The sequence below is a fragment of the Actinacidiphila paucisporea genome (assembly GCF_900142575.1).
In the GTDB taxonomy this organism is placed as follows: domain Bacteria; phylum Actinomycetota; class Actinomycetes; order Streptomycetales; family Streptomycetaceae; genus Actinacidiphila; species Actinacidiphila paucisporea.
This window is the reverse complement of record NZ_FRBI01000003.1, coordinates 273,599-329,728: the sequence shown is the minus strand read 5'-3', so window position 1 is coordinate 329,728 and position 56,130 is coordinate 273,599. Positions and strand designations below refer to the sequence as shown.

Here is a 56,130-nt window from a genome sequence, read left to right as displayed (position 1 = left end):
GCGGCGCGGTCGAGTGCGGCGTCCGCCTCGTCGAGGCGGCCGTAGTGGTGCTGGAAGACGTGGGGCAGGCCCGGTGAGACGTCGAGGGTGACGTCGACGTCGTCCGCGGCCGCGCGGCCGGCCAGCCGGACCGCGTCGTCGAGCAGCACCTCGTTCGCCCCGACCTGCACGAGGAGTGGGGGCAGTCCGGTGAGGTCGGCGAACAGCGGGCTGGCCAGGGGGTGCGCCCGGTCGCCTGCGCCGACGTAGAGGTCGGCGTACGCGCGCACGTCGGCTTCGGTGAAGATGGGGTCGGCGCCGTCCTTGGACCGGATGCTGTCCCCGGCGAGGGTGAGGTCGACCCAGGGGGAGAAGAGGACTACGGCGGCCGGTTGCGGCAGCCCGGCCTCCCGGGCCGCGAGCAGCGTGGCGATGCTCAGGCCGCCGCCGGCGGAGTCGCCGGCCACCACCAGGTCCCGCGGGTCGGTGCCCGCCGCCAGCAGCTCGCGATACGCGGCGAGTCCGTCGTCGACGGCCGCGGGGAAAGGGTGCTCGGGCGCCAGCCGGTAATCCACCGACATCGTTCGCAGCCCGGCGCGGCGGGCCAGTTCACCCACCAGCCCTGCGTGGGTGTCCGGTGAGCCGATGACGTAGCCGCCGCCGTGCAGGTAGAGCAGCCGGCCGCGGCCGTGCGCTTCGGCCGGCTCCAGCTCCAGGGTCGGCCGCCCGCCCAGGACGGTCCTGCGGGTGGCCACGCCCTCCGGCGCGGGGCGGGCGACAGCTGCGGCGAATCCGCTGCGCTGCTCCTCGACGGTGGGCGGCGTCTCGCTGCGAGGGGCGGATCGGAGCATGGCGTCCAGGGCGTCGCGCTGGTGTCGTGACATGTGAGGCCTCCATGGGTCGGGATGCGAGGATGGATTCCTGGGAATCCATCCACCTGAGCCCAACCGGATTCCACGGAAGATGATTCCCGGGAATCTACTGGAGGTTGCTGTGAGCCACGTCACCCCGGTCTTCACCGACCTCGTCCGCGTCGAGACCCGCCTCTACAACGTGGTGAGCGCACGACTGCGCGCCGAACAGGGTCTGGGGCTAGGACAGTTCGAGTTCCTGGAGATCATCGACCGCGTGCCCGGGTGCCGCGTGCTCGACATCGTCGGTGAACTCGCGATCACCGTGGGGGCCGTCAGCAAGGCGGTCGACCGGCTGGTCACTGCGGGCTGGTGCGTACGGGTCGCACACCCCCAGGACCGCCGCTCGTCCGTCCTCCGCCTCACACCCGAGGGCGAGAAGCAGCTGGCCGCATCCCGCCCCCTGGTCGAGAACGAACTCGCTGCCCTTACCGCGACCGTTCCCGCTGACGACCTGACCCGCATCGCCTCTACCCTGGCCGCCCTCCGCGCGACCCTTGAGGCGGGGTCCCAGGGCCAGCCGGGCTGAGGTGGCATGCCGTCCTGGAGGTGTGCGGAACGCGGAATCCGGCCGGCGCGCTTGCCCGACCACCCGCCGGCTTCGCGCACTGCTGTCCGGGCGCTCGTCAGGGGCGGGAGTGGACGCCCATGCCGCCGGAGACGACGAGGTTGTCGCCGGTGATGTAGCCGGCGGCGTCCGAGGCGAGGAAGGCCACGGCTTCGGCGATGTCGGCGGGAGCGCCGACGCGGCCGAGCGGGACGCCCTCGGCCCAGGAGTCGATCATCTCCGGAGAGACCCCCAGCTTGCTGTAGGCAGGGGTGTTGATCAGGCCGGGGCTGACCGCGTTGACGCGGATGCGGCGGGGGGCGAGTTCGAGCGACAGGGACCGCATGAGGGGCAGCAGTGCGCCCTTGGCGGCTGTCATGGCGGCTCCGAGCCCTTCGCCCGCGCCCACGGTGAACACGACCGAGGCGCCCTCGTTGAGGAGTGGGAGCGCCTTTTGCAGGGTGAAGAAGTTGCCCTTGACGTTGATGTCGAACAGGGCGTCGAAATCGTCTTCGCCGGTCGACTCGATCGGACCGGGGCGGGAGATGCCCGCGTTGAGGAACAGGAGGTCCAGGGAGCCGAACTGCCGGTGTGCCTGGTCCACCGCGTGCTCGATGTCCGGCAGGGATCGTGCGTCGGCCCGGACGACCGTGATGCCGTCGGGAAGTCCGGCGGTGGCGAGGGTTCTGACTCCGGTGACCATGACGCGATAGCCGCGGGAGTGGAGCAGCTCAGCCGTCGACTTGCCGATGCCGCTGGTTCCACCGGTGATCAATGCTGCGGGCGCGGACATGAGGTGTTCCTTTGCGTGATTCCGGGTTTTCTGCGTGCTGACGGTGATCGGAGAGCGATCGGTGGGCGGCTCCGGTCAGCGGTGCTCGCCTATGGCAGCGTACGACATGATGGCAGCGACTGCCAGACTGCGTATGAGTGCCGGACTGGCAGGCCTCAGCTAACCTGGGCGTATGAAGCAGGAAGCCAGGACGGCGGCGGGTGCGCCGGCCACGCTGTGGGAGCGGACCCGGCAGCTGGCCACCCGGGAGATCCTCGAGACCGCCCTGCGCCTGTTCACCGAGCAGGGCTACGACGAGACGACCGTCGCCCAGATCGCTCGGGAGGCCGGTGTCTCCCAGCGCACCCTCTTCCGCTACTTCGGTGCCAAGGAGGACCTTCTCGGCGGCGGCCAGGACCGGTTCGGGCAGGTCCTGACGGACACGATCAGCGAACAGCCGGCCGACGTCGGCGTTTGGGAGGCCCTGCGCGCGGGGGTCGCTGCCGTACTGGCCCTGCACGACAGCCGCGAACAGGCCCTTGAGCGGTTTCGCCTCCTGCACAACACCGCCTCGCTGCGCGCCGGTTACCTCGAAAAGCGGCTGCGGTTCCAGGAGGATCTGCTGCCGCTTGTCGAGGCGCGTATGGACACCCGTGCCGGCAGCGCCGATCCGAGGGCGCGCGCGGTGGTCGCGACGGCGTTCGCGTGTCTGGACGCCGCGTCGATGACGTGGGTCGCCAGCGACGGCAGGGGCGACATCATCGACCTGTACGACGAATGCCTGGCTGCGGTGCGCGGCTGACCCGGACCCACCGGCCGACCCTGATCGCCGGAGAGGGGAACGCCCCGTACCTGGTCACGAGCAGGTGTGGGGCGTTCCGCCGGTCTCATGAGGTGGGGAAGGTCAGTTGGGTGTGCAGGACAGCGACGGCACGCTGAACGAGCCGCTCGCGGCGGCCTGGAAGCCGAAGGTCGTCGCTGCCGAGGCTGCCAAGGAGCCGTTGTACGACAGGTTCTTGGCCGTCACGGCTGCACCGCTCTGGGAAACGGTCGCGTTCCAGCTGCTGGTCACCGTCTGGGTGCCCGGCCAGGACCAGCGGTCGGTCCATCCGGTGAGGGGGGAGGCGCCCGCCGTCACGGTCACGGTCGCGACGAGTCCGGTGCCCCACTGGGTGTCGATGTGCATGCTGGCCGCGCAGGTTGCGCCGGTCGTCCCCCCGGTGGTGCCGCCGGTCGTCGTGCCTCCGGTGGTGGTGCCTCCGGTGGTGGTGCCGCCGGTCGTCCCCGATCCCGCGTACTGCGCGGCGACCTGGGCCAGGTCCGTCCCCGTCCGTGCTCGCGGATCAGCTCCTCGATCCGCTGCCGGGTGCCCACCGACACCCCGGTTCGCCCGTGGATCACCTTCGACACGGTCGAGGCCGACACCCCCGCGAGGTCGGCGATACGGGACACACTGATCTCCCCGCGCACCCGACCGGTTCCCTCTCCCACACGCCGAAGCCTACGCGACCCGTCGCGGCACGCCGGTGCCCGGCGATGCCGCGATGACGCCGTGCGATGCGGGCCGGAGCCCGGTCGGCGGAGGCCGGGCTCCTCCGCCGCGGAGCACCGCCGGCTCCTCGGTCAACCTGCCTTCGGGCGCTGATGGTTCGCCTCGCGGAGCGCTTCCCAGGCGTCCCCCACCGGCCCGATATGCCCGAGCTTCTCCGGGTTGTTCACCGTGCGGATCGTCTGGATCCGCCCGTCGACGACGTCGAGCGACCAGGTGCCCAGAACCCGGCCGTCCCGGTCGCGGAGGATCGCGCCCGGCTGGCCGTTCACCTGCTGGGGCTGCACGACGCCGGCCCCCCTGACGACCAGGGGGGTGAACGCCGCGAGCAGCCGGAGCACGGGCTCGGCACCGAGGAGAACGGGCACGAATTGCGGGGCCCTGCCGCCGCTGTCACCGACCATCTGTACGTCGGCGGCCAGCAGTTGGGCCAGCCCGTCGACGTCGCCCTCCCGGAAGGCGTCGAAGAACCGCTCGGCGAGTTCCTTGCGCTCGTCGCGGTCGGCTTCGAACCGGGGTCGGCCCGCGTCCATGTGGCGGCGTGCGCGTACCGCGAGTTGATGGCACGCCGCCTCCGTCCGTCCGACGGCCGAGGCGATCTCCGGGAACCCGAAGGCGAACACCTCCCGCAGGACGAAAACCGCGCGTTCGAGCGGGGTGAGCCGTTCCAGCAGCAGCAGGGCGGCCATCGACAGCGAGTCCGCGAGTTCCGCGGACCGCGCCGGGTCGTCGTACGGGTCGGTCAGCAGCGGTTCGGGAAGCCACGGGCCGACGTACTCCTCCCGGCGGACGCGAGCCGAGCGCAGCACGTCGATCGAGATCCGGGTGACCACAGTCGACAGGAACGCCTTGGCCGACCGGGGCCGGGCGGAGGCGGCCTGGTAGCGCAGCCATGTCTCCTGGACCGCGTCCTCGGCCTCGCTCACAGCCCCCAGGATCCGGTAGGCGATCGAGAACAGCAGCGGCCTCAACTGCTCGAATTCCTCGGCCTTCGTCACACCCGCTCCTCCGTGAGAACCCTGCTGCCGATGATGCCGGGGCGACACCTCGTGACCCGGGGAAGGCACCGCGGTTCGGTGGCACCGTCACCAGGGCACCGGGCCGTCCTCGCTGAAGAATCCGGCGGTCGGCCCGTCCGCGCCCAGGACGGCCAGGCGTACGACGATCGCGGCTCCCTGTGCGACCGTGAGGAAGCCGGTGTGGTCGTTGCTGTCGGTGTCGACGTAGCCGGGTGCGGCGGCGTTGACGAGAATGCCGTCCTTGCGCAGCTCGTTGGCGTACTGCACGGTCAGTGCGGTCAGTGCGCTCTTGGACGGCGAGTACGCCGCGGACGGCAGTAGTGCGGCGAAGGGCCCGTCCGGATCGCTGGTGAGGGTCAGCGACGCGGCGTGACTGCTGACGTTGACGACGCGTGCTGCCGGCGATCGACGCAGCAGCGGCAGCACGGCGTTGGTCACCGCGATCACCCCGAAGACATTGGTCTCGAACACCGCCCGCACAGTGTCGAGGTCGACAGCGCTGGGGACCTGATCGTGGGCGTTCTCGGGCGAGACCTGCCCGGAGCCGGTGATGCCGGCGTTGTTGACCAGCACGTCGAGGTGGCCGAAACGCTCCTCGATCTGCTGTGCGGCCTCGCGGACGGAGGCCGGGTCGGTGACGTCCAAGGTGACCGCGTGCGCGTCGCCGCCCGCAGCCCGCAACTCCGCCGCGGCCTCCTCGCCACGCCGCGGGTCCCTGGCGCCGATCAGGACCGTCATGCCGAGCGCGGCGAGTTGCTCGGCAACCCCGCGGCCTATGCCCTTGTTGGCCCCGGTGACCAGCGCGACCTGCTGGTGGGTGGTCTCTTCGCTCATGGCCGGCTCCTTCGTGTCGAGGTCGGTTCCTGCGGAACCTGTCGTCGCCACCTGAGACGAGACAGCCTCGCCGTATCTGACACGCGGGTCTGACACGGCCTTTCTCGGTCCCCGTTCGGCGCCCGGCACGCGGGGTCAGGCTCGCGGTGCGCCGCCGTCCGCCGCCAGGCGGGTGAGCCACTCGCGCAGCAGGTGCTGCTCGGCGTCGCTGAGGACGCCGGCGTCGTCGGGGAGGGCCGCGCGCAGTGCGCGGGCCGCGGGGGCGGGGCCGGACTCCGCGGGGTTGACCGTCGGTTCGGCGCGCGTGACGGCGGCCACCATGGACTCGCGCAGGATGGTCAGCAGCAGCGGATTGCGGCGTTCTGCGGGCGTGGAGTGCCAGGTGGTGACCGCGCCCTGGCCGGTGGCCTGGATGATCTGGGCGGCCAGTTCCTCGTCGACGCGCAGCCACCCCCCGGCCGCCAGCCGGCGCACCCGCCCGCGGAGGATCTCCAGGCCCGCGCGGTGTGCCGCGTCCGGCCCCCGGCCGGTGGCCCGGTTCATCACCGCGAACAGCTCAGGGCGCGAGACCCCGAACTCGACCACCAGGTCCCAACCGCGGCGCAGCTCCTCCACCGGGTCGTCCGGGGCGGAATCGAGCTGCGCGCGCTTGCTCTCCAGGAACTGTGCGTAGCCGTGCTCGGCGACTGCCTCCAGCAGGCCCTCCTTGTCGCCGAAGAGGCGGTAGATCGCGGGCGGCTGCATCCCGGCCGCGGCGGCGACCGCGCGGGTGCTCACGGCGTCCGGCCCGCCGCTCTCGAGCAGCTCGACGGCCGCCACGACGATGCGACGGCGCGGGTTGTCGGTGGTGTCACGAGCAGGCATGAATCAACGATATCGAGGATTTGCTTCCGGCGTTAGTTTCGATGTTACCGTTGAGATGATTCCGCTGGAAGCAATGTTGGGAGAAACCCCGTGATCATCGTGACCGGAGCCACCGGAAAGCTCGGGCGCCGCACCGTCGAGCGCCTCCTGGAGCGTGTCCCCGCCCACGGCGTCGGTGTCAGCGTCCGCGACCCCCGCAAGGCCCAGGACCTCGCCGACCGCGGCGTCCGCGTCCGGCAGGGCAGCTTCGACGATCCCGCCTCGCTCGTGCACTCCTTCGAGGGCGCCGGGCAACTGCTCCTCGTCTCCCTCGACCGCACGGGCGAGGAGTGCGTCGCCGGCCACCGCACCGCCATCGACGCCGCCGTGAAGGCCGGCGTCGGCCGCATCCTCTACACCAGCCAGATGGGCGCCGCCCACGACTCCCGCTTCCAGGCATGCCGCGACCACGCCAGGACCGAGGACCTGCTGCGCTCCACCGGCCTGCCCTGGACCGCGCTGCGCAACGGCTTCTACGCGGCCAGCGCCCTGCAGTTCCTGGAGCCCGCGCGCCACACCGGCGACATCGCCCTCCCCGCCGACGGCCCCGTCACCTGGACCGGACACGACGACCTCGCCGAGGCCACTGCGGCGGTCCTCGCCGACGAGGGCCGTTTCGAGGGACCCACCCCGCCGCTCACCGGCCCGGCGGCGCTCGACTTCGACGCCGTCGCCGAGATCGCGGCCGAGGTCACCGGCCGGTCCTTCACCCGCACCGTCGTCGCCGATGACGACTTCCGCGAGCAGGCGCTGGCGCACGGTGCGCCGGCTCCGATCGCCGACCTGATGCTGAGCATCTTCGCGGCGGCGCGCAACGGTGAGTTCACCGTTGTCGACCCCACGTTGACCGAACTGATCGGCCGAGAGCCCGCCCCCTTCCGCACCCAGCTGGAGCAGGCCTGGGCCGCGTCGTAGATCCCGCACCGTTCGGTGGGGCGTGCCTCACCGGCCACGACGTCGTCGGGCCCCCGCCGCGAGCAGAGCGGCGGGGGCCCGACGACGTCGTACCAGGGACCGGACCTCGGGGTCAGGCGGTCGTCGAGGTGAAGTAGCCGTTCAGGTCGGCGACCACGTTGACCGTGCCGAAGTGGTTGGCGAAGGTGATGCGGCCGTCGATCACCGGTACCACCACCAGGTTGGAAATCGTCTCGCCCTTCGTGAAGTTCAGGTTCGACGCCCCCGGCAGGGGCCGGCCGTGCGGGTGGACGGTCAGGAAGTCGGAGGTGCTGGGCCCGGTCACCGTCACATTGAGGACGACGGCGGTCAGGCCCTCGTCCTGGGACGGCACGCCCGCCACACCGGCGACCGGGATGCTGACCACTCCGCCCGGCCCGACCGTGCCGGCCCGCGCGCCCAGGCCGGTGCGCGTGTCCAGCAGCCGCACCGGTCCCGCGGTGGAGAACCCCGCGCCCGACGCGGTGTAGTAGCCGGTGACGTCGGCCACCAGGTCTACCGTGCCGTAGGCGTTGCGCAGGTCCACCGTCCCGTTCGCCGCCACCGGAACGATCACCAGGTTGGGGATGGTCTCGCCCTTGGTGAAGTTCAGGTTCGACGCCTGCGGCACCGCGCTGCCGTCAGGGTAGACGGTCACGAAGCCGCTGGAGGTCGGGTTGACGGCGGTGACGTTCATGACCACCGCGCTGACCCCGGTCGCCGGCACCCCGTGCGCGCCCGCGACCTTCAGTTTCACGACACCGCCCGCACCGACCCGGGCCTTGGGCGCACCCGTGCCGTACCGGGTGTCGAGGAACCGTGTCGGCGACAGCGCCTTGAGCGAAGAACCGCCGCCGGAGGACGTGTAGTAGCCGGTGACGTCGGCCACCAGGTCGACCGCGCCATAGGTGTTGCGCAGATCCACCGTCCCATTGGCGCCCACCGGAACGGTGACGAGGCTGGGGATGGTCTGCCCGGCGCGGAAGTTGACGTTCGACACCGAGGGGAGCGGCTGCCCGTCGGGGTAGACGGTCACGAAGCCGCCGGTGCTCGGGTTGACGGCGGTGACGTTCATGACCACCGCGCTGACCCCGGTCGCCGGCACCCCGTGCGCGCCCGCGACCTTCAGTTTCACGACACCGCCCGCACCGACCCGGGCCTTGGGCGCACCCGTGCCGTACCGGGTGTCCAGGAACCGCGTCGGCGACAGCGGCACGAGGGTACTGCGCGCGGGCGCCGGGGCGGCGGTGACGGTGTAGGCGTTGTGGAGGGTGCCGTCCTCCGAGGTGTCGGGCGAGCCGTAGCGGACGAGCGACACGTCGTACGTGCCGGGCGACACGCCCCCGGTGTCAAGCAGCACGGTGAGCGAGGTGGAGTCGCCGGTGATCGCGACGGCCGTACTCGGGCGGGTGCCCACCGCCGCGCCGTTCCGGCTCAGCTCCACCTGGGTGTCGAGGGTCAGGTGCGCGCCGTGGACCACGAGCTGGTTCTGCGTGCCGGACTGCCCGGTGGACGTGCTCAGCCCGCCGATGGTCGGCAGCGGCGTCTGGCTCGCGCAGCCGGACTGGCACACGCCCTGCATCGTGTACTCCAGCGGCGCCGCCGTGTCGCCCGGCGACAGGATCAGGACGGCCTGCGTCGCCGTGGCGTTGCCGTCGGCGAGGCACTGGTAGGCGAAGGTGCCGTAGTTCTGACCGAAGCACTGGTAATAGGAGTCGATGGAGGTGCCGGCCCATCGGCTCGCGTCCGCGCTGAACATGTCGAACTGCGGCGTCGCCGGGTACGAGGTCTCGCTGTCCGTGCCGTAGACGTTGAAGCGCTGCCAGGTCGTGACCGGCATCACCGCGCAGTACGCGGTCGCGGTCTCGGTCAGGGTTCCGCTGCGCGGGGTGAAGGTGTCCGGCGTGAGCGGATGGGCGGTGCACTGCGGCGCCCAGCCGGAGGCGGTGCCCACCTTCCAGGTGTCGACGTGCGCCGCGATCGGCGCGTCACCGTAGTCGGCGGCGATCACGACGACGTAGGACGTGCCTCCGGTGGCCCGGCAGGACGAGCCGTGCTGCCAGCACAGGATGCGGCCGGTGCCGTCGAAGACCAGCAGTTCCGCGCCGGTCTTGCGCGCGGCGCCGGGCGTGCGGACGGCGAACCACATCCTGTCGCCCGCGGCGGCGGAGACCCGCAGGCACCGCTCGTCCAGCGCAGAGGAGAGGGTGTAGCCGGTGGAGGCGCCGCCCATCGCGGTCGACGCCGGGGCGGCACAGGACGCGCCGCCGGAGACGTCGTGCCGCGCCACGTCGTAGGTGTCGACGCGGCCGGTGCCGACGAGCAGCGCCGCGTAGGAGACACCGGAGGCCAGCGCGCACGGGGCGAGCGAACTGCCCAAGGAGGAGCACACCTTGTCGCCCTTGGCGTCGTACACCTGGAACGAGGCGTTGAGCTGGTTGCCGGTGTCGGTGTAGTCGAAGACCTCACCCGTGGAGTGCCCGCCGGCGGGCAGCGCCAGGCAGGCGGTCTGCGCCGTGGCGGTCAGCGCGACGTGCGCGCCCGCGGAACCGCTGCCGTACGCGGTGCGCGGCCAGGTGGTGCAGCCGGCGGTGTTGCCGGTGCGCTGCACCGTCACCTGGTAGGTGGCGGTGGCAGGGGCGGCGAGCACCATGCGGAAGGGCGCGGTGCCGGTCAGCTTGCAGACGTCGAAGGAGTAGTCGGTTTCGCACTGGCTGATGCCCTTGGCGTCGTACACCGCCTTCGTCAGGGAGGGGCCGGTGGTGGTGGTCGCCAGGTACAGGCCGCTGCCCGTGGCGGTGGGCAGCGTCCAGCAGAACTCCTGGCCGGGCGCCGAGACGGCGGCCTGTGCCTGGCCGGAGGCGTAGGTGTCGTCGCGTCCCGTGGTGCAGCCGTCGGTCTGGCCGACCTTGTGCAGGGCCAGGGCGAAGCCCGCCGCGGGGATGTCGCTGGTGCCGGCCGCCCAGATGTAGTCGCCCGCGGAGAGCGCACAGCCCTGGGCCATGTAGTCGTCGCCGGAGTAGCAGGGGACCTCGGTGCCGTCCGTGGTGGACAGTGCCCCCGTGACCTGACGGTCCGCGCTGGAGGCGCCGATCAGGTACGAGCCGTCGGCGGGGATGTGCAGCGTGCGGCAGGGCGAGGTGCTGGCGGCCGGCACCGAGCCGTAGGGCTGAACCTGTACGGCCGCGCAGCCCTGGGGGTCGGACAGGCGCGTGGCGGTGACGGCGTAGTCGAGGGTGGTGCCGCCGTCGGTCCACACCAGCGCCCGGTAGGGGGCCGTGCCGGTCAGCCGGCAGGGATTGTTCTGCCAGCAGACCACGGTGCCGACCGCGTCGTAGACCGTGATGTACTCGGAGTAGACCGAGGCGAGGACCCGCAGGGTGTCCCCGGCGGCCGAGGGCAGGGCGTAGCAGTCGCCGATGCTCCCGGCGGCCAGCGTGCCGGTGAAGTGCCTGGGGTCGCCCAGCGCGGTGTCCGCCTCGCTCACGGCGGTGCAGCCCGCGGTGGACAGCGGCATCAGGTACGACACCGAGAACTCGGGCGTCAGACCGTACCGACCGGTGACCGTGAGGGTGTACGTGCCGGCGGCGACGCTGGGACACCTCTGCTGGAAGTTGCCGTACGACTGGCAGGACACGCTCTGGCCGTCCGGGCCGGTGAGCATGGCGAGCGTGTCGTCGCCCTGGGATGCCACCTCGTACGCCAGCAGGTCCTGGCCCTTGGCCACCGTCAGCGTGTACGCGGCGCCGTCCTGCGGGACGGTCGCGCAGTGGTAGACCGTGACAGGGTCGAGGGCGCCTGAGCAGGACTCGGGCAGGTCGGCGGCCCGGATCTCGCGGATCGCGGCGTCGTGGTGGGCCTGCCCGGCGGCGGCGGGGCCGGTCGCGGCCTTGGGCCGCGCATGGGCCTTCACGGCGGGTGCCGCGCTCGCCGTTGTGGACGAGCCGGCCACCGGGCCGGTGGCCCCGCCGGTCGCCGCGAACGCCGCGCCCGTCGGCGCGACGAGCGCGGCCAGCACGCCGAGCAGCAATGCGGCCGCGGCGGAGGTGGATCTGCGCGTGCGACAGGCACGCGCGCCCGAAGGCAGTGTCATGGATTCCCCCCCCCAAGGGAAAGCGCCCCGCCCTCGCGCGATGGTGGCGAGGTCACACAGGGCGAGCCGAGTGTACTGGCGCCCTCAGACACCACGCGCCCGGGTTTCCCCACGGTTCACGTCGCCGGGGTGCGAAAATCCGCAGGTCCCGGCCGGGAGGTCCGCGACGTCCCCCTCCCCGTCGCATCCATTGGGTCGCAGGCACCCGGACCGTCACGGTTCGCGGGGAACCAGCCGAGACCGTACGCCCGCATGGCGTGCGGGCCCGTTCACGCGGACATCGGCATCCGGGGAATCGCCGAGCTGGGATCGACGCCGGCGAAGACCAGGCCGATGACGAAGCCGGCGACCTCCTCCAGTTGGCGGGCCCGGCGCAGCGGACCGAGCACGGCGGGGCGGCCGCCGGCGTCGCGTACCAGGTCGGAGACCGTACGCAGAGCGCCGTCGTCATCACCGGCGAGGGCGACCGTGACCGGTTCGCGCCCCGGCGACCACTGGTCGGCGGCGAAGAGGTGGAAGCCCTTGACGACGTGCGCGCCCGGCGCCCACCCGGCGATGTGCTCGGCCGCGGCACGGCCGTCCGCGGGGAGGAGTTCGCCGACACCGTGCTCGACCGCGTTGGTCGGGTCGATGAGCGGTGTGCCCGCCAGCGAGCCGTCCGCCGCGCCGGCCGCGCGGAGCATCTCCGCCACGCCCTGCCAGGTGACGGCGACCAGCACCGCGTCCCGGCCGGCGACCGCCGCCGGGGGCTCGACCGCCTCGGCCTCACCGCCGATCGCCGCCGCCGCGTCCGCCGCCTTCCGCGCCGAGCGGCCCGCGACCAGCACCTCGTGCCCGGCCCGCGCCCACGCGGCGCCCAGCCCGACCGCGAGAGTCCCCGTGCCCAGTATCCCGATCCGCATCTTCCGCTCCTCCACGACGCCGGCTGCGATGCGGCTACCGTAGAAAATCCGATACGCACCGGCCGGTAGGGAACGAAGGCGCGACCATGGCGGCGATGGACGAGGACCTCACCGGCGACAGCACCGGGCACTGCACCACCGACGCTGCCGGGGACCGTGCCCGCCACCGGCCGGGCCGCTTCGACGAACCCCTCGCGGACTGCCGGGTGCGCGCGGCCACCGACCTGTTCGCGCACACCTGGGACCCGGTCGTACTGGTCGGCCTGGGCCCCGGTCCGTTGCGGCGCGGCGACCTGCTCGCCGCGATCGGCGGCGTCAGCGACAAGGTCCTCACCGACACCCTGCGCCGCCTGCTGGCCAACGGCCTGATCGGCCGCCACCCGCGGACCGCCACCGCCCCGCCGCACGTCGACTACGCCCTGACGCCGCTCGGCCGCTCGCTGGTCGACGGCCCGCTCCGCGAGCTGGGCCGCTGGTCGCTGGCGCACGGCGACGCACTGCTCGCCGCGCAGGAGTCCGCCGACGGCTTCGACGGCATCTGAGACGTCGGCCGGACGGACGGTGCCGCGCCTGCTCCACTCGCTCATGAGGTGCCGCCCGCGGCAGCGGATCGGTGTCAGGAGCCGTGCTCGGTGACATGCCGCTTCGCCATGACGGCCTCGATGAACTCGCCGGGTGGCAGGTAGTGGTGGTCCTTCACGTAGTGGTAGGCGAGGTCGGGGGCGACGAGGACGTCCCCCGACGCCGATCGGACCCGGACCTCCGCGGACCCCAGCGCGATGGTGCCGTCGCCGGCTTCCGCGCGGTAGGGGTAGGGGAGGACGCCCTCCTCGTGCGGGAGTGGGCACGCGTGCCACCCCCGCGTCCTTGCCGAAGGGTGGTCCCTCGCCAGGGAGATGAAGGCGTCGAGAAAACCCCTCGGCACCTCGCCCTCGGGGAAGTCGGACCCCTCGCCGAGCCATCCGACGGTCAGCGCGCGCGTGCCGGGCGGAACGGTGTCCAACAGGTAGGTGTACGGGGCCAGTTCGCTGTACGTCGCCACGTTCTCTCGTCCTCCAGGGATGACGCCACGGCAGCCTGCCCCGTGCACCTACCCGCGGTCAGCCGTTGGCGATGCGCACGACGCCGGTGATGGTGCCCTGGTAGATCACGCCGCCCGGTCCACCGGGTGCCCTGCCGGGCCGTGTTGGCCGCGGCTGCGGGCTGAGGCTCAGCGGGAGACTTCGGCGATCAGCCGGCCGGTCCAGTTGCACCAGTACAGGCCCGGCAGGAAGGCACCGCCGGCCTCGTCCAGGTGGTCCTCGACGTAGGGGGTCGTAGCGTCGCAGACCTCGATGCCCTGATCGGCGAACTGGATGGTGTCGGGGTTGTAGTGGAAGTCCCACGGAGCGTTGTAGGCGGCCGCGGACTTGACGATCCGGCCGATGATGATCTTCCGGTCACCGGAGGCGACGATGTCGCGGGCCTCGCGGATCGTGTCCGGGTTGGTGATCGCGACGGTGAAGTTGCTGCCGGTGATGTCGCGCATGGTGAAGTACGCGGTGTTGCCGGCGGCACTGGCCTGTCCGGGCACGGTGGCGGTCAGGGCCAGCAGGGCGGTGCCCGCAAGGGTGGGCGCGCGGTCCGCGATCGGCGGCCTCGCGCACGAGGTTCGTGAAGACGTCCTGCCGTTCGCCTTTGTCGATGAACCAGGGCTTGATGGCGATCCGTTACGGTGCTCGCCGATCCGGGCGTCGTTCTCCAGATGGAACGCGAGCAGTTCGGTCAGGATGGCCGTCCGGCTGTCGCGCCGGCGGTGGACCTGCACCAGCAGCAGCGGAGTCCGCGCCGGGGATGGGAAGGCGGGGCGCGCTCCCCGGTGGAGGCCCGGTCCGGGAAACCGGCTCCGGGCGCGGTCGGTCGTGCGGCGCCCGCGCGCACGGCGGCATCCGGCGGCCAGGAGAACCGAGGCGTCGCCATGATCGAACAGCTGGTACAGGTCTTCGGTTCCGTTCTGATCCTCCTCCCCTTTCTCCTCGCGCAACTCGGCCGGGTCGATCCGCGATCGCGCAGCTACCTCGCGCTCAACCTCGTCGGCTCCGTCGTCCTCACCGTGGACGCCGCCCTGGCCCACCAGTGGGGCTTCCTCCTGCTGGAGGCGACGTGGGCGATCGTGTCCCTGGTGGGGCTGTGCGGCTTCCTCCGCGAGCGGTGACGTCCGCCTGGGCGGGTGGTGCGGGCCTGGCACGCCCCGAATCCAGCCGCCAGCGCCTACCTGCTGAGATCGGTCGGCGTGTCCAGTCGGGTCAGCTTTTGCGGGTTGGAGATCGCGTAGATCCGGGTGATGCGTCCGTCCCTGATCACCAGGCTCACCGCGGCCCGTCCGCTGCCGGACGCGATCCGGATGGCCAGGCTGCCGTTGAGCCACACCGCTGTGGTCTCGGCACCGGTGCGGTCCGTGCCGGCGAGCATCGTCGCCACGCGTTCGGCCCCGCGGAGGGGGGTCAGTGCGGCGGCGGTGAGCCCGCCGCCGTCGGCGATGAGGACCACGTCAGGGGCCATGACCTCCAGGAGGTCCTGGATCCGCCCGGTGTTCAGCGCGGAGACGAACCGGGCCACCACGGCCTGGTGTTCCGACCGGCTCACGCTGACACGCGGCTGCCGGGCGGCGACGTGGTTCCGGGCCCGCCGGGCGATCTGCCGCACGGCGGCGGCAGTCTTCCCCACGGCCTCGGCGACCTCGTCGTAGGGCAGGTCGAAGACGTCGCGGAGGACGAACACCGCGCGTTCCACCGGCCCGAGCGTCTCCAGGACGGTCAGCATGGCGAGGGAGACGGTCTCCGCGAGTTCGACGTCGTCGGCGACGTCGGGGTGGGTCAGCAGCGGTTCGGGAAGCCACTCGCCGACATAGTCCTCGCGGCGACGGGAGAGCGTGCGTATGCGGTTGAGTGCCTGCCGGGTGACGGCCCGGACGAGGTACGCCCGCGGATCGCGGACCTGCGACCGGTCGACGTCGGCCCACCGCAGCCAGGTCTCCTGCAGCACGTCCTCCGCATCGGCCGCGGAGCCGAGCATCTCGTAGGCGACGGTGAACAGCAGGCTGCGGTGGGCGACGAAAGGGTCACCGGTCATTGCGCGGAACCTGCGCGGGACGTCGCCGGGCGCTCGGCCAGCGGGATCTCGCAGGCGTCGGAGAATCCCTGGGAGGAGACCCCGTTCGCCACGTTGGCCCTGGTCGCCAGGTTGACGTAGGCGATGAACGCGGTGATCTCCACCATCGCCGGCGCCCCGAGCCGCTCGAGAAGGGCGGCGTACTGCTCGTCGGTGACGGTCGGCGGGGTGTCCGTCATCGCCTCGGCGTACCCCATGACGTCGCGCTCCAGCGGCGTGAACACGTCCGCCTCGCGCCAGCGCGGCACCTGGCTCGCCCTGGCCAAGTCCAGGTTCTCGTTCCGCGCCTGGAAATAGCCGACGTCCAGGCACCAGCTGCAGCCGACCTGCGACGCGACGGCCATGTGCGCGAACGACTTCAGGCCCGGGTCGACCGCTTCCCACGAACCCACCTTGGCGCCGAACTCCAGGTTGTCCTGGGCTACCGGGGGGCTGTGCCACAGCACTTCGACGTTCTCGGGCACGATGCCCAGTTGCTTGAGCATGCTCTCCCGGAGCTCGGCGGGAAGCTCGGCCTTCGGCAGTCGCAGCGCCATGGTGTGTCTCCTCGTACGCGTCCCTGGTGGGTTGGTCGGCATGAAGACACCGCCCGGTCCGCACACGTGACAACCACCGCCGCCCTCTGCGCCCCAGGGCCTCAAGCAGACGGCGGGGCCGGGGGCCGCCGGCCGAGCCACTGCTCGGCGTCCCAGGCGCGGAACCGCTCCACCTCGGCGAACCCCAGCTTCGCCGCGAGGCGCATCGAGGCGGTGTTGGCGGACTGGGTGGTGAGCACCACCGGCTCGCCGGGGAGGACGCCGTCGAACCAGTCGAGTGCCGCCGCGCACGCCTCGGCGGCGTACCCGCATCCCCACGCCCGCGGCAGGAACAGGTAGCCGAGATCGACCTTCCCCGCGGCGGCCGGGCGACGGTGCTCCGTCGCCCTCCTGAGCAGGATCTGGCCGATCATCCCCCCGTCGAGCTCGACGACGAAACTCCCGGGCCACCGCTCGGGCACCTCGGGCAGCTCGCGCTCCAACTCGGCCCGCGGCCGGGGCCCACCGAGGTAGGTGTGCACCTCCGGCGCCGCCAGCAACTCGACGAACGCCGCACGGTCCCGGGCCTGCGACCCACGCAGTACGAGCCTGCCGGTCCTGATCGGCTCAGGCGGCCAGCCGACTGACCCCAGATCACTCATGCGGGCCAGCCAACCAGCGGACCCCCGCAGCGATCAAGCCCCGCGGACCGACATCCAGGCCGGCCGCGCGGAAGCTCGTCTCGAAGTGACCCACGGGCTGACGCGCGAGCCGGGCGGACGGGGATCAGCCGATGCTTGCCACCGGACCGTCCCAGGCGTCCCGGTCCACCGTGAGGGTGTAGCCCTTGCGGGTCTCCTTGCTGTTGACGGTGTACTGGTGGCCCCGGCTGTGGTCGGTGAACAGCTTGGGGTCCCAGGGCCAGTCCGTCGTGGTGCTGGCCTTGCCGTCGTACAGCGCGTACCAGAGGTTGCCGGGCAGGTCGGTCTTGTCGGCCGCGGTGGCGATCGCCTTCGCGCTGGAGGTGCTGAAGCCGTAGTAGCCGCCGCGGTAGGTCTTGGCACGCAGCGTCTTGGTGAAGGAGCGGACGTACGTCAGGACGGCGCTGTTGCACGAGGTGTTCGTGACGGCGTACGACTCCATGTCGAGGTAGATCGGCGAGCCGGCCTTCATCCCGAGCGCCGCGGCCTTGGCGACCGCGTCCTTGCCGTCGCTCGCGCCGAGCGCGGCAGCCGTGGCGGCGGTGATCTTCTCCGGGCTGGAACCGGTCTGGCACGGCGGTTGCGCGCCGACGTAGATCGGAATCAGCTTCCAGCCCGCGGAGTTGACCGTCTTCACCCATGACGCGGTGAGGTTCGGCTGCGCGCAGCCCCGGTTCTTCCCGCCGACGTAGACGGCGGCCGCACCGTAGTAGCCGTCGGCCTTCCAGGCCTTCATCGCGGCCTGCGAAGGAGCGGTGCAGGTGTCGAAGGCGCGACCGGTGAAGGTCTTCTGCGCCGGCCAGGTGGTCGCGGCCATCGACGTCTGCGCCAGGACCAGGCCCCCTGCCACAGCCGCGGCCCCCGCCGTGGTCCAGGCGATGTAACGGCCCTTCTTGGACAAACGGTGCTTGGACAATTCCCCACCCTTGCTATTCCTCTGCGGCCCTCAGCCGCAGGCCCGCCCCTTGGCTCGGCCACGCCGAACGCCTGATCGTAGAACACTCGGCCCGGCGATCGTTCCCCCCCTCCCGGCCGAGCGTCGGGCGTCCCGGTCGACGAGCGTGCGTACGAGCGGCCTGGCCCGCCGAGGCCGCCGCGTCCGCGGGCAGCCCTCACCCGCCCCCGCCGCTGGACGCGCCTCGCGTGCAGTCCCCCGGGACCGCGCCGGAACGTCTGCTCCGTCGCCCTGCCTGCCCGTCTCGTCTTTTCCCGCGGATTCGCATCGGGGGAGCCGGCCGCTCCTCCCGGGACGGCCGGAGGGCCGTGCGGCGCCGGGTGCTCGGGGCCGTGCCGGGGGCGGGTACGGGCCCGATCGGCCGCTGTGGTCTACGTTCGGGCGAAGACCGCGTCACCGATTTATCCCGCTTCTTCCGCAAAACGGTGGGTGTTTTTCGGGCTGCGCCGAGCATCCGATGTGGACAGCTGCAGCAAATGGGCCGCCGCTGGCGCACACTAGGTGCAATGACAAAGCCTGCTGCACAGAAGCGTCATCTGCCCACCAGTCCCTTCAAGGCCGCGGTCACGCCGATTCCCAAGCATTTCGCTGCCGGCGACCAGGTCGCGCACGACATGTACGGCCTCGGCCGGGTGACCGAGACCGAGGAGGGAATCGCGGCACTCGTCGATTTCGGCTCTGCACGGATGCGGATCCTGAGCCCCTACACCAAGATGTTCAAGCTGTAGCACCGCCCCACGCGGTCACGGCTGACCAGGCCCAGGCCCCTTCGGGGGCCTATGACGAAGGACGGACCTCTCATCGATTCGACCTCGCTGTTCTCCGCGGTGGAAGAGCAACCCCGCCATTCCGCCACGTCCTCGCCGCCCCTGACGGCGAACCTCTTCCAGGCCCCGGACTTCGAGGAAGACGAGTCCTGCCTGCTCGAGGACGCTCAGGGGCTCGCCTAGGGGTTCTGTCGAGGCGGACGCCGACGACGACATCGGTCGATGCGGTGAAGGCAGTCAGGACCGGCGCGGCCGCCAAGGAGGTGGCGGTCCCGCTCGCCGGCAGCACCACGTACGCGTACTGAGGTCTTCCGGACGGCAACGGGGCGTGCCCCGCCGCCGCACCGCGCTGAGCGGGCTTCGGCCCGTCCCCGCTCCGGCACTCCGTGAGGGCCGCAGCACCCGCAGCACCGCAAGGCCCGAGCCCCGGCCCCCGGCCGGCCGCTCGGGCCTTCGCGCATCCCGCGCTCGCGCCCGGCAGCGTGCTGAGCTGCCTGCCGTAGCGGGGCCGTAGCGGGTCATAGCGGGTCATAGCGGGGCCCGTGGCGCGGCAGGGGGCGGGTGACCCGGTCAGGCCGCCGGCATCGGCCGTACGCCGGTCGGCAGCGCCGGGTCGAACGCCGCGCCCACGACGAGCGCCTCCACGTCCCGCATGAGCGCCGTCACCTCGTCGGCGGACACGTGGTGGGTGTCCACGTGGAATTCCAGCTCGACCGTGTCCAGGGCGGTGCCGACCTGGACCATCAGCTTGTCGAGATACCGCGGGAAGGGCTCGCCCCAGTGCAGGGCGCTCTCGGCCCGTACGGCCTCCAGCTCGTCGCGGGGCGGCACCGCGGGGTCGGGCGGCTCGATGCCGACGCCGATCCGGCGGTCGTTGAACAGGCAGGAGGTCTCCACCGCTTCGCCGCGCTCCCGGTCGATCCGGGCGCGCAGCTCCTCCAGTCCCGCCGGGTCGTAATACGCGTACTTCGAGCAGAGCGCCGAGGCCCGCTGCGTGCGGTCCACCACCGCGTCGAAGGAGGCGTCCGCGACGTCGACCATCAGCAGGCCGTTCACGGACAGCGGATGGGACACGTCGGCCAGGCCCGGCCGGAAGCGGTTGCCGATCACCACCTGGATCAGCGCCGGGGTGATGCCGGTCAGCCGCGCCACGGCCACCGCGTAGGCGGCCAGCAGCACCGAGGACGTCGAGCTGCCGACCCGGGCCGCCACCGCCTTCGAGGCCAGGTGCAGGGCGCGGGACGTGAAGACCCCCCGCCGGTAGCGCGGCTCGCCCCGGTCCACGTGCGGGCCGAACCGCCGGGGCCCGGCCGAGCGCAGCAGCCGCTCCCAGTGGCGCAGCGAGAAGTCGCTCTGCCGCCGGACGGACGGCGTGCGCTGCAGGGCCGCCAGTTCCAGCGGCCCCATCGCCGACGCCGGGTTCTTCGCCTCCCCGGTGGCCGGGTCGCGCTCCCCCAGCTCCCCGAGCATCACCGCGATCCCGCCGCCGTCGGTGGCGACGTGCGAGATCGTCACGACCACATGGGTGACCGCACCGCGGCTGCGTACCGCGGCCATCCGGATCGGCCACTCCCGGGCGTGGTCGAACGGCGTCGCCTCCCACCGGTCGGCCAGGTCCCGGGCGACCAGGTCCGGGTCGCCGTCGTCCGCGGCGTCGAGGATGCCCAGCGCGGCCACCCCGGAGCCCGACACCTCCTGGACCAGGCCGCCGTCCGCGCCGGGCCGGATCCGGGCCCGCATCGAGGCGTAGCGGCACAGGAAGAACCTCAGCTCCGAGGCGAGGTCCCGGACCGTCCTGCCGTCGGTCACGGGCACCGCTCCGCCCATGCTCATCGACGTGCCGGCCTGCTCCATGAGCGTCCAGACCTTGCGCTGCCCCCAGGTCAGTTCGCCGACGCCGGCGCCGGGCCCCTCGAACGGCACGACGACCCGGTCGGTCATCTCCGCCCCGCCCAGGATCGTCCTCGAAACCGGTGCAGCCATCGACCGCCGTCCCCTCGGAGTGCCGGGCGCCCCCGCCCCGCATCATCTTCGGACAGCCGTACCGGGCGACGCAAGACGTTGAGGATATGTGGGAAGAAATGCATTGTTCCGGTGCGGAAGGGCGACCGTTTTCCCGTAAGCGGCAGTCGGGTTCGACCGTACGGCCGCCGGTCAGTCCCGCGAGCCGGCGAGGACCGGGCCGGCCCAGATGTCGATCACGATCTGCCGGCGGTCCGGGCGGACGGCCGACGTGCGGCCCGCGTAGTTGCGGTCGACCTGGGCCGCCTCGGTCGCGTTCGGCTTGGCGTTGGTGCACGAGGTGCCGGGCCCGTGACCGGACATCAGCTCGGAGCACGGGCCGCTGTAGTGGTCCGGCAGCCCGAGGATGTGGCCGGTCTCGTGCGCCATGATCCGGGTCTTGTCGTAGCCCTCGGCGACCGCCTGCTGGCCGAGTTGCACCTGGCCCTTGCTGCCGCCGGGGAAGAACGGGCCCAGTGTCGTCTGGGGCCAGCCGCTGGTCGCCACGTAGACGTAGTCGGCCGCGCCGGGTGAGGCGGCCGGCTGGAGGTGCACGTTGTGCACCGCCGCGTTCCAGTTCTGCACGCCCTGCGTGATCGCGCCCGCCCACTGCCCCGCCCGGCTGGCGTCGTACGTCAGGGTGACCACCGCCGCACTCGCCCTGGGGGCCGACTGGGCAGCGGCGATACCGGATGTCGTGCCCAGCATGGCGGGGATCAGCGCCGCTACGGCGGCTATTCGCTTGATCATGAGACTCGTGCGCCTCCTTGGCATCGGTTGTGCCGACGAGCCACAAGGGCACCATGCCGTGAGCGGGCTCCACAAGTACGCGGTCAGGACGGGGTGTTGAGTGGATCCCTCCCGACGGCGGCTGTTTCCAGCGGCGTTCGGGGGAGGAGCGCGCCGCGTGACGGATGATGGGAGCGACGGCGGGACAGCGGACGTGAGGGGCGCAGTGGTGGCAGCGGACAGCGAATCCATCCGGTCGGGGTCCGACCTGCGGGCAGCCGAACCGGCGCCGGTGCCGGAATCGGAGCCGAGCGCCGAGACCGGGGCCGGGGGCGCGAAGCCCCGGCGGGGACTGCGCCGGCGGCTGGGCGGGGGCGTGGTCCTCCTCGTCCTCGTGACGCTCTTCGGCCTGCCCTGGTGGACGCTGTTCGGCTCCGCCACGGACTGGCCGCTCCCGGTCTTCCTGGCCGGCACGGTCGGCTTCGCCGCCTGGCTGGTGTCCTTCCCCTTCCTGATGGCCGCGGGCCACGGGCGCCGGCGGTCCGACCGGGCGGCCCGGGTGGCGGACACCGGCCTCGGCGTCGTCTGGGTGCTGTTCACCTGGTCGGTGCTCGGCGGCCTGGCGCACCTCGTGCTGATCGGGTTCGGCGTCGGCGGCGCCGACCAGGCCAGGGTCGTCGCCGCGGCCGTCGTCGCGATCTCCGCCGTCCTGCTGGCCTGGGGCCACTACGAGGCCATGCGCGTGCCCCGCGTGAAGCGGCTGGACGTGCATCTCCCGCGGCTCGGCGGCGGTTTGGACGGGACGCGCGTCGTCGTGCTGGCCGACACCCACTACGGGCCGATCGACCGGGCCCGCTGGTCGGCGCGCGTCGCCGAGGCGGTCAACGCGCTCGACGCGGACATCGTGGTCCACGCGGGCGACATCGCCGACGGCACGCCCGCCCAGCGCCGGGAGCAGTCCGCGCCGCTCGGGACGATCCGCTCGCGGCTGGCGAAGGTCTACGTCACCGGCAACCACGAATACTTCGGGGAGGCCCAGGGCTGGCTCGACCGCATGGCCGAACTGGGCTGGGAACCGCTGCACAACCGCCATGTCGTGGTGGAGCGCGGCGGCGACCTGCTCGTACTCGCCGGCGTGGACGACGTGACGGCGGAGTCCTCCGGGCTGGCCGGGCACCGCGCCAACCTGCTCGGCGCGCTGGCGGGCGCGGGCCAGGACCGGCCGGTCCTGCTCGTCGCCCACCAGCCCAAGTACGTGACGCAGGCGGCCGCCGCCGACATCGACCTGCAGGTCTCCGGGCACACCCACGGCGGCCAGATCTGGCCGTTCAACTTCCTCGTCAGGATCGACCAGCCGGTGGTCCACGGCCTGAGCCGGCACGGGGAGCGGACGCAGCTCTACACCAGCCGCGGCGCCGGCTTCTGGGGCCCGCCCTTCCGGGTGTTCGCGCCGAGCGAGATCACGCTGCTGACCCTCCGGCCGGGCGCCGGGCCCGGGGCCGGCGGGCGACGGGACTGACCGTCAGCGGCGGCTCAGTCCCCAGGTCTGGAGGACGTAGGGCCGCCCCTTCTCCTCCCCCTTGATCAGCGGTACGTCGAGCAGGGCGAAGCCCGCCTTGGTGGCGACCGCGACGCTGGCGGTGTTCTCGGCCTCCAGCTCCAGGATCACCTGCCCGGTGCCCAGTTGCCCGAAGGCGTACGCGGCCATGACCCGCACCGCCCGCACCGCCAGCCCCTGGCCGCGGTGCGCAGGGCCGACCACGTAACCGACTTCCGTGCCCTCGGGACCGCGCGCCAGCATGACCTCGCCGAGCGGTTCGCCGCCGTCGACGGTGATGGCGAGCAGGATGGCCGCGCCCTCCGCCCGCAGCCGCCTGGCCCGGTCCAGCCGCGTGCGGGCGGCCGCCGCGTCGAAGGGCGAGGCGATCGGCGTCCAGTACGCGATGTCGGGGTGGCCGAACAGGTCCGGCATCGCGTCCAGGTCCGCTTCGGTCCAGTCGCGCAGGACGAGCCCTTCTCCGGTGAGCTCGATCCGGCCGGGAAAGGGCGGTGCTGCGCTGCTCATGGTGGACCTCCCGGGTCAGATGGTCTCCGCGGCCGCGGGCAGGCCGTGGGGTGCGGTCAGCCGGTCGAGCAGACCGGCCAGCGCCGTCCTCTCCGCCGCCGTCAGCCCCGCGGCGAATTCGGCGTCGACGGTGTGGGCCAGCTCGCCGCAGGCCGCGAGCACGTCGCGGCCGTGGGCGGTGAGGGTCAGGACCTGGCGGCGGCGGTCGTCGGGGTCCCTGACCCGCTGGATCGCGCCGAGCTTCTCCAGGTGGTCGGCCAAGGCAACGACCAGGCTGGGCGCGACGCCCATGACACCGGCGACCTCCAGTTGCGAGGAGGCCTTCCCGGCGTCGAGCAGGACCATCAACCCGACGTGCCGGGGTTTGAGTTCGTGGGGCTCGATGCGGGCCGCGAAGAGATCGGCCGCCATCGTCCCGAGCACGCCGAGCCGGAAGACGACGCTGGAGTTCACCTTGCCTGGAGCCACGGCGGCCATGCTATACGGCGCAGAATCATTCAAGATCTGCATGATTCTGCGCCCTTCGGCGGGCACCGTGCCGTCCCCGGTGGGGCAGCTGCCGGCTGTCTTCGCGGGTCGGCGTCCGACCTAGTGGACGAAGCCGGCGGGGTGGGCGTCGTCGAAGGTGACCCAGCCTTCGTCCCGGGAGGCGAAGGGGTTGGCCAGGTCGCGGATCGCGTCGTAGTAGTCGTGGCTGTAGGCAGGCCACAGGGCGGTGATCTGAGTGCGCAGGGTCAGCACGGCCGCGCTGATGTCCGTCCGGGCGGCCAGTTGGCCGGCGGCGTTGCCAGAGTGCAGGACGTGGAGGTCGGTGAGGAGGCTGCGCAGCTCCTGCGCCCAGCGCAGCCGCCCGACCACGGGGTTGCCGGCCGGGTGGGCGGCGGCGCCGTTGACGATCTCCGTCAGCGTCGCCGAGTGCGGAGGGCCGATCCGCGCGCGGTCGATCATCCCCTGGAGGTACTTCTGCTTGTTGTCCTCGGGGCGGGCCTCCCCGAAGTTCACGACCCTGCGCCGGGTGCCCTCGGCGTCGGTGCCGATCGCGAGGTTCAGCGCCGTGCGGATACAGGCCCGCAGGTCCTGCACATAGGCTCTCCAGGCGTTGTCCTGCCCCTGGGTGATCGCCGCGAGCGCCGCTTTCAGGCCCGCGTTGGTCGGGTAGTCGTCGACGAGGACCGGGCCGTTCGCGTTCCAGTGGATGATGTTCCTCGGCGCTCTGACGGACACGCCGGTCCTGCCGAGCGCGCGGAATTCCGCGGCCAGGCCCTGCGCGAAGCCGTAACCGCTGGTCGCCCCCGCCCAGCAGGAGATGATCCAGATCGTGTCGCCGTCCGCGAGCCCGCGGCTGACGAATTCCGGGACGAATTCCGCCGGTGTCCTGTCTTCGACGGTGCCCGCCCTGCCGTGTCCTATGACGTAGTTGATCCCCGGCGACCGCACCATCACCCCTGGCTCGGCGAGGGTGGAGGCGGTGCGTCCGGTGTGCGCTTCCAGCCACTGGACCGTTTCCCGTAACTCCGCCTGGTCGCGGATGCTGATGTAGTCGTCGGTCTCTTGCCCGTAGCCCTTGTGCAGGATCATCGGAACCCCCCGGGTCCATCTGCGGAGACGCTCTCCCCTGCCATCGTGACCGGTTCCTCCCCCCTGCGCTGACCCCTCGCGGATTCCGCCGGGCCCGCTGATACGGAGGAGCCGTGCCGGGGCGATTCAGCGGGCGTAGGCGGAGTAGTCCTGCACGGCGGTGGCAACCGGACGCGCGGGGCGGGCGGTTCAGGCGCGGGCCCGCTGCCGCGGTGTGCGGAGGAAGGCCGCGGCGAGCAGGACGCCGATCAGGACGAGGGCGGAGTTGACGGCGATGGCCGCGGTGACGCCGTGGTGGATCGCCGAGGCGCTGGTGGCGCCCGCGGTGCTCGCGGTGACCACGGCGGACATGATCGGGGTGCCCATGGTGATGCCGACCTGCTGGGACATCGACGCCAGGCCGGTGGCCAGGCCCTGTTCGGCGTCGGGCAGGCCGCCGGTGGCGGTGACCATGAAGCCGACGATGACGAGCATGTTGCCGATGCCGCCGAGGAAGGTGGCGGGCAGCAGCAGGGCCAGCGCGGGGCCGGTGCTGGTGCCCAGGAAGAGCAGGGCGGCGGTGGCGGCGGTCTGGAGGAGGCCGCCGGCGACCAGCGGGGTCAGCAGCGAGGTCCGCGCGATGACCCTGGGGGCGAGCAGGCCGCCGACGACAGTGCCGGCGCCCAGCACGCCGAAGGTGACGCCGGCCGCGAGCGGGGAGAAGCCCAGGGTGTCCTGGAGATAGAGGGTCAGCAGGTAGACCAGCGAGGTCTCGGTGACGAAGGCGAGCAGGCCGAGCACGTTGCCCCAGGCGACGTTGCGGCGGCCGAGGGTCTTCAGCGGCACCAGCGGCTGCGCGACCTTGCGCTCGATCAGGAAGAACGCGGCCAGCAGGGCGAGGCCCGCGACCAGGCCGGTCACCGCGTGGGCGCTGGTCCAGCCGTGCTCGCCGGCCTGGGTGAGGCCGTAGACGAAGGCCAGCAGGCCCGCGGTGACGGTGAGGGCGCCGGGGACGTCGAGGCGGGGGCGCTCGGCGGGCTTGGACTCCTTGATCACCGCCGGGGCGATCGCGACGACGGCGAGCGCGACGGGCACGTTGATGAAGAAGGCCCACCGCCAGGAGAGCAGGTCGGTCAGGGCGCCGCCGAGGATGGCGCCGGTGGTGAACCCGGCCGACATCAGGGCGCCGTTGACGCCGAGCGCCTTCTGCCGCAGCGGGCCTTCGGGGAAGGCGGTGGTCAGCAGGGACAGCCCGGCGGGGGTGGCGGCGGCGGTGGCCAGGCCCTGGGCGACGCGGGCGGCCAGCAGGACGCCGGGGCTCGTGGCCAGGCCGCCGGCCAGCGAGGACAGGCCCAGCAGGGCGATGCTGCCGATGAACATCTTCTTGCGGCCCGCGAGGTCGCCGATACGGCCGAGGAAGAGGGTGAAGCCGGCGGCGGTCAGGGCGAACGCGGTGGCGATCCACTGGAGGTCGGAGAGCGAGAAGCCGAGGCCGTCGCCGATGGCGGGCAGCGCGACGTTCAGGATCGAGAAGTCGACGGCCAGCATGAACTGGGCGACCAGCAGCACGGCCAGGACCAGTTTCAGCCGGCCGGTGAGGTGTCCGGGCCGGGCGTCGGGCGCGGGGCTGGACGTGCCCGACCGCGGGCCTGTCTTTATGGCGGACATGGCGAAGCTTCCTTTCAGTACCACCCGGATTACTGTTAACGGGACTGAAGTTCCGTTACGCCAGGACGGTAGCATGGGGAAGCCCACTAAGGGAACCGTAGTTCCGATAAGATGCCGGCAGAGCGAACCGCCACCGCAAGGAGAGGCCCCCATGTCCGTCCCGCCCGCGCCCGGCGCCCAGCGCCCGGGCGGCCGCACCGCCCGCGTCCGCGAAGCCGTCCTGCAGGCCGCGGGCGACGCCCTCGCCGCCGACGGCTTCGAGGCGCTCGACCTCGCCGACATCGCCCGCCGCGCCGACGTGGGCAAGACCACCGTCTACCGCCGCTGGGGCAGCTCCGGCGCCCTCGCCGCCGACCTGCTGGCCGACATGGCCGAGCAGTCGCTGCCCCGCACCGACACCGGCAGCCTCCGGACGGACCTGCGGGCCAACGCCCGCCTCGTCGTCAAGACCCTCGCCGACCCCCGGCAGAGCCGCCTCTTCAAGGCCCTGATCGCCGCCTCCCTGTGCAACGACCAGGCCGCGCAGGCCCTGCACCGCTTCTACGCCGTCCGCATCGAGGAGTGGGCCGGCTGCGTCCGCGACGCCGCCACCCGCGGCGAGGTCCCCGCCGGCACCGACCCGCACGCCGTCGTCGCCGCCGTCTCCGCCCCCCTCTACTACGCCCTCCTCAACACCGGCCGCCCCCTCACCGACGCCGACGCCGACCGCGCCGCGGCCGCCGCGGCCGCCGCGGCACAGGCCGGCGTGTGGGCCCGCCAGGAGGCGGACGGAAGCTGACCGCGTCGCGGGCGAGAGCCGACCGCACCGCGGGACGCGGCCCGACCGGTACCCCGCGGGTCGCCTTCGTCGGCGCGGCCGGCGGCCAACTCCTGGCGGGCGCGGGTGAAGGGCACGGGCACCGGAGGGAGGGCGGGCCGGCGGGTGGCGGCCGCCCACCCCCCATCCGGGACGTGGGGGGATGCGGGGAAAGGCGGTCAGGCCTGGATCTTGGAGTCGGCCGACTCGTCGTCGGACGGCTCGCCGCCGTCACTTCCCGGCGGCGTGATGCTCACGGTGGTGCTCGCCATCAGCACGCTGCTCTTGGGCAGCAGCGGCCCGGCGAGCGCCGTGGTGACCAGGGCCATGATGACCATCATGGTGAACATCTGGCTGTCCAGGACGCCGAGTTGCACGGCGGTGTTGAGGATGATCAGCTCGGTCAGACCACGGGTGTTCATCAGCAGGCCGAGTGCCCGCGACTCCACCCAGGACAGCCCGAAGATCCGGGCCGGTGCGATGGCGCCGATCAGCTTGCCCAGGCAGGCGACGGTGATGATGGCGGCGAGTTCCAGGTACTGGCGGGCGCCGAGCCCGTTCACGTCCACACCGAGGCCGGTGACGATGAAGAAGACCGGCAGCAGGATCGTGCTGACGTTGTCGAGCGGCTTGCGCAGGTGCTCGACCAGTTCGCGTGCGGGCTCGCGCGGCATGATGAAGCCGAAGAGGAAAGCGCCGAAGATGCTGTGGATGCCGATCCACGTGGTGGCGTAGGCGGACAGGAAGGTCCCTGCCGCGAGGAGCACGAACAGCCCCCGCCACTCCTGCCGACCGGCGAAGAAGCCCACCATGCGCGCCACCAGCGGGCGTATCACCCAGAACATCACCACGACGTAGACCGCGCTCAGCGACAGCACCTGGGCCAGGTCGCGTGCGCTGCCCGAGGTCACCAGCGCCGAGACATAGGCCAGCATGCACCAGGCGATAATGTCGTCGACGGCCGCGCTCGCCAGCGACAGCGTGCCGACCCGGGTGTGCCCGAGGCGGCTGTCGGTGATGATGCGGGCCAGCACCGGGAAGGCGGTCACCGACATCGCGGCGCCCAGGAACATGGAGAAGGTGAGGAAGGAGATGTGGTGGCCCGCCACCGTGTTGTGGTGCGGGTAGAGAAAGGTGGCCAGCGCGACGCCCAGGCCGAAGGCGCAGGCGACGGACGACAGCGAGACGGCGGCCGCGACGCCGCGGTGCGGGCGGAGGATTCGCTTCTCGAACTCCCAGCCCACCATGAACATGAACAGGACCAGGCCGACTTGGGAGACCGCGGACAGCAGCGGTCTGGAGTCGGCGGGGAAGAGCTTGTGTGTCAGGTCGCCGGGGAACTGACCGAGCACGCTGGGCCCGAGGGCGATACCGGCCAGCACTTCGCCGATGACGGCCGGCTGGCGGAACCGTGGCGCCAGACTGCCCAATGCCAGACCTACCACCAGCACGAACGCGATGCCCGCGAGCATCTGCGCTACTTGTAAGTCCGTGTGGGGTGCGAGGGATTTGAGGGCCAGGGTCGACGTCATTTGCTGTTCTCCTCACGGGAGGACTGCGGCAGACCGAATCGGGATAGCGCAGGGCGGGACACGAGCGACCTGGAGGTGCCAGGCAGGCTGATGAGTGGAATGCGTCAACTGTGTCGAGCCGGACCGGCTATTCGGACGTGTCGCGCGCAGAACATGGGTTTCTTGGCCTTCGCACATTCCGTGGCAAGGCGGTCCGGCCTCGCCGGATTGCGAGCAAGTGTAATGAGCGGGGGGTGCCCCGTCTACGGAATCCGGGCAACCCCCGGCGGTCTCCTTTATCGCCCGCAAAACACGTATGCCGTCGATTCGGATCGACGAAATGCCGACGTCAAACGCCTACCGTGCGAGAAATCGTAACGCGGCGGAAACAATTCCGCGGGGCCGCGGCGGCACCCGCGCCGAGGTGGTGCCGGGCGGGCGATCGGCGTCCCGTACCGGGCGCGCGAGTCACCTGCGACGCGGCCGCCCCTGGCGTGCGGCCGCGCACCACGAATGCCCGTGCCGCCCCAGGGCGAGCTTCCCGAAGCCGCTCGGCGGCATGGGCGGATCGGTATATTGACTGCCAAGCTGGCGGAGGGTGAAGGGGAGGCCGATGCAACTGCAGCCTCCTGACAAGGCCACCTCGCGGGCTGTCTTCATCGGCACCACCGAGTACCACCCGAGCACCCGGCTCCAGCAGCTGGCGAACGTCGACAGCAGCGTCCGGCGGCTGCGCCACCTGCTGTGCGAACGCGCGGAAGCCGTCTTCGACGCCGAATTGTGCCCCGCCCCGCTGCTGAACCCGGCCCGCAGCCGGGTCGCGCTGGAGGCGCTGGAGCGGGCCGCCGGCGAGGCCGAGGACGTGCTGCTCGTCTACTACGCCGGGCACGCGGTCTCGTTGTCGAAGGGGAACGAGGACCGGCTCTACCTCGTCCTCAGCGAGGCCCAGTACCCGCGCCCGGACTGGGACAGCCTCGATTTCGGCGAGGTCAGGGCCATCCTGCGGACATCACGGGCCCGGGTGCGCATCCTGATCCTCGACTGCTGCTTCAGCGGGGTCGCCGCCCAGGGCGTGCTGTCCGGCGGTGAGCCCCCGCTGACGACCGAGCTGCTCCAGCAGATGACACTGGAGGAGGGCTGGCACATCGTCACCTCGTCGGCCGCCGACCGGACGGCCGACGACAGCGACGGCCACGGCTACACCGCCTTCACCGGCAAGCTCATCGACGGCCTGGAGCAGGGCGTCGACCGCGCCCCGGGCGGAGCCGAGCCCGCCTACCTGGGCATGGAGAGCCTCTTCTCGTACGCCCGCGCCCGCTTACCCGAGCAGGCCCCGCAGATCCTGCAGAACGGCACGCCCCACGTGGCGCTCGGCCCGAACCCGCGCAGGCTCCCGCCGGAGTACGAGCAGTGGACCGACGTCGTCGAGACCTTCCTGCGCGGCTGGGCCCCCGCCGCGGCCGAACTGGACCCGACGGTCGAGCTGGCGCGGAAACTGGTCCTCCGGCTCGCGCAGAGCTGCCAGGACGAGCCCCGGCTCGCCAACGACCCCTGGCGCTCGGCGGGCTTCGCGGTACGGATGTGCGAGCACCTCACCGACATGGTGAAACGGGCCTGCGGCCGCGCCGGCGACCCGCTGCTCAACCAGGCCGAGGCGCTGCTGGTCGGCCTGATGCCCTTCGTCTACGCCACCTGGTGGGACGGGGCGCTCGGCGAGTCCCTGAAGTCGACCGACCCGGAGCGTGACCTGCTCGGCGAGCGGCCCGCGGCGGTGGACGGATCCGACGGGCCGCGGGGCAGCTACCGCGAGTTCCTGGAACGTCGTCCCGACGCGGTGCGGCGAGCGAGGTCCGCGGTCCTGCGCGGCAACGAGACGGCCGCCCGGGCCATCTGCTGGTGGCTGTACCGCCACTGGGTGCTGAACCGGGCCTTCATCGAGCGCAAGCCCGACCCGTTGCAGGCGATCGGCGCGCTCCTGGAGGAGACCGGCGAGCCGTCGCGCACGATGCTGCGCCGGCTCTTCGGGCTCTACGGCCGGTTCACCCTCCAGCAGGTGCTCGACCCCCTCATGTCGGCGCTGCTGGCCAGCCCCGACCCCCGGCTGCGAGTCGGCAAGCCGACGACCGACACCGACATCAGGGCCGGACTGATCGCCCGGCTGCTCAGCGTCGCCCACCAGATGGCGGTCGACCCGTTCGCGCTGCCTACCGCCATCGACCACGTCAACGCCGGCAGTTCCTTCACCCCCGAGGTGCTTCGCGAGCGCTTCTGGAGCTGGCAGCGGCTGTCCCGCGACGGCTCGGGCACCGTCGGGTACGACCTCGGCGCCGAATGCGCGTCCCCCGAGGTCGCCTCGGTCCTCCGCGCGCACGTCACGGCCATGGACCGCTACGTCCTCCGGGTCACCCACCCGGACAACGGCCTCCCGGAGGCGGCCGCGCTCGGCGACGTCATCCCGCTGCGCTACAGCTCGCTGGGCGTGCGCCCGGGACCGGACGACCGGTTCAGCCTCACCGAGATGCGCCTGACCCTGGACGACGACAGCGTCCGCGAGCTGCTCATGGGCCAGCAGATCTACCACCACCCCGAGGCCGCGGTCCGCGAGCTGTTCCAGAACGCGCTCGACGCCTGCCGGCACCGGGACCGGCGGCTGGCGTTCCTGCGCCACCAGCGCGGGGACACCGAGCACGGCGGGGACTGGCGCGGGAAGATCACCTTCGTCCGCGGCCACGACGACCGCCGCCCGTACATCGAGTGCCGGGACAACGGCGTGGGCATGGGCGAGCAGGAGCTGGAGAAGCTCTTCGCCCGCGGCGGCATGCGGTTCACCACGTCCCAGGAGTATCTGGAGGAGCAGGTCGACTGGCGGCGGGCCGGCATCCAGTTGCAGCCGAACAGCATCTTCGGCATCGGCGTCTACTCGTACTTCCTGCTCGCGGACGAGATACGGGTGGTCACCCGGCGGTTCAACCGGGACGGCGAACTGGGCCAGGGCCTCCAGATCGACATCTCAGGACCCGGCGCCCTCTTCCACATCAAGCCCCTGGCGGGCATCGAGGCCGGCACCGCGGTCCGCCTGTACCTGAAGCAGGACCTGGACCTGCCGCCGCTGCACGACGTGCTCGGCCGATGGGTCTGGACGAGCGACTACGACCTCGACGCGTCGGAAGAGGGCACGGACGAGGTCTTCCGGCTGCGCGCGGGCAGGTTGAACGAGCGGGCCGCCCGGCACGGCACGGCGCCCGTGGCGACCAGCGGCTCGCCGGGCATCTGGTGGTGCCCCGGCGAGGGCGGAGTGCTCAGGGACGGCATCTGGATCGGCCACCCGGTCTTCGGAGCGGTGGTCAACCTCACCGGAGCCGCCGCCCCCGACCTGACCATCGACCGCAACCACCCGAGGGACCCCGCAGCGATCGCCGTCGACGCCCTGCTCGCCGACCGCGTCGACGCCCTGGTGCGTGCGGAAGCCGGGGTCCTCACGCCGACCTGGCTGAGCGAACTGGCCAAGGAGCGACCGGCGCTGGCGGACACCGTGCTGCGGGCCGCCGTCGAGAACGGCCTCCCCGGGTGGCAACTGGGCGGCCGGGACGCGGACATCGCCGTCGTCGGCTGCTTCGTCCCGGACGTCGCCCTGTGGGCCGGGCAGACGGGGCCGGGGGCCGGCGAGCCGTCGGCCAAACCGGCCAAGGGCGATGCCGACAGCCGACTGCTGCGCAAGGCGGACGAGATACTCGAGAACTTCCCGCCGTTCGTCGCGGACTGGCGGGCCAGGGCCTGGGCCAAGGCGGGGCTGCTGCCCGGCGTCGGCCTCGCGGACGGCGAGTCGCCGCCGGTGGCACTGCCCAGCGACGCCCTGCTGCTCGATCTGCAGAGCTTGAGCGACGCGAAGTCCTACGACTACGAGGCCATCCTGCGAGCACATGTGCGGGGGCGGCGCTCCGTGCGAAGGAACCTGGTGGAGGCGGCCGAGCGGTTGGATGCGACCCTCCCGCCGCTGCTGGCCCGGCTGTGTCTCCTCGGCCAGGACGAGCGGGTCTTCCACAGCGTCCCGCGGCAGCCCGCCGGCGACGACCGGGAAACGCCACTGCCCATCGGGGCGCAAGCCGGCTGGCTGAGCACCGACGCGCCGGTGCCCATGGGCTACATCCTGGACATGGCCCGGTTCGCGGAGTGCCCGCCCCGGCAGGTCCGGGACCGGCTGGAGCGGGTCGGCTACCGGACTCCCGAGACCCGGTATGTCCCCGAGGCGGCAACGGCCGCCCAGGACGACCTGATCATCCTCAGCGTGAACGTGACCGGCACGGGCCGCTGGCTCGAACCCGACGACGAGGTTCCGCTCAGCCACCTGCTGGTGGCGGCGGCTGCCCTGGAGTCCACCCCGCGGCAGGTCGCCGAACGCCTCACCGAACTCGGCCACCGCCTGCCCGCGCACGCCGCCGCCCATCCCGCGTGGCACACCACTCTCCGCAAGGACGACTGCGCGCTGTTGAGCCGGGACTGCGACGGCAGCCCGCCGTGGCTCGACGTCACGGCCGAGGTGCCCGTCGAGCAGCTGCTCGTCGCGGCGTCCGTCACCGATTCCACACCTCGGTGGGTCGCCGAACGGCTCACCCGGTTGGGCCTGAGCGTGTCCGCGGACGCCCGCACCCATCCCGCCTGGGAAGTGATCCTCACGCACTCCGACCGCATGCTGCTCAGCCGGGATCTGGGGGAGCGGACCTCCAGGGAGGACGAGTCCAGGAGATGGATGCCTTTGGGCACCCGCATCCCTACCGGTCACCTCTTCGCCGCCGCCGAGACCGTGAAACGGACACCCCGGCAGGTTGCGGACCGCTTCACACGACTCGGCTACGTCACGGACGACGGCGCCGGCGAGTGGCCGCGCTCCGGCCGGCTCTCCGACGATGACCTCGCCTTGATCAGCGAGTCCCTCGACGGTACGAAGCCCTCGCTCGACCCGATGGCCGAGGTGCGCATCGGGCACGTCCTCGCCGCCGCGAAGGAAACGGCGTACAGCGCGCGGGAGGCGGTGGCCCGCCTCCGCCAACTCGGCTACATCGTGCCCGACATCCCCCCGCAGACCCTGCGGTCGGCGCGTGTTCCCAGGGATGCGCTCCTCCTCAGCGTGGACCTCGACGGGCTTTACCCGTGGCTGGACCCTGCAGCCGACGTGCCCCCCGGCCATCTCCTCGCAGCGGCGGCGGCCACCAAGTCGACGCCGGAGCAGGTCGCGGAGCGGCTCGCCCTCTTCGGCCACCGGGTGCACGAGTCGGCAGCCGGCCTGGCGGCCTGGCGGACGGTCCTCAGCAAGGACGACCTGATCCTGCTCAGCAGCGACGTCAACGGCAAGGAGCCGTGGCGCCGATTCGAGGACGACGTCAGTCCGGACCATCTGCTCGTCATCGCGGCGACCCTCGGACGTACCCCCCAGTGGGTGGCGGACCGCTACGGCGTGCTCGGCTACCGGACCGTGGGGTGGGCCGCCGGCCATCCCGTGTGGCAGACCACCCTGCGCCGGGGGGACCTGCCCCTCCTCGGTGCCGGCGACGGCCACCCGAACTCGACCCTCCACGTGGCAACTCCGGTACCCCTGACGCACATCGTGCACGCGGCGGTCACCGAGGACCAGGAGCCCGGCCAGGTGTGGGCACGGCTCGAACAACTCGGCTTCACGCCTCCCCCGGGCGTGGTCTTCCCCCGCCGCGAGGCGGCGGCCGACGGCCGGGCGCAGGGACGGAAGTCCCGCTCGGGGCCGCCCGACTGACGGCAGCGCGAACAGCACCCCTGCCGGCGAGCGGCTCCGCCCAGGACCCGGCGCATGCGGCAGCATGGGGTGATGACGACCATCTCGCTCGTCCAGGGCGACATCACCGAGCAGCAGGCCGACGCCATCGTCAACGCGGCGAATTCATCGCTACTCGGCGGCGGCGGGGTCGACGGGGCCATCCACCGGCGGGGCGGGCCCGAGATCCTGGCGGCGTGCAGGGACCTGCGGGCCTCGCACTACGGGAAGGGCCTCGGGGTGGGGCAGGCCGTCGCCACGACGGCGGGGCGGCTGCCGGCGCGGTGGGTCATCCACACGGTGGGGCCGGTGTGGTCGGCGGAGGAGGACAGGTCGGGGCTGCTCGCGTCCTGCTACCGCGAATCGCTGCGGGTCGCCGACGAGTTGGGGGCCTCGTCGGTGGCTTTCCCCGCGGTGTCCACCGGGGTCTACGGGTGGCCGCTCGACGACGGAGCCCGTATCGCACTGGAGACCGTGCGCCGCGCGGACACGGCCGTGACCGACGTGCGGTTCGTGCTCTTCGACGAGACCGCCTACGCGGTCTTCGCGGCGCTGCACCGCGGGTGACGCCCCGCGGACGGGGGACCGGCGGCCGCGGTCACAGGCAGGAGTCGTCCTGGTCACCGCGCCGGGTCAGGCGGGCGAAGAGGGGCGGGGAGTACCAGCCGGGGCGCTCCCCGCTCATCCAGTCCTGCACCGACGGCTTCGGTGGCCGCACTCCGCCGAGGGCGTAGAGGGCGGCGCCGAGGACCCCGCCGGCCACCGCGAGGGCGAAGCAGATCCACAGGGCCGTCCGGGTGCCGGAGTCGGGATCGCCGCCGACGGTGGCGGCGACGTACAGCAGGATCGGGGCGATCATGAAGGCCGCCACCGCCCGGAGCAGCTCGATGATGGCGAAGACGCGCTGGACGTTGTTCGAGCGCAGCGAGAAGCCGGCGATGAAGAGCGCGGGGACGACGGACGAGCCGACGCCGATGCCGACCAGGCCCGAGCCCACGGCGACGAGCGCGGAGGTGGGCGGGGAGGCGGCGTTCATGACCGCGATGCCGACGCTGAGGAAGGCCAGGCCGACGAGGACGAAGTAGTGCAGCAGGCGGGTGCGGAAGACGGCGCCGAAGACGAGCGCGGTGATCACCGCGCCGCCGAATTCGGGGAGGTAGAGCAGGCCCAGGTGCAGGGGCGAGTAGCGGCCCGCGAGCGAGGTCAGGGTCAGCGAGATCGCCGAGACCGACGCGGCGGCCGCGCAGATGGCGGCGACGATGCCGGCGACCGGGAGCGTACTGACCAGGCTGCGCACGCACAGCAGCGGGCGCTTGGCGGTGTACTCGTGGACGAACAGGATGATGATCAGCAGCAGCCCGCCGAGCAGCGGCCCGCACGCCCTGGCGTCGAGGAAGCGGTGGGTGAGCAGTTCCGAGGCGCCGAAGAAGGCGGCGACGCATCCCACGGTGGCCAGTCCGAGGGCGATGTAGTCGACGGGGGCGTCGGGATTGGCCGGCGGCGTCTCCTGGTAGGTCAGCAGGGAAAGGACGAGCGCGGCTACGGCGATGCCGGCGATGATCCAGAACAGCGGCCGCCATCCGTGGGCGTTCGCCTGGATGCCGCCGACCACCGGGCCGAGCGCGACCGCGCCGAAGATGCAGACGTTGAGGACGACGGCGGTCTCGCGCAGCCGGGGCGCCGGATATCCGATGATCAGCGGCGGCACGGCCGCGATCAGCAGCAGGCTGGTGCACAGGCCTTGCAGGACGTGCCCGACGATGAAGACCGCGGCGGTGGTCGCCGCCGCGGTGAGCACCGAGCCGATCACCAGCAGGGCGCCGTAGACGAGCAGCATCCGGCGCTGCGGCAGCCGCTGCGCGAACTGCACGGCGAGGACCGTGCCCACCGCGTAGCCGGCGTTGGCCATGCCCGTCGTCACGTCGATCGCCTGCGGGCTCATGTGCAGATCGCGGGCGATGAGCGGGGTGATCGGCCCGAGGGCGGCGGAGAGGGCCAGGAAGGGCACCAGGGCGAAGACGACCATCGTCGCCACCACGGGATAGCGGCCGGCGAGCGGACCTTGTCGCATGGGTCGGCTTCTCCTCATTTCGGCGGAAACGGTATGCAATCACGATGGTGGACCGCCGGCGCCGGTCTTCCGCCAAGCGGAGCCGCTGAAGTCACCCGTTCGACGGTCGCCGGATGCGCGCCGCCTGGCGTACGCCGGTCCACCGGCCGGCCCACCGCACCGCGGGGACCATGGCCGAGCCGCCGGCGGCGAAGATCGCGGCGGGTACGAGCCAGCCGGCCGGGCCGTGGGGGCGGGCCTCAGTGCTGGGCCGCGGCCAGGCGCTGGACCTGCTGGGTGAGGAGGGCGGGCGGGAAGGGGGTCAGCCTGCCGACGTCCACCATGTCGAAGGCGGCGATGACGTCGCCGACCCGGACGACGACCCGTTCGGTGTACTTGACGTCCCCCTCGGGCAGGGCGGCCGCCTCCTGGAACCGCACCGCCTGGTCGCCCGCCGCCGGGGCGGCTTCCCGGACGATGCGGCTGGTGTAGTGGTTGCCGCCGTAGTCGAGGCCGGAGACGGTACGGCACAGGGACAGGTCGGCGGCCAGCACGCGGAAGAGGCCGGCGGCGGCGCCGTGCGGGTAGGCGGCGAGGGTGGCGGCTCCCGGATAGATGTCCGCCTTCCAGTTGATCAGCTGGCTGACGCCGGCCGGGGAGGCCCTGCCGTAGACGATGTCCCACACGTCCTGGCACGCCGCCGGAGTGAGCGGCGGCCGCCGCTGGGCCGCGGTGGCGTCCTTGGCCAAGGTGGCGACGGGCATGTCGTAAGTCCCCGGAGTGGCACCGGCCTTGAAAGTGAGCGACGTCAACGTCCGCACCGTGACGGCCGCTGCGGCGGTGAAGGCGGGTACCGGCACGGGCGGCTGGGCGGCTGGGCGGCTGGGCGGCGGTGGTGGCGGTCGCGGGCGTGCGGGCGGCGGTGGCGGGGGCCGCGCGGACCTTCCCCCTGGTGCCGGACCCGGCGGGTCCCGTGCGGACATTCTGGCGGGCATCATGGCCGGTATGGAAACGCATGAGGACAGCGCACTGGCCGGAAGGATCGCGCTCGTCGCCGGTGCCACCCGGGGTGCGGGGCGGGCGCTCGCCGTCGAGTTGGGGCGCGGCGGCGCCACCGTCTACGTCACCGGCCGCACCACCCGTGAACGGGTCAGCGAGGTCGGCCGGAGCACCGAGACCATCGAGGAGACCGCGGAGCTGGTCACCGCGGCCGGCGGCACCGGGATCGCCGTACCCACCGACCACCTCGACGAGGACCGGGTACGCGACCTCGTCGCGCGGATCGACCGCCAGCAGGGGCGGCTCGACATCCTCGTGAACGACCTCTGGGGCGGCGAACACCTCGTCGCCGGATCGGTGTTCGGCAAGAAGAGCTGGGAGACGCCGCTCGCCGACGGCCTGCGCATCCTCGAACTCGGCGTGCGGTCCCACGTGATCACCGCCGCGCTCGCCCTCCCGCTGCTCATCCGCTCCGACGGTCCGCTGCTCGTGGAGGTCACCGACGGCACGGCGGCCACCAACCGCCGCTACCGCGAGAACCTCTACTACGACCTCGCCAAGAACGCCCCGATCCGCATCGCCTTCGGCCTGGGCGAGGAGCTGGCCGAATACGGCGGCGCGGCGGTCGCCGTCACGCCCGGCTACCTGCGCTCGGAGCAGATGCTCGCCCACTTCGGCGTGACCGAGGCCACCTGGCGCGACGCCGTCGCGCAGGAGCCGCACTTCGCCATCGCCGAGTCGCCCCATTACCTCGCCCGCGCGGTCGCCGCCCTCGCCGCCGACCCGGACCGGGCCGCCCGCTGGAACCGGAAGTCCACCTCCAGCGCGGAGTTGGCCCGCGCCTACGGTGTGCGGGACGTGGACGGCAGCCGGCCCGACGCGTGGGCGTACTTCGAGGACGTCCACTACGGCGGCAAGGACGGCACGCCGGAGGACTACCGCTGATCTGCGCCGGCTCCTGATCCGCTCCGGCTCTCAGCGCATCTCGAAGACCGGTCCCCTCGGGCTGAAGGGCAGCCGGGCGCCGCGCGGCAGCAGGAAGGCGTGCTCGCGCCGTATCCGCAGCACGTCGCACGCGCCGTCGGTGATCACCAGCACCGGAGCGCCCGGGGGGAAGTCGTCGGCGGCCAGCAGGAGTTCGACGCCCGGCTGCAGGACGGTGCCGCCGCGGCCGCGTACCCGCACCCGGGAGGCGATCTCGGTCGCCGGCAGGTAGCCGGCGTCGAAGGGCGCCGCGTCGCAGAAGACCACCCGGGCCGCGGGGACGTCGCGCGACTCGGCGTAGGAGGCGATGGCGCCCAGCGCCTTGCCGAGCAGGCGGCGGTCCATCGAGAACGAGGTGTCCAGGACGACGCCGAAGGTGCAGCGCTCCAGCTCCTCGGGCGGGAAGTAGTGCCCCGCGCGCGGGATGCCGGGCGTCGAGGCCTGGCGGCGGGCGGGCCGGGCGAAGCTGCGCACGGGCTGCGGGCGCGGGACGTACTCGTCGAACCAGCGGGCCAGCCGTACGTCCCAGGGCAGCGGCGGGTGGGCCAGGGCCGCGATCTCCTCGACCAGGCCGGCCGGCAGGGTGCCGCGGGTGCGGTCGTGCAGGTCGAAGCCCTGGAGCAGGCCGCGGCGGTAGAAGCCGTCCAGGTCGACGTAGTCCGCGGGCGCGGACGGGTGCGGCAGCGGCTCGCCCAGGATGTCGCCGCGGCCCTTGCCGCGCAGGGTCGCCAGCCGGCGCATGCGGCGCAGGTCGGTGGTGATGCGCTCGTAGACCTCCTCGGCGGACAGGCCGGTGAGCTCCGGGTCGTGCAGCAGGCCTTCGGGCATCGCGCCGACGCCCATCTCCAGCAGCCAGGCGTTGATGACGAAGTCGCAGGCCACGTTGAAGAGATACGGGTCCCGGGCGCCGCGGCGGTCGGCGTGGTGGAGGGCGGCGTGCAGCATCTCGTGGGCCAGGATGAACCGCCACTCGTCCTCGGCGTGCACGCGCAGCGGGTTGACGTAGATCTCACCGGCGGCCGCGTTCACCGCGGCCACCGAGATGTGGTGGGCGCGGGCCAGGTCCGCGTCGGCGACCACCGTCATGCCGGCGGCGATGCCGCCGAGCAGCGGGTAGGACGACACGAACCAGTCAAGTGCCCGGTCCCACGGGCCCTTCGGCCGGTCGGTGGAGGCACCCGCGGCGGCCATCGACTCCGAGACCGTACGGGTCAGGGCGCGCGCGAAGGCCTCCCGCCAGTCCTCGGGGTCGCGTTCGTACGGCCAGGGCTCCAGCCGCTGGTCCGGCTCCGGTCCGGCCGCACCGCAGCGGGCGTACAGGGCGGGGATGCCGTCGCGCCGGAAGCGCTCGGCGATCTGCTCCTCGTCGCCGCCGGGGAAGGACTCCGGCAGCTCGAACGGCGCGGTACCCAGCGGGTGCGACTGCTGGAAGCGGTTCACCACCACGCAGCGCGCCGCCAGGTCGTAGCGGTCGGGCTGCGTACGGTCGCCGCGGACCGCCGGCAGGTGGCCGAAGCCCAGGTGCAGCACGCAGTGCGCCAACACCCATGCCCACTCGCGGGGTTCGGCCAGCCGCTCGGGATTCGCGTGCACGCAGCCGTCGGACTCCGCCAGCGCCCACCCCCCGGCGGGGGCGGCACGGCACGCCGAACGGCAGAAGACCGCGTCGAGCGCCCCCAGCGCGGGGTCGGCCCGCACCATGGCCAGGCCGAGCTGGTAGTTGCGCGCCAGGCGCGGGTCGGGCGGCGGGGGCTGCCGGTTCCCGGCCCTGCCGCGGCGCCGGCTGCTCACCGGCGGGCCTCCACCAGCCGGGGCATGTCCCTGGCGGCCTCGATCAGGAACCAGGCCGGCAGCACCGCCTTGCCGTCCTCGTCGTCCGCGATCACCGTCTGGGCGACCTCGACCGAGATCTCGGCGAGCTGCACCAGCAGGGCCTGCGCGCGGTAGGCGGTCTGCCGCACCGACGGCGAGGCGTGCTCCTTGCTCGCCGGCAGCTCCCTGATCAGTCGCCCGCGGAAGGACTCCGCCAGGTAGTAGAGCAGGTCGCGGTCCTGCACCCGGTTCGGCCAGCGGGCGTCGCCCTTGAGGACCGCCTCGATGCCGAACTCGCTCCGCACGACGCGGACATACCCGCAGAAGGCGGAGGCGTGCGTCGGCGTGAGCGTGCCGTACGCCAGCACCTTGAGCGACTGCTCGTCCAGCGCCGGCCCGAAGGACCGGAGGGCGTCGGACAGCATGTGCCAGGAGCGCGGGGTGGAGAAGGGCTCCTCCGTCTTCGGCGGCTTCGACCACAGGTGGTGCGGCCGGTCGGTGAGGTAGTCGGCCACCCACGGGTGGATGTCGGAACGCGCCGCCCAGCTCAGCCAGTCGTCGGCCGACGCCTCAAGGTGCACATGGGTGAGGCGGTTGACCAGCGCGGAGGCCAGCGGCCGGGCGAGCGCGCTGTCGGTGGCGCGGTTGCCCGCGCCGATGACGACGCTGCCCGCGGGCAGCTCGTAGTTCCCGATCCGCCGGTCCAGGATCAGCGAGTAGAAGGCCTTCTGCACGTCGGGCGTCGCCGCGTTCAGCTCGTCCAGGAACAGGCAGTACGGCTCGTCGCGCGCGATGGCCTCCGGCGGGCAGAACACCGACCGCCCGTCCCGTATCTGCGGCACCCCGATGAGGTCCTCAGGGGCCAGCTGCGTGCCCAGCAGGCTCACGCACTCCAGGCCGAGCGCCTCGGCGAACTCCCTGACCAGGGACGACTTCCCGATCCCGGGCGCCCCCCAGAGGAAGACCGGCCGGACAGTGGCAAGCCCGAGCAGCAGCTCGGACACCTGGGCCGGTCGCACGGTCACGGCAGCCTGCACGGACGGATCAGCTCCTGATGACGGGGAAAGGCGGGCGGCCCCGACGGCACACCGCCCGCCCCGCATGCTCCCGCGCCCGGACGAGGGGGCGCACCCCGTTTTCGGGGCCGCCGCACCCGCCCGCGCCGCCGCTCAGCCGCCGCACCCGCCCGCGCCACCGCCGCACCCGCCCGCGCCACCGCCGCACCCGCCCGCGCCACCGCTGCACCCGCCCGCGCCGCCGCTCAGCCGCGGCGCCCGTACGCGTACCGCCAGCCGCAGGGCGGCCGGGCGCGCGGCGGTGAGTGGCCGGCGCCCGGGTCCTGAAAAGCCCTGCGAGCAGGGGTGGTTCAGAAGCCGATGGCCTCGCGGAGGAGGAGGACGATGCCGCGTCCGGGGACGGGCTCGGCGTTGAGGATGAGGAGGCGGTTCATGGCGCTGGGCTTGCCGTAGACGCCCTGGGCGCGGGTGTTCTCCAGCGGGAAGGTGTGCTCTTCGAGGCGCCGCATCGCCGTCTCCAGGTCGGGGACGACCTTCTGGGCGCCGACGACCCAGATGGCGAGGCCGGCGCCGCCGGAGTACGGGGGCAGCTGGCTGCCGCTCGCGGAGGCGACCAGCATGGAGCCGGTCTCGGTGACCGCGGCGACGCTGCCGATGACGACGTCGGGCGCGGCGAGCAGCTTGCGGATGTCGTGGCTCTGGGTGACGCGGTCCATGGCCACGACGACCGGCTTGAGCGCCTCGTAGCGGCCGCTGGTGTTGATGTCCTGCTCGATGCCGGACAGGCGGGTGGTCTCACTGGCCGAGGTGTAGACGCTGGAGCCCTCGGGGACCAGCTCCTGCACGCGGGCGCGGGCGGCGGCGCCGTCGTCGAGGATCTCGACGACGAAGCCGTGCGACTTCAGTGCGGCAGCGGTCCGCTCCAGGCGCTCCTCGGACACGGGGTCGGCGAAGAGGGTGGCCGGAATCTGCGAGGTCATGATCTGTCTCCTGGACTGGTCGTCATGGGATGGGCCGTGCGTGGCGCACGCGGCGCCGGGGAGGGCGTCATGGGCCGGCCGCGCGTCCGGGCGCGGTCCGTACGGCCGGGTCCGCCGGGGGCGGTCAGGGAGCTGAGCGCGCTGGTCATCGTGTGCTGCCGGGCTTCCTGTTCGCTGGACGGCGGGTTCCTCTCACCCACTCCGACGACGCAGCGCCGCGGAATGTCAGGCACCACGCGTGTCACATTCCGGCGGGGCGAGTTGTCGTACGGGCGTGGGCAGCCGGCCGAGACCGAGGGAGTCGCCACCGTCATGAGCACCCGACCCGGTCCGGGGTACGACCGATCGGACGCCGGCCCCGACCTGGACGCGATCATGAGCGAGCGGCGCCACCTGCTCGGTCTGGCCTACCGGCTGCTGGGCTCGCTGGCTGAGGCCGAGGACGCCGTGCAGGAGACGTACACCCGCTGGTACGCGATGTCCCGGCAGCAGCAGGACGCCGTCGAGTCGCCGGGGGCGTGGCTGACGCGGGTCGCCAGCCGCGTCTGCCTGGACCTGCTCGGTTCCGCGCGGGCCCGGCGGGAGCGCTACGTGGGCGAGTGGATTCCCGAGCCGCTGCCGGAGCACACGCAGTGGGCGACCGGCCGGCCGGAGGACGCGACGGCTGACCCGGCCGACCGGGTCACGCTGGACGAGTCGGTCAACATGGCCTTCCTCGTCGTCCTGGAGTCGATGACGCCGGCCGAGCGGGTGGCCTTCATCCTGCACGACGTCTTCCGCTACCCCTTCGCCGAGATCGCCGGGATCACCGGCCGAACTCCCGGCGCCTGCCGCCAGTTGGCGTCCTCGGCGCGGCGCCGGATCCGCTCGGCGCGGGCGTCCGCGAACCCCGCGGCCCGGCAGGCCGGCATCGTGCGGGACTTCATGCAGGCCTGGCAGGCCAGGGACATCGACGCCCTGGTCGGCCTCCTCGACCCGGACGCCACGATGATCGCCGACAGCGGCGGCCTGGTGGCCGCCGTCCTCCACCCGGTCGAGGGCGGCCCCCGGATAGCCAGGGCCCACATCGACATCGCCCGCGCGGCCCCCGACCTGACCCTCGCCGAGACGACGGTCAACGGCCAGCCGGGCCTGGTCGCGCAACGCGACGGCCTCACGGTCACGGTCTACGCCTTCCAGACCGCCGGCCCCCGCATCACCCGCATCTGGGCGGTCCGCAACCCCGAAAAGCTGCACTCCTGGACATCCCGCCGACCCCCCGGAACCCCGCACGCGACTACGATCGCCGGCCATGGACTGGCTGGAACGCACCGAGCAGCTGCGGCAGTGGACCCGTGACGGCGTACGCCGGCCCGCCGCCGCCAACGTGACTGACGCATACGGGAGCTGGTCCTGACCGGGCGCTAACACCGGTGCGCCTTCCGCGGCAACCCCCGCCCGGCCTTGCCCTCCTGAGCAGCGGTACGGCGAGTGTTCACCCGGTGTTGGGGGCAACTTTGCCGTGGTATCGGACTCTTCGGGAGGTGATGCGTTCCCCTTGCCCGCTGCGGCGGCCTGCGAAGAGGACAGACAAGAGTGCACAAGTATCGGCCGGCGCGTATCGCGCTGGTAGCCGCGGTGTTGGCTGTCGTGCCGCTCGTCGGGGTCGCCGTCGCGGTGCCTGCCGTCGCGGGTGGGGCGGGGGCCACGGGGGTGGGCGCGGTGCGGATCAATGAGGTGGAGTCCAGCGGGGGGACGCCGGGGGACTGGGTCGAGTTGGTCAACACCGGGGGCTCCGCGGTGGATCTGTCGGGGTGGGTCGTCAAGGACAACGACGACTCGCACGTCTTCCCGATCGCGGCCGGGACCACGCTGGCCGGCGGGGGGTTCGTGGCGCTGGACGTCGATCCGGTCTTCGGGCTCGGGAGCGCGGACTCCGCGCGGCTGTATCTGCCGGACGGGACCACGCTGGTGGACTCGTACAGCTGGACGGCGCACGCGGCCACGACGTACGGGCGGTGCCCGGACGGTACGGGGGACTTCGTGACGACGGCCGCCTCGACCAAGGGCGCGGCGAACGCGTGCGGTTCGGACGGGGGTCAGGGGCCGGGGCAGCCCGCGGCGGTGTGGCCGGGGGGCGCGGGCACCGGGACCGTCGACGGTGAGGACGTCTTCGGTACGAACATGAGCGGTCTGGCGTACGAGGGTTCGGGCGGTGCGGCGCCCGGCGTGCTCTGGGGGGTGCAGAACGGGCCCGGCACTCTGTGGCGGTTGGAGTGGGACGGCGCGAAGTGGGCGCCGGACACCGCCGGCGGGTGGAGCGCGGGTAAGGCGCTGCGGTATCCGGACGGCTCCGGCGACCCGGACTCCGAGGGCGTCGCCCTGACCCAGGCGGGCCCGGCCGGCGGCGTGTTCGTGTCGACCGAGCGCGACAACGACGCGAGCGGCGTCAGCCGGCCCGAGGTGCTGCGCTTCGACCCGAGCGCGCGGACCGCGGACCTGACGGCCACGGGCGAGTGGAACCTGACCGCCGACCTCCCGGCGGTGAGTCCCAACAGCGGCCTTGAGGCGATCTCCTGGGTCCCGGACGCGTTCCTGACCTCGCACCGCTTCCTCGACGAGCACACCGGCGCGGCCTACGACCCGGCCGCCTACCCGGACCACGGCGACGGCCTGTTCTTCGTCGGCCTCGAAGCGACCGGCGGCGTCTACGCGTACGCGCTGGACCAGAGCGGGACCGGTTACACCCGGGTCGCCACCGTCGCCACCGGCTTCAGCGCGGTGATGGACCTGGAGTTCGACCCGGAGACCGGCCACCTGTGGGCGGAGTGCGACAACACCTGCCACGGCCGCACCGCGACCCTCGACATCGGCGCGGACGGGAAATTCGCCGTCTCCGGCCGCTACGAGCGGCCCGCCTCGATGCCCGACCTCAACAACGAGGGCTTCGCGATCGCACCGCAGTCGCAGTGCGTGGCCGGGCAGAAGCCGGTCTTCTGGTCCGACGACAGCGACGACGACGGCCACGCCCTGCGCGCCGGCACCGTCAACTGCACCGTCCGCGAAGCCGACGCGGACGGCGACGGCATCGAGGACGCCGTGGACGCGACCTACCCGCCGGGCACCCCGCAGGCGGCCGACCCGTCCAACGGCACCTACTCCGACGTGCTCACCGGCGGCACGACCTCGGGCGCGATCATCGACCGCGGCGGCCGTACGCTCACGATCTCCGACGCCCACAACCCGGCCGGTGTGCTGGTCAGCACCGGCCCCGGTACCGCGCCCGCGCGGATCAGGCCGGCCGGCAGCGGCGCGACGGTCGCCCTCGGGCAGGGCTCGTACGAGCTGACCGGCTCGGGTGCCACCAGCACGCTGCGGACCGCCGACGGCGAGCCGGCGGTCGTCACGGTGAGCGTGAACGGCACGCCCGTCGCGCTGACGGTGGGCCGCGGCGGTTCGGTCACCTACACGGAGTCCGGCGCGGGCGGCAAGGTCACCGGCCTCGGCGGCATCCGGCAGGCGGGCGACGTCACCGTCAGCGCGGCCGGCCTTCCGGCGGGTGCATGCACGGCGGTCGAGAACGTCATCGTCGCCACGACCGGCAACGACCGCGTCGCGGGCACCCCGGGCAACGACCTGATCCTCGGCCGCGGCGGCAACGACACGGTCGACGGCAAGGGCGGCAGCGACTGCGTGGTCACCGGCAGCGGCAACGACACGGTCACCACGGCCGACGGTGACGACTGGATCGACGCGGGCGGCGGCAACAACACCGTGGCCGCGGGCGGCGGTTCGAACGACGTGGCGACCGGCAGCGGCAACGACCGCATCACCACCGGAGACGGCGCCGACACCGTCACCGCGGGCGGCGGCAACAACACGGTCGCCCTCGGCGGCGGCGACGACACCGTCACGGCCGGCAGCGGCAACGACACCGTCGACTGCGGTGCCGGCACGGACACCGCGCTGGCCGGCGGCGGCCACGACACCGATGTCGGCGGGCACTGCGAGACCTTCGGCAACTGAGCCGCCGGGGGCAGGCAACCGAACCCCCTGTAGGGACAACCGAGCCGCCCCGACGACCGGTTTGAGCCACCCGGACCTGGAGCCGGGCGGCTCCCGGCCCTACGCGCCGGTCAGCAGCGGGTCGTACGCCGTCGAGTAGCGTCGGCCCGCCATGAAGGCCAGGAAGTCCTGGACGAAAGCGCTGCGGGAATAGCGGCCTTCCGCGCCGGCGACCGTACGGTGGAAGCCGGTGCGGAAGAGGGCCCGGTATTCGCCCGCGTCGATGGACTGGTCGCCGTCCGCGTCGGTGGCGTCGAAGAGCACCTCGGCGACCCTGATCAGGGCGGGGCCCGCCAGGGACGGGACGGCGACTGCGTACTCGTCCTTGCTGACCCGGCCGTCGCCGTCCGTGTCCAGCGCGGTCTGCAACTCGCGCCACCAGTCGGCGAACGCGGTGTAGAGCCGGGTCTCGGCCGGCTCGTCCAGGTCGAGCCGGGTGCACAACTCCCGCGCCATCCCGGCCAGGTCGGGCCAGGACAGGTAACCGTCGCCGGTCTGGTCGAGCACCTCGCTGAAGAACTCCTCGGCGCTGCGCCGCGGTTCGCCCCCCGCGCCCTCCGGGGAGCGCTGCACGGGGAAGGGCGCGACCAGCCGGACGAGCGCGCCGGCCCGCTTCATCCGTGCCCGCAGCGCGGTGATCGTGGCGAGCCGGGGGTCGTCGCTGTCGGGGGACAGCGTCAGCAGGCCGGCGAGCTGGTCGGTCCTGAGCCAGCCGTCGGGCAGGAAGCGGGCGAGCCCGGCGGCCAGGTAGGCGCTGTGCATCAGCGTCTGGGCGCCCGGGATCTCGGGCAGGCCGGCCCGCCGCCGGAAGGGCTCGGGCAGCGACGCCACGGTGATCGTGCCGATGGCGGGCCCGGCGAGCGCGCGCCCGGCCGCCCAGACGGTGGGCAGGCCGCCGAGCAGCGGCGGCGCGGGGAGGTGGTCGAACAGCCGGTAGAGGATGATGCGCAGCGCCTCGGTGCCCTCCAACTCCTCGGCCACCATCCGGTCGTAATACGACCAGAACTCCGGGAGCGTGGGCGGCAGATGTCCCGCCCGATCCCCCATGGCGGCCAGGAAGGCGCGGAATTCGGCGTAGAGCCGCTCCATCGTGGCCCGGTCCAGCGGCTGGCCGCTCAGCCGGCACATGGTGACGGAACTCTCGAAGAGCGTCGCGACCACCCAGGCCCGCACCTGCGGGTCCATCGCGTCGTACGGCCGGTCCTGCTCGTCGGTGCCGCTGAGCCGCGCGTGCAGCCGGTTGAGCCGGGCGGCCTCCCGCTGCCGGGTGGCCTCGTCGGCGCCGAACATCCGCTGGAGGCTGACCAGGGTGTTGCGCAGCCGCCGCCACGGGTGCGTCACGAAGGTCGAGCTGTCGATCAGGGCCGCGCCGATCTGCGGGTGCGCGGCCTCCAGGACGGTGGCGCGCACCATCGCGAGCGCCCAGCGCGGGTCGTCGAAGAAGCGGTGGAACTGCGAGTCGGGGCCGAAAAGGGATTCCGGGCCGGCGGTCGTCGGGTCCGTCACGGGCGGGGGTCTCCGTTCACGTGCGGCGGCACGCCGCCGAAGCGGCGATCGCGTTGCTGGTACGTGCGCAGGCACTCCAGGAAGTGCGGTGCGCGGAAGTCCGGCCAGAGCACCGGCGGGAACATCCACTCGGCGTAGGCCACCTGCCAGAGCATGAAGTTGGAGATGCGCTGCTCGCCCGAGGTCCTGATGACGAGGTCCACGTCGGGGGTGTCGGGGAAGGGCAGGTGCGAGGCGAAGTGCCGCTCGTCGACGGCGTCGGCGGGCACTCCGCTGCGGATCAGGGAGCGGGCCGCCTCGACGATGTCCTGGCGTCCGCCGTGGTCGAAGGCCACGGTCAGCGTCATGCCGCGGTTGGCGTCGGTCAGCGTCGTCAGGTCGGCGAAGTCGCGGGCGAGCGCGGCGGGGATGCGGGGGTCGGTGACGCCGAGGAAGCGGCAGCGGATGCCGCGTGCGTGCAGCAGCGGTGCGTGCTTGCGTACCACCCGGCGCACCAGGTGCATGAGGAAGTCGACCTCGGTGGTGGGGCGTTGCCAGTTCTCGGTGGAGAAGGCGTAGAGGCTCAGCCACTTCACGCCGGCCGTGCGCGCGGCCTCGATGACGTCGATCACCGTCGTCTCGGCCGCCCGGTGTCCCGAGGTGCGGGGCAGCGAACGCCGCTGTGCCCAGCGGCCGTTGCCGTCCATCACACACGCGACATGGCACGGCCGGGTACGTAACGAGGCTGCCGACACCGTCCCCCCTCCGTTCCGCTCCCGGGGGCCGATCGGCGCCCTGCCAGGCAGCGTCCCGCGCCGGGGCGGCGGGCACGTGGGGAACGGGTTGGATTCACCCTTCGTACGCCAGTACGATTACCGGTCGGCGGGCATCGGCGAGGTGGCCCGCCCGCTCGGCCCTCCGGGGGACGCCGGCCGCTCAGGCTTTCGCGCAGTCCGGGCACAGCCCCCGGTAGGTGACCTCGGCCGCCGCCACGGTGAAGCCGAAGCGCTCCCGTGCGGGCAGGTCGGTCAGCGGGTCCCGGTCCGGGTGGACGTCGCGGACGGTGCCGCACTCGGAGCAGACCAGGTGGTGGTGGGGGTGGTGGGCGTTCGGGTCGTAGCGCCGGGCGCGGCCGTCGGTGGCCACTTCTATGACCTCGCCGAGCGAGACCAGCTCGCCCAGCGTGTTGTAGACCGTCGCCCGGGAGATCTCCGGCAGCAGCGCGGCCGCCCGCGCGTGCACCTCGTCGGCCGTGAGGTGGACATGGTCACCGTCGAGCACCTGCGCGACGACACGCCGCTGGGAGGTCATCCGCCAGCCGCGCCCTCGCAGTCTGTCCAGCAGGTCACTCATATCGGCTCACCTGTCGCCTGTTCGTTCTCGCGGGTTACCAGGACTTTAGCAGCGGAGATCCGTTTTTCGACGGTGTGTGCTCTTGGGCCGCTTCTTGACTTGGACTGTGTCCATCGTAGGATCTGTTCTGGCGGTAGCCAAGGGACAAGACGACTCCGGTACGGCGACCGCAGCTGATCCGCCAGGACCGGAAGGATTCCCATGACTGAGAACCACGACGCAATCGTCACTGACCCGAAGACGGAGACGGAGACGCAGGGCGCGGGGGGCTGCCCGGTCGCGCACGGGGCGCGCGCCCCGCACCCGACGCAGGGCGGCGGCAACCGCGGGTGGTGGCCGGATCGCCTCAATCTCAAGATCCTTGCGAAGAACCCCGCCGTGTCCAACCCGCTCGGCGAGGACTTCGACTACGCCGCCGCCTTCAAGAGCCTCGACCTGCCCGCGGTCAAGCGGGACATCGCCGAGGTGCTGACCACCTCGCAGGACTGGTGGCCGGCCGACTACGGCAACTACGGCCCGTTCATCATCCGGATGGCCTGGCACAGCGCGGGCACGTACCGGATCAGCGACGGCCGCGGTGGCGCCGGCGCCGGGCAGCAGCGCTTCGCGCCGCTCAACAGCTGGCCCGACAACGCCAACCTCGACAAGGCCCGCCGCCTGCTGTGGCCGGTCAAGAAGAAGTACGGCCAGTCGCTGTCGTGGGCCGACCTGCTGGTGCTGGCCGGCAACGTGGCGCTGGAGGGCATGGGCTTCGAGACCTTCGGCTACGCCGGCGGCCGCGAGGACGTCTGGGAGCCCGAGGAGGACGTCTACTGGGGCCCCGAGACCACCTGGCTCGGCGACGAGCGCTACACCGGCGACCGCGAGCTGGAGAGCCCGCTCGGCGCGGTCCAGATGGGCCTGATCTACGTCAACCCCGAGGGCCCCAACGGCAACCCGGACCCGCTGGCCTCGGCCCGCGACATCCGCGAGACCTTCCGCCGGATGGCGATGAACGACGAGGAGACCGTCGCGCTGATCGCCGGCGGCCACACCTTCGGCAAGACCCACGGCGCCGGCCCGGCCGACAGCGTCGGCGACGACCCCGAGGCCGCCCCGCTGGAGGAGCAGGGCCTCGGCTGGCGCAACTCCTTCGGCACCGGCAAGGGCGGCGACACCATCACCAGCGGCCTCGAAGGCGCCTGGACGGACACGCCCACCACCTGGGACAACAGCTTCTTCGACATCCTCTTCGGCTACGAGTGGGAGCTGACCCAGAGCCCCGCCGGCGCCAACCAGTGGAAGCCGAAGGACGGCGGCGGCGCCGGCACCGTGCCGGACGCGCACGACCCTGCCAAGACCCACGCGCCGACGATGCTGACCACCGACCTGGCGCTGCGTATCGACCCCGCCTACGAGCAGATCTCGCGCCGCTTCCACCAGAACCCGGCGGAATTCGCCGACGCCTTCGCCCGCGCCTGGTTCAAGCTGACCCACCGCGACATGGGCCCGATCGTGCGCTACCTCGGCCCCGAGGTCCCGTCCGAGACGCTGGTGTGGCAGGACCCGCTGCCCGCCGTGACGCACCCGCTGATCGACGCCGCCGACGCCGCCGCGCTCAAGGAGCAGATCCTCGCGTCCGGCCTCACGGTGCCGCAGCTGGTCTCCGTCGCCTGGGCGTCGGCCTCCACCTTCCGCGGCAGCGACAAGCGCGGCGGCGCCAACGGTGCCCGTATCCGCCTGGAGCCGCAGAGCGGCTGGGAGGTCAACGGCCCCGAGGAGCTGCCCGCGGTGCTGCGCGCCCTGCAGGGCGTCAAGGACGCCTTCGACGCCGCGCAGACCGGCGGCAAGCAGGTCTCGCTCGCCGACCTGATCGTGCTGGCCGGCGGGGCGGGCGTCGAGCAGGCCGCCAGGAAGGCCGGCTTCGCGGTCGAGGTGCCCTTCACGCCGGGCCGCACCGACGCGACGCAGGAGCAGACCGACGTGGAGTCCTTCGCGGCGCTGGAGCCGACCTCGGACGGCTTCCGCAACTACATCGGCAAGGGCAACCGGCTGCCGGCCGAGTACCTGCTGCTCGACCGCGCCAACCTGCTGACGCTGAGCGCGCCCGAGATGACCGTCCTGGTCGGCGGCCTGCGGGTGCTCGGCGCGAACTACGGCCAGTCGCCGCACGGCGTCCTGACCGCCACGCCGGGGACGCTGACGAACGACTTCTTCGTCAACCTGCTCGACCTGGGCACGACCTGGCAGCCGGCCTCGCAGGACAGCGGCGTCTACCAGGCCCGCGACGCCGCCGGCGGCCCGATCAAGTGGACCGGCACCCGCGCGGACCTGGTCTTCGGCTCCAACTCCGAGCTGCGCGCCCTCGCGGAGGTCTACGCGAGCGACGACGCGAAGGAGAAGTTCGTACGCGACTTCGTCGCCGCGTGGACGAAGGTCATGGAGCTGGACCGCTTCGACCTGGTCTGACCCCGGTCGGAGCCACGTACGCGGCCCCGCGGTTCACGGCGAACCGCGGGGCCGCGGTGCGTTCGGGGCCGTCCCGTCCGCAGCCGTCCCGCAGCGGGGGCGGCGGGCGGGTCAGTAGCCGCCGTTCCCGCCGGTGCTCTGCGAGCCCGAGCCGGTGATCGCCTTGCCGTCGGTGCCCACGACGTACCACTTGGCGCCGAAGTTGTTCAGCCCCTGCCCGTTGACGTTGCCCGGCTTGCTGTCGCCGGCGAAGCGGTAGAGCGGGTGGCCCTTGTACGTCACCTGCATCTTGCCGTCGGAGCGCTTGGACGTGGACAGCAGCTTGGTCTGCACGCCGCCGCCGGCGGTCGGCTTCCCCGTCACCTCCAGCGGCGGCCACGCGGCGGCGCAGGCGCCCGTGCAGGTGGACGTCGAGGTCTTGTCGGCCTGGAAGAGGTAGAGGGTGAGGTTCTTGTCGTTGACGAGGATCTTGCCCAGCGACACCGACTTGGTGGTGACCGTCGGGGTGGCGGTCTGCGCCGCCTCCTCCAATGCGGCCGAGGCCGGCGGGGACGCCGTGCCGCCGGCGGACGAGCTGGGGCTGCTGCTCCCTGAGCAGGCGGTCGCCGCGACAGCGGCGAACACCGTGCTCGCGACGGCGGCGATGACTCGGACATGGGGCCTCACGGCGACTCCTCGGCTCTTCGGCTCTACGGGGGGTGGCGCGGCACGCCTCGTCGGGGCCGCACCCCCACTACACGCCGGGGCCCGCCCCGCGGCCACACGGGGAGCGCCGTCCGGGTCACGCGGTCACGCGTGCGGCCGGGCACGTACGTGCATGCGCTCGCCCTGCCGGCCGAAGAGGCTGAGGATCTCGGCCGGTCGGCCGTCGGCGCCGCCGAACCAGTGCGGCAGCCGGGTGTCGAACTCGGCCGCCTCCCCCGCCTCCAGGGTCAGATCGTGGTCGGCGAGCACCAGCCGCAGCCGGCCGTGCAGCACGTACAGCCACTCGTAGCCCTCGTGCGTGCGCAGGTCGGGCTCGCTGCCGCGGTCCGGGACGATCATCTTGTACGCCTGCAGGGGGCCAGGACCGCGGGACAGCGGGACGACGGTGCCGCCGCCCGGCAGGCTGCGCGGCGCCAGCCGTACCCGGGGGTCGCCCACCTCCGGCGCCCCGACCAGGTCGTCCAGCGGTACGCGGTAGGCCGCGGCGAGCGGCAGCAGCAGCTCCAGGCTGGGGCGGCGCTGTCCGGACTCCAGGCGGGACAGGGTGCTCTTGGAGATGCCGGTGGTCTCGGACAGGGCGGCCAGCGTGAGCTTGCGCCGGCCGCGCAGCCGCCTGAGCCGGGGGCCCACCTCGTCGAGCACGGCCTGGTGGGGCGCCGGGATGTCGTCCATACGGGCATTCCACAGTGCCGTCCCGGAAACGGCAACAGAAGTTGCCGTCCGCGCACGGGCCGGTCCACGCTGCCCGGCATGAGCGCTGACGCAACGACCCGCCACCACGGCCCCGGCCATGCCCACGGCAGCCGCGGCCACCAGCACACCGACATCGACTGGGAGGCGATGGCCGACACCCTGGAGAATGCCGGTGACCTGCGCGTCCCGGTGTTGCGGGCGACCGCCGCCCGGCTGCGGGAGCTGCTCGCCCCCGGGCACGAGGTACGCCGCGTCCTCGATGTCGGCAGCGGACCCGGCGTGATGGCCTGCGTCCTGGCCGAGGAGTTCGCCGGCGCCGAGGCGGTCGCCGTCGACGGCACCCCGGCCCTGCTCGACCGCACCCTGGCCCGCGCGCGGCGCCTCGGCCTCGACGGCAGGGTCGGCGTCCGGCACGCCGACCTGTCCGAAGGCCTGGACGAGGGCCCCGGAACCGCCGACCTGGTGTGGAGCAGCATGGCCGTCCACCACCTCGGCGACCAGCAGGGCGCGCTCGACACCCTCGCGGGCGTGCTCCGCCCCGGCGGGGTGCTCGCGGTGGCCGAGGCCGTCCTGCCGACCCGCTTCCTGCCCCGCGACATCGGCCTCGGCAAGCCGGGCCTGCAGCCCCGCCTCGACGCCCTCCAGGAGGAGTGGTTCGCGCTCATGCGCACCGAACTGCCCGGCTACGTGGCCGCGTCCGACGACTGGCCCGCCATGCTCACCCGGGCCGGCCTGACCGGCGTCACGGCCTTCACCACCCTGCTGGACATCCCGGCCCCGCTGCCTGCCCCGGCCCGCGGCTATCTGCGCGACTTCCTGACCCGGCTGCGCGAGTCGATGAGCGAGTCGCTTCCCGCGGAGGACCGGCGCACCCTGGACACCCTCCTCGACCCGTCGTCCCCCCAGGGCATCGCGCACCGGTCCGACGCCTTCCTGCTGGCGCCGACGACGGTCTTTGCGGGCGTGCGCCCGGCCGCGTAGGACACGCGCGGTCCGACGTCCCGCCTCCCGCCCGCCACGGCCACCGGCCGGCTGCGGCCGGGCGGGAGGCCGCGCCTTCGCGTCGTGCGGCGCTGGACGGGGGTGGCGGCGGTCACGGGCGCGGTGTCTCCGTGCCGCGGGCGCGCGAAGTTGCCCGTCCGCATGCTGGACGGGCGCGCTACGGAGCCGCGTCGCCGGGCTCGTCAGCGGGGGCCGCGGGTCCGCTGACGTAAGCGGTGATGCGGCCGGCGAGCGTCTCGTACTCGGACGCGGTCAGCCCGGCACGGGCCTGCCGCAGGACGGCCTGCACCAGGTGCCAGCGCTCGTCCACCCGGTTGCCCGGCTCGCCGGGCCCGGCGTCGGGGCTCCGCCCGGCGGGCGCGGCCTCTTCTTCGGCCTCGGCCTCCCGCAGGGCGGCGGCCGCGCCCGCGCGCCCGGCCTCCTCCAGCTGCTCGGCCGTGACCCCGACCGCCCGCGCCATCCGCGCCAGCGTGTCGTCGGGGCTGCGGACCGGGACCTTCGCGCGGCTGACCACCTGGTAGCCCGACACCAGCTGGCGCCATCGCGTCTCGCTGATGTCCGCGCGCCGGGCGGCCTCCCGCTGGGAGAGCCGCGCGGCGACCGCGGCGCGCTTGATCAGTACGCCCTCAGGCGGCGCGTCCAGGCGCTCTGTCATGCGCCGAGCTTCGCACAACTACGCACTCTGCGTCCACCGCTTCCGGCAAAGTGGAACCACGGGCCCCGCTGTCACCTGCGCATATGCCCTGTAGTACGCGAAACGTTGCGCGTAGCTCGCGCGGACTACTTGTGTCACGCGCTACTACGCGCTACGTTCTCCTCATGGCACCACGCACCCGTACCCGCCCCAGCAGGCTCCATCAGGAGCCCGAGGCGGTCACCTGGGCGCGGCAGAAAGCGGGCCTGACCAAGCGCGCCCTCGCCGACCAGGTCGGCATTTCCGAGCAGTTGATGGGGGAGATCGAGTCCGGCTGGCGCAGCGCCACCCCGGCCAACCTCATCAAGATCGCCGCGGCGCTGAACTGCCCGATCGTCGTCCTCGAACGCAAGCGGCCCACCGCCGCGGCGCCGGCGGCCACGTCCACCGACTGACCCGCCCCCCGTGCGGGGACGACCCGGCCGGGTCACCCGGTGGCGGCGGGCACGCGTTCCAGGACGCCGCCGGCGAAGGTGTCGTAGAGCGGCAGCGTCTCCAGGTGGACGTAGCCGATGTGGCAGTCGCACACCGCGAGCGGGCAGGTCCGCGGGCGCAGGGCGGCCCGGTAGCTGCCGTCGTAGAGGTTGCCCAGCTCCGTGCGGACGAAGTGACAGCGCCGCACCGTCCCCTCGCCGTCGACCGAGATCACCGACTCGCCGGTGCGGCAGGGCAGTCCCGCGCTGCGGTGCGGGTGGCGGCTGTAGGGGAAGAGCGGGTCGAGCGCGCTCCACCGGTCCGCCTCGGCGTCGGTGTAGGTGTGCCCCTCGGCCGCGTTGACCCACAGGTAGACGTGGCCGGGCAGCTCCGCGCGCAACCGGCGGGCCGCTTCGAGGTGTTCGGGCAGGCCGACCACGCCGACGCTGTGCCGCACCCCGCGGGCCGCCAGGTCCCGGCAGGCGTCGCGGAACCGCTCGTACGGCACCTGGTCCGGGTGGTAGGTGCACCACAGTGCGAGGGTGTCCAGGTCGGCGTCGTCCAGCCAGCCGGTGCGGGCACTGAGGTTGGTCTGGATCGCCACCCGGCGGATATGCGGCAGCCGGCTCAGCTCGGCGAGCGTCCTGCGGTACCAGGACCTGACCAGCGCCTCGCCCCACGGGGTGAACAGGATCGACAGCCGGTCCTCCTCCTGCGCCCGGGCCCAGCCCGCGAAGCGGTCCAACGCGACGCGATCGGCGATCAGTTGCTCCCGGCTGTCGCGGCGCTTGGCGAACGGGCAGTAGGGGCAG

51 protein-coding genes (2 of these 51 only partly in view) are annotated in these 56,130 nt (G+C 72.7%); 17 read left to right on the top strand and 34 right to left on the bottom strand.

The window, feature by feature from the left end:
* Window positions 1-863, bottom strand: partial view of an alpha/beta hydrolase gene (locus tag BUE44_RS07520; protein ID WP_073495110.1) — the 5' portion only. The gene continues 52 nt to the left of window position 1, outside the view; only the first 863 of its 915 coding nucleotides appear in the window; it begins with the start codon at window positions 861-863; the stop codon falls past the left edge of the window.
* A 109-nt stretch (window positions 864-972) separates the two neighbouring features.
* Here BUE44_RS07520 and BUE44_RS07515 point away from each other — a divergent pair, with 109 nt between their 5' ends.
* Window positions 973-1,419, top strand: coding sequence for a MarR family winged helix-turn-helix transcriptional regulator (locus BUE44_RS07515; RefSeq protein ID WP_073495108.1), 447 nt, complete (start codon window positions 973-975; stop codon window positions 1,417-1,419).
* Between the two features lie 97 nt (window positions 1,420-1,516).
* Here the strand turns inward: BUE44_RS07515 and BUE44_RS07510 are convergent, their stop codons facing one another.
* Window positions 1,517-2,230: an SDR family NAD(P)-dependent oxidoreductase gene (locus BUE44_RS07510; RefSeq protein WP_073495106.1), complete on the bottom strand. Its 714-nt coding sequence runs from the start codon at window positions 2,228-2,230 to the stop codon at window positions 1,517-1,519.
* A 172-nt stretch (window positions 2,231-2,402) separates the two neighbouring features.
* Between BUE44_RS07510 and BUE44_RS07505 the strand changes: the two genes are divergently transcribed.
* Window positions 2,403-3,011, top strand: a complete 609-nt coding sequence (locus BUE44_RS07505) for a TetR/AcrR family transcriptional regulator (RefSeq protein WP_073495104.1) — start codon at window positions 2,403-2,405, stop codon at window positions 3,009-3,011.
* Between the two features lie 102 nt (window positions 3,012-3,113).
* Here the strand turns inward: BUE44_RS07505 and BUE44_RS07500 are convergent, their stop codons facing one another.
* From BUE44_RS07500 to BUE44_RS07480, 5 genes are all read right to left on the bottom strand, one after another.
* Complete coding sequence (locus tag BUE44_RS07500; RefSeq protein WP_073495102.1) at window positions 3,114-3,395, bottom strand: cellulose binding domain-containing protein; 282 nt, start codon at window positions 3,393-3,395, stop codon at window positions 3,114-3,116.
* Window positions 3,350-3,661 (bottom strand): LacI family DNA-binding transcriptional regulator, encoded by a 312-nt coding sequence (locus BUE44_RS37785; protein ID WP_265737152.1) that lies wholly within the window; start codon window positions 3,659-3,661, stop codon window positions 3,350-3,352. The genes BUE44_RS07500 and BUE44_RS37785 overlap by 46 nt, the downstream gene beginning before the upstream one ends.
* A 171-nt stretch (window positions 3,662-3,832) precedes the next feature.
* Window positions 3,833-4,756 (bottom strand): RNA polymerase sigma-70 factor, encoded by a 924-nt coding sequence (locus BUE44_RS07490; protein WP_073495100.1) that lies wholly within the window; start codon window positions 4,754-4,756, stop codon window positions 3,833-3,835.
* A gap of 87 nt (window positions 4,757-4,843) precedes the next feature.
* On the bottom strand, window positions 4,844-5,611 hold the full coding sequence (locus tag BUE44_RS07485; RefSeq protein ID WP_073495098.1) for an SDR family NAD(P)-dependent oxidoreductase: 768 nt from the start codon (window positions 5,609-5,611) through the stop codon (window positions 4,844-4,846).
* A 135-nt stretch (window positions 5,612-5,746) separates the two neighbouring features.
* Window positions 5,747-6,475, bottom strand: a complete 729-nt coding sequence (locus BUE44_RS07480; protein ID WP_073495096.1) for a TetR/AcrR family transcriptional regulator — start codon at window positions 6,473-6,475, stop codon at window positions 5,747-5,749.
* A gap of 90 nt (window positions 6,476-6,565) precedes the next feature.
* Here BUE44_RS07480 and BUE44_RS07475 point away from each other — a divergent pair, with 90 nt between their 5' ends.
* Entirely contained in the window at window positions 6,566-7,429 is an 864-nt protein-coding gene (locus tag BUE44_RS07475) for an SDR family oxidoreductase (RefSeq protein WP_073495094.1), read from the top strand.
* Between the two features lie 112 nt (window positions 7,430-7,541).
* On the opposite strand, the gene BUE44_RS38365 is transcribed toward BUE44_RS07475, so the two are convergent.
* Window positions 7,542-11,540 (bottom strand): hypothetical protein, encoded by a 3,999-nt coding sequence (locus BUE44_RS38365; protein WP_143172482.1) that lies wholly within the window; start codon window positions 11,538-11,540, stop codon window positions 7,542-7,544.
* Between the two features lie 269 nt (window positions 11,541-11,809).
* The gene (locus tag BUE44_RS07465) at window positions 11,810-12,442 is read right to left on the bottom strand and encodes an NADPH-dependent F420 reductase (protein ID WP_073495089.1); all 633 of its coding nucleotides are present in this window, start codon (window positions 12,440-12,442) and stop codon (window positions 11,810-11,812) included.
* A gap of 86 nt (window positions 12,443-12,528) precedes the next feature.
* Here BUE44_RS07465 and BUE44_RS07460 point away from each other — a divergent pair, with 86 nt between their 5' ends.
* Window positions 12,529-12,984, top strand: coding sequence for a winged helix-turn-helix transcriptional regulator (locus BUE44_RS07460; protein WP_235001954.1), 456 nt, complete (start codon window positions 12,529-12,531; stop codon window positions 12,982-12,984).
* Between the two features lie 74 nt (window positions 12,985-13,058).
* Here BUE44_RS07460 and BUE44_RS07455 read toward each other — a convergent pair whose 3' ends face one another.
* Both BUE44_RS07455 and BUE44_RS38360 read right to left on the bottom strand, forming a co-directional pair.
* Window positions 13,059-13,484 (bottom strand): DUF7919 family protein, encoded by a 426-nt coding sequence (locus BUE44_RS07455; protein ID WP_073495087.1) that lies wholly within the window; start codon window positions 13,482-13,484, stop codon window positions 13,059-13,061.
* Window positions 13,485-13,652: 168 nt separating this feature from the next.
* On the bottom strand, window positions 13,653-14,249 hold the full coding sequence (locus BUE44_RS38360; RefSeq protein ID WP_235001953.1) for a BP74-related protein: 597 nt from the start codon (window positions 14,247-14,249) through the stop codon (window positions 13,653-13,655).
* Between the two features lie 150 nt (window positions 14,250-14,399).
* On the opposite strand from BUE44_RS38360, the gene BUE44_RS07445 reads away from it, so the two are divergent.
* Window positions 14,400-14,636, top strand: a complete 237-nt coding sequence (locus BUE44_RS07445) for a CBU_0592 family membrane protein (protein WP_073495085.1) — start codon at window positions 14,400-14,402, stop codon at window positions 14,634-14,636.
* A gap of 56 nt (window positions 14,637-14,692) precedes the next feature.
* Here BUE44_RS07445 and BUE44_RS07440 read toward each other — a convergent pair whose 3' ends face one another.
* The 4 genes from BUE44_RS07440 to BUE44_RS07425 all read right to left on the bottom strand — a co-directional run bounded on the left by BUE44_RS07440 (window position 14,693) and on the right by BUE44_RS07425 (window position 17,724).
* Window positions 14,693-15,553: an RNA polymerase sigma-70 factor gene (locus BUE44_RS07440; protein ID WP_073495083.1), complete on the bottom strand. Its 861-nt coding sequence runs from the start codon at window positions 15,551-15,553 to the stop codon at window positions 14,693-14,695.
* Window positions 15,550-16,128 carry a carboxymuconolactone decarboxylase family protein gene (locus tag BUE44_RS07435; RefSeq protein WP_073495081.1) on the bottom strand — a complete coding sequence of 193 codons (579 nt, stop codon included), beginning with the start codon at window positions 16,126-16,128 and terminating at the stop codon, window positions 15,550-15,552. The genes BUE44_RS07440 and BUE44_RS07435 overlap by 4 nt, the downstream gene beginning before the upstream one ends.
* 101 nt (window positions 16,129-16,229) lie before the next feature.
* Complete coding sequence (locus tag BUE44_RS07430) at window positions 16,230-16,769, bottom strand: GNAT family N-acetyltransferase (RefSeq protein WP_073495079.1); 540 nt, start codon at window positions 16,767-16,769, stop codon at window positions 16,230-16,232.
* A gap of 124 nt (window positions 16,770-16,893) precedes the next feature.
* Window positions 16,894-17,724: a glycoside hydrolase domain-containing protein gene (locus BUE44_RS07425; protein WP_073495077.1), complete on the bottom strand. Its 831-nt coding sequence runs from the start codon at window positions 17,722-17,724 to the stop codon at window positions 16,894-16,896.
* Window positions 17,725-18,269: 545 nt separating this feature from the next.
* On the opposite strand from BUE44_RS07425, the gene BUE44_RS07420 reads away from it, so the two are divergent.
* Together BUE44_RS07420 and BUE44_RS39215 are read left to right on the top strand one after the other, a co-directional pair.
* On the top strand, window positions 18,270-18,491 hold the full coding sequence (locus BUE44_RS07420; protein ID WP_073495075.1) for a hypothetical protein: 222 nt from the start codon (window positions 18,270-18,272) through the stop codon (window positions 18,489-18,491).
* A 99-nt stretch (window positions 18,492-18,590) separates the two neighbouring features.
* Window positions 18,591-18,713, top strand: a complete 123-nt coding sequence (locus BUE44_RS39215; RefSeq protein ID WP_265737150.1) for a hypothetical protein — start codon at window positions 18,591-18,593, stop codon at window positions 18,711-18,713.
* Between the two features lie 387 nt (window positions 18,714-19,100).
* Here the strand turns inward: BUE44_RS39215 and BUE44_RS07415 are convergent, their stop codons facing one another.
* Together BUE44_RS07415 and BUE44_RS07410 are read right to left on the bottom strand one after the other, a co-directional pair.
* Entirely contained in the window at window positions 19,101-20,513 is a 1,413-nt protein-coding gene (locus BUE44_RS07415) for a condensation domain-containing protein (protein WP_107415642.1), read from the bottom strand.
* A gap of 171 nt (window positions 20,514-20,684) precedes the next feature.
* Complete coding sequence (locus tag BUE44_RS07410) at window positions 20,685-21,281, bottom strand: snapalysin family zinc-dependent metalloprotease (RefSeq protein ID WP_073495071.1); 597 nt, start codon at window positions 21,279-21,281, stop codon at window positions 20,685-20,687.
* A gap of 271 nt (window positions 21,282-21,552) precedes the next feature.
* Here BUE44_RS07410 and BUE44_RS07405 point away from each other — a divergent pair, with 271 nt between their 5' ends.
* Complete coding sequence (locus BUE44_RS07405) at window positions 21,553-22,779, top strand: metallophosphoesterase (RefSeq protein WP_107415648.1); 1,227 nt, start codon at window positions 21,553-21,555, stop codon at window positions 22,777-22,779.
* A 3-nt stretch (window positions 22,780-22,782) separates the two neighbouring features.
* On the opposite strand, the gene BUE44_RS07400 is transcribed toward BUE44_RS07405, so the two are convergent.
* The 4 genes from BUE44_RS07400 to BUE44_RS07385 form a co-directional block, all read right to left on the bottom strand.
* Window positions 22,783-23,325 carry a GNAT family N-acetyltransferase gene (locus BUE44_RS07400; protein ID WP_073495069.1) on the bottom strand — a complete coding sequence of 181 codons (543 nt, stop codon included), beginning with the start codon at window positions 23,323-23,325 and terminating at the stop codon, window positions 22,783-22,785.
* A 15-nt stretch (window positions 23,326-23,340) separates the two neighbouring features.
* On the bottom strand, window positions 23,341-23,802 hold the full coding sequence (locus BUE44_RS07395) for a MarR family winged helix-turn-helix transcriptional regulator (RefSeq protein WP_073495067.1): 462 nt from the start codon (window positions 23,800-23,802) through the stop codon (window positions 23,341-23,343).
* A gap of 111 nt (window positions 23,803-23,913) precedes the next feature.
* The gene (locus BUE44_RS07390) at window positions 23,914-24,903 is read right to left on the bottom strand and encodes a hypothetical protein (RefSeq protein WP_073495065.1); all 990 of its coding nucleotides are present in this window, start codon (window positions 24,901-24,903) and stop codon (window positions 23,914-23,916) included.
* Between the two features lie 189 nt (window positions 24,904-25,092).
* Window positions 25,093-26,550, bottom strand: coding sequence for an MFS transporter (locus BUE44_RS07385; protein ID WP_073495063.1), 1,458 nt, complete (start codon window positions 26,548-26,550; stop codon window positions 25,093-25,095).
* Between the two features lie 151 nt (window positions 26,551-26,701).
* Between BUE44_RS07385 and BUE44_RS07380 the strand changes: the two genes are divergently transcribed.
* Window positions 26,702-27,328, top strand: a complete 627-nt coding sequence (locus tag BUE44_RS07380; RefSeq protein WP_073495061.1) for a TetR/AcrR family transcriptional regulator — start codon at window positions 26,702-26,704, stop codon at window positions 27,326-27,328.
* Between the two features lie 197 nt (window positions 27,329-27,525).
* Here BUE44_RS07380 and BUE44_RS07375 read toward each other — a convergent pair whose 3' ends face one another.
* On the bottom strand, window positions 27,526-28,878 hold the full coding sequence (locus BUE44_RS07375; protein ID WP_079189550.1) for a cation:proton antiporter: 1,353 nt from the start codon (window positions 28,876-28,878) through the stop codon (window positions 27,526-27,528).
* Window positions 28,879-29,470: 592 nt separating this feature from the next.
* Here BUE44_RS07375 and BUE44_RS07370 point away from each other — a divergent pair.
* Together BUE44_RS07370 and BUE44_RS07365 are read left to right on the top strand one after the other, a co-directional pair.
* Window positions 29,471-34,621, top strand: coding sequence for a caspase, EACC1-associated type (locus tag BUE44_RS07370; RefSeq protein ID WP_073495056.1), 5,151 nt, complete (start codon window positions 29,471-29,473; stop codon window positions 34,619-34,621).
* Window positions 34,622-34,693: 72 nt separating this feature from the next.
* Window positions 34,694-35,206, top strand: coding sequence for an O-acetyl-ADP-ribose deacetylase (locus BUE44_RS07365; protein ID WP_073495054.1), 513 nt, complete (start codon window positions 34,694-34,696; stop codon window positions 35,204-35,206).
* Window positions 35,207-35,237: 31 nt separating this feature from the next.
* Here the strand turns inward: BUE44_RS07365 and BUE44_RS07360 are convergent, their stop codons facing one another.
* Together BUE44_RS07360 and BUE44_RS07355 are read right to left on the bottom strand one after the other, a co-directional pair.
* Window positions 35,238-36,710, bottom strand: coding sequence for an MFS transporter (locus BUE44_RS07360; protein WP_073495052.1), 1,473 nt, complete (start codon window positions 36,708-36,710; stop codon window positions 35,238-35,240).
* Between the two features lie 239 nt (window positions 36,711-36,949).
* Window positions 36,950-37,453 (bottom strand): hypothetical protein, encoded by a 504-nt coding sequence (locus BUE44_RS07355; protein ID WP_079189549.1) that lies wholly within the window; start codon window positions 37,451-37,453, stop codon window positions 36,950-36,952.
* A 241-nt stretch (window positions 37,454-37,694) separates the two neighbouring features.
* Between BUE44_RS07355 and BUE44_RS07350 the strand changes: the two genes are divergently transcribed.
* On the top strand, window positions 37,695-38,633 hold the full coding sequence (locus BUE44_RS07350) for an SDR family oxidoreductase (RefSeq protein WP_200804356.1): 939 nt from the start codon (window positions 37,695-37,697) through the stop codon (window positions 38,631-38,633).
* 30 nt (window positions 38,634-38,663) lie between these two features.
* Here BUE44_RS07350 and BUE44_RS07345 read toward each other — a convergent pair whose 3' ends face one another.
* From BUE44_RS07345 to BUE44_RS07330, 3 genes are all read right to left on the bottom strand, one after another.
* Window positions 38,664-40,463: a vWA domain-containing protein gene (locus BUE44_RS07345; protein WP_073495048.1), complete on the bottom strand. Its 1,800-nt coding sequence runs from the start codon at window positions 40,461-40,463 to the stop codon at window positions 38,664-38,666.
* On the bottom strand, window positions 40,460-41,521 hold the full coding sequence (locus BUE44_RS07340) for an ATP-binding protein (RefSeq protein WP_073495046.1): 1,062 nt from the start codon (window positions 41,519-41,521) through the stop codon (window positions 40,460-40,462). The genes BUE44_RS07345 and BUE44_RS07340 overlap by 4 nt, the downstream gene beginning before the upstream one ends.
* A 329-nt stretch (window positions 41,522-41,850) precedes the next feature.
* A complete protein-coding gene (locus BUE44_RS07330) occupies window positions 41,851-42,480 on the bottom strand; it encodes an LUD domain-containing protein (RefSeq protein ID WP_073495042.1) in 630 nt (209 codons plus the stop codon).
* A 312-nt stretch (window positions 42,481-42,792) separates the two neighbouring features.
* Here BUE44_RS07330 and sigJ point away from each other — a divergent pair, with 312 nt between their 5' ends.
* Together sigJ and BUE44_RS07320 are read left to right on the top strand one after the other, a co-directional pair.
* Complete coding sequence (sigJ, locus tag BUE44_RS07325) at window positions 42,793-43,818, top strand: RNA polymerase sigma factor SigJ (RefSeq protein ID WP_079189548.1); 1,026 nt, start codon at window positions 42,793-42,795, stop codon at window positions 43,816-43,818.
* A 237-nt stretch (window positions 43,819-44,055) separates the two neighbouring features.
* Window positions 44,056-46,485 (top strand): lamin tail domain-containing protein, encoded by a 2,430-nt coding sequence (locus BUE44_RS07320; RefSeq protein WP_073495040.1) that lies wholly within the window; start codon window positions 44,056-44,058, stop codon window positions 46,483-46,485.
* A 99-nt stretch (window positions 46,486-46,584) separates the two neighbouring features.
* On the opposite strand, the gene BUE44_RS07315 is transcribed toward BUE44_RS07320, so the two are convergent.
* From BUE44_RS07315 to BUE44_RS07305, 3 genes are all read right to left on the bottom strand, one after another.
* On the bottom strand, window positions 46,585-48,030 hold the full coding sequence (locus BUE44_RS07315; RefSeq protein ID WP_073495038.1) for an oxygenase MpaB family protein: 1,446 nt from the start codon (window positions 48,028-48,030) through the stop codon (window positions 46,585-46,587).
* A complete protein-coding gene (gene uppS / locus BUE44_RS07310; protein ID WP_407640010.1) occupies window positions 48,027-48,797 on the bottom strand; it encodes a polyprenyl diphosphate synthase in 771 nt (256 codons plus the stop codon). Before uppS ends, BUE44_RS07315 begins: the two co-directional genes overlap by 4 nt.
* Before the next feature lie 148 nt (window positions 48,798-48,945).
* Complete coding sequence (locus BUE44_RS07305; RefSeq protein ID WP_073495033.1) at window positions 48,946-49,362, bottom strand: Fur family transcriptional regulator; 417 nt, start codon at window positions 49,360-49,362, stop codon at window positions 48,946-48,948.
* A 201-nt stretch (window positions 49,363-49,563) separates the two neighbouring features.
* Between BUE44_RS07305 and katG the strand changes: the two genes are divergently transcribed.
* On the top strand, window positions 49,564-51,810 hold the full coding sequence (katG, locus tag BUE44_RS07300; protein ID WP_073495031.1) for a catalase/peroxidase HPI: 2,247 nt from the start codon (window positions 49,564-49,566) through the stop codon (window positions 51,808-51,810).
* A 111-nt stretch (window positions 51,811-51,921) separates the two neighbouring features.
* On the opposite strand, the gene BUE44_RS07295 is transcribed toward katG, so the two are convergent.
* Window positions 51,922-52,476 carry a COG4315 family predicted lipoprotein gene (locus tag BUE44_RS07295; protein WP_073495029.1) on the bottom strand — a complete coding sequence of 185 codons (555 nt, stop codon included), beginning with the start codon at window positions 52,474-52,476 and terminating at the stop codon, window positions 51,922-51,924.
* A 123-nt stretch (window positions 52,477-52,599) separates the two neighbouring features.
* Complete coding sequence (locus BUE44_RS07290; protein ID WP_073495027.1) at window positions 52,600-53,187, bottom strand: helix-turn-helix domain-containing protein; 588 nt, start codon at window positions 53,185-53,187, stop codon at window positions 52,600-52,602.
* A gap of 78 nt (window positions 53,188-53,265) precedes the next feature.
* Between BUE44_RS07290 and BUE44_RS07285 the strand changes: the two genes are divergently transcribed.
* Window positions 53,266-54,189: a class I SAM-dependent methyltransferase gene (locus tag BUE44_RS07285; protein ID WP_073495024.1), complete on the top strand. Its 924-nt coding sequence runs from the start codon at window positions 53,266-53,268 to the stop codon at window positions 54,187-54,189.
* Window positions 54,190-54,367: 178 nt separating this feature from the next.
* Here BUE44_RS07285 and BUE44_RS07280 read toward each other — a convergent pair whose 3' ends face one another.
* Window positions 54,368-54,865, bottom strand: coding sequence for a helix-turn-helix domain-containing protein (locus BUE44_RS07280; RefSeq protein WP_073495021.1), 498 nt, complete (start codon window positions 54,863-54,865; stop codon window positions 54,368-54,370).
* A gap of 164 nt (window positions 54,866-55,029) precedes the next feature.
* On the opposite strand from BUE44_RS07280, the gene BUE44_RS07275 reads away from it, so the two are divergent.
* A complete protein-coding gene (locus tag BUE44_RS07275; RefSeq protein ID WP_073495019.1) occupies window positions 55,030-55,299 on the top strand; it encodes a helix-turn-helix domain-containing protein in 270 nt (89 codons plus the stop codon).
* A gap of 32 nt (window positions 55,300-55,331) precedes the next feature.
* Here the strand turns inward: BUE44_RS07275 and BUE44_RS07270 are convergent, their stop codons facing one another.
* A protein-coding gene (locus BUE44_RS07270) for an STM4011 family radical SAM protein (protein WP_073495017.1) crosses the window boundary here: on the bottom strand, window positions 55,332-56,130 show its 3' portion. It continues 50 nt past the right edge of the window; only the last 799 of its 849 coding nucleotides appear in the window; its start codon lies off the right edge, out of view — the gene reads right to left on this strand; the stop codon is at window positions 55,332-55,334.

Bases quoted from the DNA above. Each gene is read 5' to 3' on its own strand.
- BUE44_RS07510 (WP_073495106.1), bottom strand. From the start codon at position 2,230: ATGTCCGCGCCCGCAGCATTGATCACCGGTGGAACCAGCGGCATCGGC.
- BUE44_RS07505 (WP_073495104.1), top strand. From the start codon at position 2,403: ATGAAGCAGGAAGCCAGGACGGCGGCGGGTGCGCCGGCCACGCTGTGG.
- BUE44_RS07500 (WP_073495102.1), bottom strand. From the start codon at position 3,395: ATGCACATCGACACCCAGTGGGGCACCGGACTCGTCGCGACCGTGACC.
- BUE44_RS07485 (WP_073495098.1), bottom strand. From the start codon at position 5,611: ATGAGCGAAGAGACCACCCACCAGCAGGTCGCGCTGGTCACCGGGGCC.
- BUE44_RS07480 (WP_073495096.1), bottom strand. From the start codon at position 6,475: ATGCCTGCTCGTGACACCACCGACAACCCGCGCCGTCGCATCGTCGTG.
- BUE44_RS38365 (WP_143172482.1), bottom strand. From the start codon at position 11,540: ATGACACTGCCTTCGGGCGCGCGTGCCTGTCGCACGCGCAGATCCACC.
- BUE44_RS07465 (WP_073495089.1), bottom strand. From the start codon at position 12,442: ATGCGGATCGGGATACTGGGCACGGGGACTCTCGCGGTCGGGCTGGGC.
- BUE44_RS07460 (WP_235001954.1), top strand. From the start codon at position 12,529: ATGGCGGCGATGGACGAGGACCTCACCGGCGACAGCACCGGGCACTGC.
- BUE44_RS07445 (WP_073495085.1), top strand. From the start codon at position 14,400: ATGATCGAACAGCTGGTACAGGTCTTCGGTTCCGTTCTGATCCTCCTC.
- BUE44_RS07440 (WP_073495083.1), bottom strand. From the start codon at position 15,553: ATGACCGGTGACCCTTTCGTCGCCCACCGCAGCCTGCTGTTCACCGTC.
- BUE44_RS07435 (WP_073495081.1), bottom strand. From the start codon at position 16,128: ATGGCGCTGCGACTGCCGAAGGCCGAGCTTCCCGCCGAGCTCCGGGAG.
- BUE44_RS07430 (WP_073495079.1), bottom strand. From the start codon at position 16,769: ATGAGTGATCTGGGGTCAGTCGGCTGGCCGCCTGAGCCGATCAGGACC.
- BUE44_RS07420 (WP_073495075.1), top strand. From the start codon at position 18,270: ATGACAAAGCCTGCTGCACAGAAGCGTCATCTGCCCACCAGTCCCTTC.
- BUE44_RS07415 (WP_107415642.1), bottom strand. From the start codon at position 20,513: ATGGCTGCACCGGTTTCGAGGACGATCCTGGGCGGGGCGGAGATGACC.
- BUE44_RS07410 (WP_073495071.1), bottom strand. From the start codon at position 21,281: ATGATCAAGCGAATAGCCGCCGTAGCGGCGCTGATCCCCGCCATGCTG.
- BUE44_RS07400 (WP_073495069.1), bottom strand. From the start codon at position 23,325: ATGAGCAGCGCAGCACCGCCCTTTCCCGGCCGGATCGAGCTCACCGGA.
- BUE44_RS07395 (WP_073495067.1), bottom strand. From the start codon at position 23,802: ATGGCCGCCGTGGCTCCAGGCAAGGTGAACTCCAGCGTCGTCTTCCGG.
- BUE44_RS07390 (WP_073495065.1), bottom strand. From the start codon at position 24,903: ATGATCCTGCACAAGGGCTACGGGCAAGAGACCGACGACTACATCAGC.
- BUE44_RS07385 (WP_073495063.1), bottom strand. From the start codon at position 26,550: ATGTCCGCCATAAAGACAGGCCCGCGGTCGGGCACGTCCAGCCCCGCG.
- BUE44_RS07380 (WP_073495061.1), top strand. From the start codon at position 26,702: ATGTCCGTCCCGCCCGCGCCCGGCGCCCAGCGCCCGGGCGGCCGCACC.
- BUE44_RS07375 (WP_079189550.1), bottom strand. From the start codon at position 28,878: ATGACGTCGACCCTGGCCCTCAAATCCCTCGCACCCCACACGGACTTA.
- BUE44_RS07370 (WP_073495056.1), top strand. From the start codon at position 29,471: ATGCAACTGCAGCCTCCTGACAAGGCCACCTCGCGGGCTGTCTTCATC.
- BUE44_RS07365 (WP_073495054.1), top strand. From the start codon at position 34,694: ATGACGACCATCTCGCTCGTCCAGGGCGACATCACCGAGCAGCAGGCC.
- BUE44_RS07360 (WP_073495052.1), bottom strand. From the start codon at position 36,710: ATGCGACAAGGTCCGCTCGCCGGCCGCTATCCCGTGGTGGCGACGATG.
- BUE44_RS07355 (WP_079189549.1), bottom strand. From the start codon at position 37,453: ATGCCCGTCGCCACCTTGGCCAAGGACGCCACCGCGGCCCAGCGGCGG.
- BUE44_RS07350 (WP_200804356.1), top strand. From the start codon at position 37,695: ATGGAAACGCATGAGGACAGCGCACTGGCCGGAAGGATCGCGCTCGTC.
- BUE44_RS07330 (WP_073495042.1), bottom strand. From the start codon at position 42,480: ATGACCTCGCAGATTCCGGCCACCCTCTTCGCCGACCCCGTGTCCGAG.
- sigJ (WP_079189548.1), top strand. From the start codon at position 42,793: ATGAGCACCCGACCCGGTCCGGGGTACGACCGATCGGACGCCGGCCCC.
- BUE44_RS07305 (WP_073495033.1), bottom strand. From the start codon at position 49,362: ATGAGTGACCTGCTGGACAGACTGCGAGGGCGCGGCTGGCGGATGACC.
- katG (WP_073495031.1), top strand. From the start codon at position 49,564: ATGACTGAGAACCACGACGCAATCGTCACTGACCCGAAGACGGAGACG.
- BUE44_RS07290 (WP_073495027.1), bottom strand. From the start codon at position 53,187: ATGGACGACATCCCGGCGCCCCACCAGGCCGTGCTCGACGAGGTGGGC.
- BUE44_RS07285 (WP_073495024.1), top strand. From the start codon at position 53,266: ATGAGCGCTGACGCAACGACCCGCCACCACGGCCCCGGCCATGCCCAC.
- BUE44_RS07280 (WP_073495021.1), bottom strand. From the start codon at position 54,865: ATGACAGAGCGCCTGGACGCGCCGCCTGAGGGCGTACTGATCAAGCGC.
- BUE44_RS07275 (WP_073495019.1), top strand. From the start codon at position 55,030: ATGGCACCACGCACCCGTACCCGCCCCAGCAGGCTCCATCAGGAGCCC.